59 protein-coding genes and 4 pseudogenes (2 of these 63 only partly in view) are annotated in these 57,671 nt (G+C 52.5%); 24 read left to right on the forward strand and 39 right to left on the reverse strand.

All coding sequences use genetic code 11. The features are described 5' to 3' along the window. The 17 genes and pseudogenes from GBC03_19420 to GBC03_19500 form a co-directional block, all read right to left on the reverse strand. Positions 1-367, reverse strand: the 5' portion of a protein-coding gene (locus GBC03_19420) for a DUF1367 family protein (GenBank protein ID QFS72221.1). The gene continues 101 nt to the left of window position 1, outside the view; the window shows 367 of its 468 coding nt (coding positions 1-367); its start codon is at positions 365-367; its stop codon lies beyond the left edge, outside the window. Between the two features lie 34 nt (positions 368-401). Beyond that, complete coding sequence (locus GBC03_19425) at positions 402-650, reverse strand: hypothetical protein (protein QFS72222.1); 249 nt, start codon at positions 648-650, stop codon at positions 402-404. A gap of 116 nt (positions 651-766) precedes the next feature. After that, positions 767-997, reverse strand: a pseudogene (locus tag GBC03_19430) (DinI-like family protein). Positions 998-1,350: 353 nt separating this feature from the next. Next, a pseudogene (locus GBC03_19435) lies at positions 1,351-1,580 on the reverse strand (hypothetical protein). Further along, positions 1,577-1,879 (reverse strand): hypothetical protein, encoded by a 303-nt coding sequence (locus GBC03_19440; GenBank protein ID QFS72223.1) that lies wholly within the window; start codon positions 1,877-1,879, stop codon positions 1,577-1,579. The pseudogene GBC03_19435 and the gene GBC03_19440 overlap by 4 nt, the downstream one beginning before the upstream one ends. Continuing rightward, entirely contained in the window at positions 1,876-2,130 is a 255-nt protein-coding gene (locus GBC03_19445) for a DNA polymerase III subunit theta (protein QFS72224.1), read from the reverse strand. Before GBC03_19445 ends, GBC03_19440 begins: the two co-directional genes overlap by 4 nt. A 270-nt stretch (positions 2,131-2,400) precedes the next feature. Beyond that, the gene (locus tag GBC03_19450; protein QFS72225.1) at positions 2,401-4,479 is read right to left on the reverse strand and encodes a TonB-dependent receptor; all 2,079 of its coding nucleotides are present in this window, start codon (positions 4,477-4,479) and stop codon (positions 2,401-2,403) included. An 81-nt stretch (positions 4,480-4,560) separates the two neighbouring features. Further along, positions 4,561-4,941: a DUF2946 domain-containing protein gene (locus tag GBC03_19455; protein ID QFS74070.1), complete on the reverse strand. Its 381-nt coding sequence runs from the start codon at positions 4,939-4,941 to the stop codon at positions 4,561-4,563. 380 nt (positions 4,942-5,321) lie between these two features. Next, positions 5,322-5,711 carry a DUF550 domain-containing protein gene (locus tag GBC03_19460; GenBank protein QFS74071.1) on the reverse strand — a complete coding sequence of 130 codons (390 nt, stop codon included), beginning with the start codon at positions 5,709-5,711 and terminating at the stop codon, positions 5,322-5,324. A gap of 226 nt (positions 5,712-5,937) precedes the next feature. Beyond that, positions 5,938-6,162: pseudogene (locus GBC03_19465) on the reverse strand (hypothetical protein). Between the two features lie 26 nt (positions 6,163-6,188). Next, a complete protein-coding gene (locus tag GBC03_19470; protein ID QFS72226.1) occupies positions 6,189-6,497 on the reverse strand; it encodes a DNA-binding protein in 309 nt (102 codons plus the stop codon). Beyond that, on the reverse strand, positions 6,494-7,228 hold the full coding sequence (locus tag GBC03_19475; GenBank protein ID QFS72227.1) for a hypothetical protein: 735 nt from the start codon (positions 7,226-7,228) through the stop codon (positions 6,494-6,496). The genes GBC03_19470 and GBC03_19475 overlap by 4 nt, the downstream gene beginning before the upstream one ends. Positions 7,229-7,239: 11 nt before the next feature. Continuing rightward, on the reverse strand, positions 7,240-7,935 hold the full coding sequence (locus GBC03_19480) for a phage replication protein (GenBank protein QFS72228.1): 696 nt from the start codon (positions 7,933-7,935) through the stop codon (positions 7,240-7,242). Then, the gene (locus GBC03_19485) at positions 7,932-8,930 is read right to left on the reverse strand and encodes a replication protein (GenBank protein QFS72229.1); all 999 of its coding nucleotides are present in this window, start codon (positions 8,928-8,930) and stop codon (positions 7,932-7,934) included. Before GBC03_19485 ends, GBC03_19480 begins: the two co-directional genes overlap by 4 nt. Before the next feature lie 116 nt (positions 8,931-9,046). Then, positions 9,047-9,301 (reverse strand): hypothetical protein, encoded by a 255-nt coding sequence (locus GBC03_19490; protein ID QFS72230.1) that lies wholly within the window; start codon positions 9,299-9,301, stop codon positions 9,047-9,049. A 9-nt stretch (positions 9,302-9,310) separates the two neighbouring features. Then, positions 9,311-9,806 (reverse strand): annotated as a pseudogene (locus tag GBC03_19495) (regulator). Between the two features lie 50 nt (positions 9,807-9,856). Then, positions 9,857-10,090, reverse strand: a complete 234-nt coding sequence (locus GBC03_19500) for a Rha family transcriptional regulator (protein ID QFS72231.1) — start codon at positions 10,088-10,090, stop codon at positions 9,857-9,859. A gap of 103 nt (positions 10,091-10,193) precedes the next feature. Between GBC03_19500 and GBC03_19505 the strand changes: the two genes are divergently transcribed. Both GBC03_19505 and GBC03_19510 read left to right on the forward strand, forming a co-directional pair. Next, complete coding sequence (locus GBC03_19505; protein QFS72232.1) at positions 10,194-10,580, forward strand: helix-turn-helix domain-containing protein; 387 nt, start codon at positions 10,194-10,196, stop codon at positions 10,578-10,580. Positions 10,581-10,685: 105 nt separating this feature from the next. After that, a complete protein-coding gene (locus tag GBC03_19510) occupies positions 10,686-11,627 on the forward strand; it encodes a hypothetical protein (protein QFS72233.1) in 942 nt (313 codons plus the stop codon). A 27-nt stretch (positions 11,628-11,654) separates the two neighbouring features. On the opposite strand, the gene GBC03_19515 is transcribed toward GBC03_19510, so the two are convergent. Then, complete coding sequence (locus GBC03_19515) at positions 11,655-11,861, reverse strand: hypothetical protein (protein QFS72234.1); 207 nt, start codon at positions 11,859-11,861, stop codon at positions 11,655-11,657. A 274-nt stretch (positions 11,862-12,135) separates the two neighbouring features. Here GBC03_19515 and GBC03_19520 point away from each other — a divergent pair, with 274 nt between their 5' ends. The 12 genes from GBC03_19520 (at position 12,136) to GBC03_19575 (ending at position 22,919) form a co-directional block, all read left to right on the forward strand. Continuing rightward, positions 12,136-12,513 carry a hypothetical protein gene (locus GBC03_19520; protein QFS72235.1) on the forward strand — a complete coding sequence of 126 codons (378 nt, stop codon included), beginning with the start codon at positions 12,136-12,138 and terminating at the stop codon, positions 12,511-12,513. Between the two features lie 178 nt (positions 12,514-12,691). Next, positions 12,692-12,886: a DUF1482 family protein gene (locus GBC03_19525; GenBank protein QFS72236.1), complete on the forward strand. Its 195-nt coding sequence runs from the start codon at positions 12,692-12,694 to the stop codon at positions 12,884-12,886. Beyond that, positions 12,886-13,044, forward strand: coding sequence for a hypothetical protein (locus GBC03_19530; protein ID QFS72237.1), 159 nt, complete (start codon positions 12,886-12,888; stop codon positions 13,042-13,044). Before GBC03_19525 ends, GBC03_19530 begins: the two co-directional genes overlap by 1 nt. 85 nt (positions 13,045-13,129) lie before the next feature. Then, a complete protein-coding gene (locus tag GBC03_19535; GenBank protein QFS72238.1) occupies positions 13,130-13,417 on the forward strand; it encodes a DNA breaking-rejoining protein in 288 nt (95 codons plus the stop codon). Positions 13,418-13,544: 127 nt separating this feature from the next. Further along, positions 13,545-16,553 carry an exodeoxyribonuclease gene (locus tag GBC03_19540; protein QFS74072.1) on the forward strand — a complete coding sequence of 1,003 codons (3,009 nt, stop codon included), beginning with the start codon at positions 13,545-13,547 and terminating at the stop codon, positions 16,551-16,553. Between the two features lie 10 nt (positions 16,554-16,563). After that, entirely contained in the window at positions 16,564-17,646 is a 1,083-nt protein-coding gene (locus GBC03_19545; GenBank protein ID QFS72239.1) for an enterohemolysin, read from the forward strand. Between the two features lie 41 nt (positions 17,647-17,687). Then, a complete protein-coding gene (locus GBC03_19550; protein ID QFS72240.1) occupies positions 17,688-17,927 on the forward strand; it encodes a DUF4060 family protein in 240 nt (79 codons plus the stop codon). A 64-nt stretch (positions 17,928-17,991) separates the two neighbouring features. Then, on the forward strand, positions 17,992-18,207 hold the full coding sequence (locus tag GBC03_19555; protein QFS72241.1) for a hypothetical protein: 216 nt from the start codon (positions 17,992-17,994) through the stop codon (positions 18,205-18,207). Next, the gene (locus GBC03_19560) at positions 18,207-19,493 is read left to right on the forward strand and encodes a DUF3596 domain-containing protein (GenBank protein ID QFS72242.1); all 1,287 of its coding nucleotides are present in this window, start codon (positions 18,207-18,209) and stop codon (positions 19,491-19,493) included. Before GBC03_19555 ends, GBC03_19560 begins: the two co-directional genes overlap by 1 nt. A gap of 70 nt (positions 19,494-19,563) precedes the next feature. Next, on the forward strand, positions 19,564-20,238 hold the full coding sequence (gene phoP, locus GBC03_19565; GenBank protein QFS72243.1) for a two-component system response regulator PhoP: 675 nt from the start codon (positions 19,564-19,566) through the stop codon (positions 20,236-20,238). Then, positions 20,238-21,701 carry a two-component system sensor histidine kinase PhoQ gene (phoQ, locus tag GBC03_19570; protein ID QFS72244.1) on the forward strand — a complete coding sequence of 488 codons (1,464 nt, stop codon included), beginning with the start codon at positions 20,238-20,240 and terminating at the stop codon, positions 21,699-21,701. The genes phoP and phoQ overlap by 1 nt, the downstream gene beginning before the upstream one ends. Positions 21,702-21,797: 96 nt before the next feature. After that, a complete protein-coding gene (locus tag GBC03_19575; GenBank protein QFS72245.1) occupies positions 21,798-22,919 on the forward strand; it encodes a cupin domain-containing protein in 1,122 nt (373 codons plus the stop codon). 103 nt (positions 22,920-23,022) lie between these two features. On the opposite strand, the gene pepT is transcribed toward GBC03_19575, so the two are convergent. Next, positions 23,023-24,249, reverse strand: coding sequence for a peptidase T (pepT, locus tag GBC03_19580; protein QFS72246.1), 1,227 nt, complete (start codon positions 24,247-24,249; stop codon positions 23,023-23,025). 251 nt (positions 24,250-24,500) lie between these two features. On the opposite strand from pepT, the gene potA reads away from it, so the two are divergent. The 4 genes from potA to potD all read left to right on the forward strand — a co-directional run bounded on the left by potA (position 24,501) and on the right by potD (position 28,406). Then, positions 24,501-25,637, forward strand: coding sequence for a spermidine/putrescine ABC transporter ATP-binding protein PotA (gene potA / locus GBC03_19585; protein ID QFS72247.1), 1,137 nt, complete (start codon positions 24,501-24,503; stop codon positions 25,635-25,637). After that, a complete protein-coding gene (gene potB / locus GBC03_19590; GenBank protein ID QFS72248.1) occupies positions 25,621-26,478 on the forward strand; it encodes a spermidine/putrescine ABC transporter permease PotB in 858 nt (285 codons plus the stop codon). Before potA ends, potB begins: the two co-directional genes overlap by 17 nt. Then, a complete protein-coding gene (gene potC / locus GBC03_19595; protein QFS72249.1) occupies positions 26,475-27,266 on the forward strand; it encodes a spermidine/putrescine ABC transporter permease PotC in 792 nt (263 codons plus the stop codon). The genes potB and potC overlap by 4 nt, the downstream gene beginning before the upstream one ends. Before the next feature lie 93 nt (positions 27,267-27,359). Beyond that, a complete protein-coding gene (potD, locus tag GBC03_19600) occupies positions 27,360-28,406 on the forward strand; it encodes a spermidine/putrescine ABC transporter substrate-binding protein PotD (GenBank protein QFS72250.1) in 1,047 nt (348 codons plus the stop codon). Between the two features lie 97 nt (positions 28,407-28,503). Here the strand turns inward: potD and cobB are convergent, their stop codons facing one another. The 5 genes from cobB to lolC all read right to left on the reverse strand — a co-directional run bounded on the left by cobB (position 28,504) and on the right by lolC (position 33,479). Continuing rightward, the gene (gene cobB / locus GBC03_19605) at positions 28,504-29,325 is read right to left on the reverse strand and encodes an NAD-dependent protein deacylase (protein QFS72251.1); all 822 of its coding nucleotides are present in this window, start codon (positions 29,323-29,325) and stop codon (positions 28,504-28,506) included. Positions 29,326-29,340: 15 nt separating this feature from the next. After that, positions 29,341-30,252, reverse strand: coding sequence for an N-acetylglucosamine kinase (gene nagK / locus GBC03_19610; GenBank protein ID QFS72252.1), 912 nt, complete (start codon positions 30,250-30,252; stop codon positions 29,341-29,343). Positions 30,253-30,341: 89 nt separating this feature from the next. Beyond that, positions 30,342-31,586 carry a lipoprotein-releasing ABC transporter permease subunit LolE gene (gene lolE / locus GBC03_19615; protein QFS72253.1) on the reverse strand — a complete coding sequence of 415 codons (1,245 nt, stop codon included), beginning with the start codon at positions 31,584-31,586 and terminating at the stop codon, positions 30,342-30,344. Next, a complete protein-coding gene (gene lolD / locus GBC03_19620) occupies positions 31,586-32,287 on the reverse strand; it encodes a lipoprotein-releasing ABC transporter ATP-binding protein LolD (protein QFS72254.1) in 702 nt (233 codons plus the stop codon). Before lolD ends, lolE begins: the two co-directional genes overlap by 1 nt. After that, entirely contained in the window at positions 32,280-33,479 is a 1,200-nt protein-coding gene (gene lolC / locus GBC03_19625; protein ID QFS72255.1) for a lipoprotein-releasing ABC transporter permease subunit LolC, read from the reverse strand. The genes lolD and lolC overlap by 8 nt, the downstream gene beginning before the upstream one ends. Before the next feature lie 251 nt (positions 33,480-33,730). On the opposite strand from lolC, the gene GBC03_19630 reads away from it, so the two are divergent. The 3 genes from GBC03_19630 to GBC03_19640 all read left to right on the forward strand — a co-directional run bounded on the left by GBC03_19630 (position 33,731) and on the right by GBC03_19640 (position 39,511). After that, positions 33,731-34,804: an acyltransferase family protein gene (locus tag GBC03_19630; GenBank protein QFS72256.1), complete on the forward strand. Its 1,074-nt coding sequence runs from the start codon at positions 33,731-33,733 to the stop codon at positions 34,802-34,804. 95 nt (positions 34,805-34,899) lie between these two features. After that, positions 34,900-38,346 (forward strand): transcription-repair coupling factor, encoded by a 3,447-nt coding sequence (locus tag GBC03_19635; protein ID QFS72257.1) that lies wholly within the window; start codon positions 34,900-34,902, stop codon positions 38,344-38,346. 199 nt (positions 38,347-38,545) lie between these two features. Further along, positions 38,546-39,511 carry a L,D-transpeptidase family protein gene (locus tag GBC03_19640; GenBank protein QFS74073.1) on the forward strand — a complete coding sequence of 322 codons (966 nt, stop codon included), beginning with the start codon at positions 38,546-38,548 and terminating at the stop codon, positions 39,509-39,511. Positions 39,512-39,614: 103 nt separating this feature from the next. Here the strand turns inward: GBC03_19640 and GBC03_19645 are convergent, their stop codons facing one another. Beyond that, complete coding sequence (locus tag GBC03_19645; protein QFS72258.1) at positions 39,615-39,872, reverse strand: DUF1471 domain-containing protein; 258 nt, start codon at positions 39,870-39,872, stop codon at positions 39,615-39,617. Positions 39,873-40,115: 243 nt separating this feature from the next. Here GBC03_19645 and comR point away from each other — a divergent pair, with 243 nt between their 5' ends. After that, a complete protein-coding gene (gene comR, locus GBC03_19650) occupies positions 40,116-40,751 on the forward strand; it encodes a TetR family copper-responsive transcriptional repressor ComR (protein QFS72259.1) in 636 nt (211 codons plus the stop codon). A 233-nt stretch (positions 40,752-40,984) separates the two neighbouring features. Further along, positions 40,985-43,171: a TonB-dependent siderophore receptor gene (locus tag GBC03_19655; protein ID QFS72260.1), complete on the forward strand. Its 2,187-nt coding sequence runs from the start codon at positions 40,985-40,987 to the stop codon at positions 43,169-43,171. A gap of 57 nt (positions 43,172-43,228) precedes the next feature. Here the strand turns inward: GBC03_19655 and GBC03_19660 are convergent, their stop codons facing one another. The 8 genes from GBC03_19660 to hinT all read right to left on the reverse strand — a co-directional run bounded on the left by GBC03_19660 (position 43,229) and on the right by hinT (position 49,301). Continuing rightward, on the reverse strand, positions 43,229-43,768 hold the full coding sequence (locus GBC03_19660; protein ID QFS72261.1) for a glycine zipper 2TM domain-containing protein: 540 nt from the start codon (positions 43,766-43,768) through the stop codon (positions 43,229-43,231). 185 nt (positions 43,769-43,953) lie between these two features. Continuing rightward, complete coding sequence (locus GBC03_19665) at positions 43,954-45,258, reverse strand: FAD-dependent oxidoreductase (protein QFS72262.1); 1,305 nt, start codon at positions 45,256-45,258, stop codon at positions 43,954-43,956. A gap of 246 nt (positions 45,259-45,504) precedes the next feature. Next, positions 45,505-46,047 (reverse strand): hypothetical protein, encoded by a 543-nt coding sequence (locus tag GBC03_19670; GenBank protein ID QFS72263.1) that lies wholly within the window; start codon positions 46,045-46,047, stop codon positions 45,505-45,507. A 21-nt stretch (positions 46,048-46,068) separates the two neighbouring features. After that, complete coding sequence (gene nagZ, locus GBC03_19675) at positions 46,069-47,094, reverse strand: beta-N-acetylhexosaminidase (GenBank protein ID QFS72264.1); 1,026 nt, start codon at positions 47,092-47,094, stop codon at positions 46,069-46,071. Positions 47,095-47,104: 10 nt separating this feature from the next. Further along, the gene (gene thiK / locus GBC03_19680) at positions 47,105-47,929 is read right to left on the reverse strand and encodes a thiamine kinase (protein ID QFS72265.1); all 825 of its coding nucleotides are present in this window, start codon (positions 47,927-47,929) and stop codon (positions 47,105-47,107) included. Continuing rightward, complete coding sequence (gene lpoB / locus GBC03_19685; GenBank protein QFS74074.1) at positions 47,910-48,542, reverse strand: penicillin-binding protein activator LpoB; 633 nt, start codon at positions 48,540-48,542, stop codon at positions 47,910-47,912. Before lpoB ends, thiK begins: the two co-directional genes overlap by 20 nt. Positions 48,543-48,564: 22 nt before the next feature. Beyond that, entirely contained in the window at positions 48,565-48,939 is a 375-nt protein-coding gene (locus tag GBC03_19690) for a DUF1425 domain-containing protein (protein QFS74075.1), read from the reverse strand. 2 nt (positions 48,940-48,941) lie between these two features. Continuing rightward, entirely contained in the window at positions 48,942-49,301 is a 360-nt protein-coding gene (gene hinT, locus GBC03_19695) for a purine nucleoside phosphoramidase (protein QFS72266.1), read from the reverse strand. Between the two features lie 351 nt (positions 49,302-49,652). On the opposite strand from hinT, the gene fhuE reads away from it, so the two are divergent. Then, on the forward strand, positions 49,653-51,848 hold the full coding sequence (gene fhuE / locus GBC03_19700; GenBank protein ID QFS72267.1) for a ferric-rhodotorulic acid/ferric-coprogen receptor FhuE: 2,196 nt from the start codon (positions 49,653-49,655) through the stop codon (positions 51,846-51,848). Positions 51,849-51,965: 117 nt separating this feature from the next. On the opposite strand, the gene ptsG is transcribed toward fhuE, so the two are convergent. The 6 genes from ptsG to pabC all read right to left on the reverse strand — a co-directional run. Then, complete coding sequence (gene ptsG, locus GBC03_19705) at positions 51,966-53,399, reverse strand: PTS glucose transporter subunit IIBC (protein ID QFS72268.1); 1,434 nt, start codon at positions 53,397-53,399, stop codon at positions 51,966-51,968. A 292-nt stretch (positions 53,400-53,691) separates the two neighbouring features. Beyond that, positions 53,692-54,489 (reverse strand): metal-dependent hydrolase, encoded by a 798-nt coding sequence (locus GBC03_19710; GenBank protein QFS72269.1) that lies wholly within the window; start codon positions 54,487-54,489, stop codon positions 53,692-53,694. Between the two features lie 10 nt (positions 54,490-54,499). Then, entirely contained in the window at positions 54,500-55,504 is a 1,005-nt protein-coding gene (holB, locus tag GBC03_19715) for a DNA polymerase III subunit delta' (GenBank protein ID QFS72270.1), read from the reverse strand. Then, positions 55,501-56,142: a dTMP kinase gene (locus GBC03_19720; GenBank protein ID QFS72271.1), complete on the reverse strand. Its 642-nt coding sequence runs from the start codon at positions 56,140-56,142 to the stop codon at positions 55,501-55,503. Before GBC03_19720 ends, holB begins: the two co-directional genes overlap by 4 nt. Continuing rightward, positions 56,132-57,154, reverse strand: a complete 1,023-nt coding sequence (yceG, locus tag GBC03_19725) for a cell division protein YceG (protein QFS72272.1) — start codon at positions 57,152-57,154, stop codon at positions 56,132-56,134. Before yceG ends, GBC03_19720 begins: the two co-directional genes overlap by 11 nt. 2 nt (positions 57,155-57,156) lie before the next feature. Further along, a protein-coding gene (gene pabC, locus GBC03_19730; protein QFS72273.1) for an aminodeoxychorismate lyase crosses the window boundary here: on the reverse strand, positions 57,157-57,671 show its 3' portion. It continues 295 nt past the right edge of the window; 515 of the gene's 810 nt are visible here — the last part of the coding sequence; its start codon lies off the right edge, out of view — the gene reads right to left on this strand; it ends in the stop codon at positions 57,157-57,159.

The following is a 57,671-nucleotide window of genomic DNA, read 5'->3' on the forward strand; positions in this document are numbered from 1 at the left end:
TTTTATACAGGTCCTGGAATTCTGTTTCGTCCATGTTCGCGAAGGCGATACTACGGGGATGTTTGCGGAGAGTTCCATCAGGTAACTGGATTGCGTCATAGTGCCCGGCTTCGACGGTCACCCATGCGCGGTAAGCGTCGAAGGATTTGCACAGACTTATGCCGTTCGTGATACGCCGACTGGCGATCTGCTCCAGATACTGCTCAGCAGCATCCAGCAGAGCGCTTTCATTGCCGCCGTATGAGGCAAGGAATCTGGCATAACCATTAACGAGTTTGATTTTTGATTGCAGAATATCGCTGGTCTCCGGCGTTGCGGGGATCAGGATTCCTGAGGACTGCTTGATGAGTTGTAATTCGTGCGCCATGGTTTTCTCCGTGGCGCAGCAGGTTAACGGCTGTTCAGACCGTTGATTTCATATTATCAAAAGGTGGAGTCACCCGATAGCCGAGACGACGAATAAACTGCGCAAAGCCATTGGGAGTAAAAACTTCTTCGTCATCCAACAAGGGCCGCATTGAGACCATGCCGTTGACGCGATAGATAAGATGCCTGCCCGATGAAGGAAAGCTAAACACCACGCAGCCGTCAGACCTTCTTACAATGTCATACCAGTTGTCTTCTGACGTTTGCAAAGCTGAATCACTCACATTCTGTTCTCCCTTCGAGCGACGTACAGACGCGATTAAAGATTGTCGGCAGCAGCATCAAAGGGATACGCAAATTGCGGTATTCTGAAAAATGCGCGCCACCATTAAGCGCAATGTTAGTAAAACCAGTCGTCAGCGCTTTCCCGTATCTCCTGCAGGATGTTTTCGATTTTTTTTATCATCTTTATTCCACAGAAACCGCTCAAACCATCAAAATCAGTATGACGGATTATCAGACTGCAATCCCCATACTGATGACTAAGGCGTTTGAGCAGCCCTTTCTCCAGTGCTGATAGCGCTCCTCTCAGAAGTTATTTAGCGCGATCAATGGTTAATTCAACTTTCATAATAGCCCCCACCGGACATACTGTATTTTTATACAGTATACCTATGTGAGAAAATGATCAATGTCTTAAGAGCACAAATTGCTAATATACTGTCAGGATAGAAAATTAAAAACCGCCGTAGTGGTTTGAATTGAATAGTGTTTTTTGACAGAGATTTCTTTTGGTTGGCAAAGCTCCGGCAAATTCGCGTGCACAAGCACCTCAACAAACGGCTGCGAGCTCCCATTTTACGCTAAGTAGTAGTCCATCCATCAAATTGGCTATGCACGAATAGTTTCTGGGGAGATAGATTATGGAAAACCAATTTACTTGAAGGGGGGGTGGTAATGTCAGGGTATCAAATGAATAACTATTTAGCTTTCGTCTGTCATTTTTTTGTAAAACAACCATTCATCCCAGACATTTTCAGGATCGATGTCAGGATATCCTCTTTCTTTCACCATATCCCTGGCGACCTCAATTGGAACTCTGATTGCAGCAGCAGAATCGCGTATTGACTCAACCTCTTTTCGGGTTAACTCCCGGCCGGCATCTCTTTCTTTACCAGAACTGCAACCAAGGCAGGGATGAACACAATAGTCATTTTTTGTTGGTATCCAATTTTCGACGGGATTCAATCATATGAACATAGAACGCGTGAAACTCTTCGTCCTGACTAACGACCATCTCCGGAGGCAGTGACTCTCGCTCCTTATCCCATTGAGCAAGTACGTCCTGACATTTTTCATATGCCTCATCAACGATTTCAATAGCTGGCCTGTCGGTGTTGATATACGGGATTGTATTATTGTTGAGGCATACAGCAATTGGAGACCCATAACTGTATTCTTCCCCCAAAACTGGGGTAGCAAAAACGATAATAGCCAGTGTTATCCATTTCATTTCTTATTCGCATCTTCCATTTCAATGTAACGCGGATCGCTACTCTTCGGCAGCGTCACGCTGATCTCCCTATAATGCCTCAAGCGCTCCAGAAAGTAATCTCTCAGATGTTCAGACTGCTCACGCATTACCTGTTCAGCTATAACCGGCATGTTCAGGCGCTCTTTGTACGCCACGCCAGATGCGGCGAGGTCAACGTTAACCTTGTCACGTTCTTCCTGACTCTTTGCTGCGATATTATGACTCAGCATGATGAATCCCCCCTCGATGCTATAAAGGGATTATACATTACATCACCATTTCTTTCGGCTGGTGCAGTTCCAGCTAATTAGCACGCACCAGAGCTTCAGTGAAGAGCGGCGAAACCACTTTACCGCAACAGGCTACCGACTAGCCTTTCGCATACTTCACACTACGGAAGTCCCGGTCAATAATATACTGCTCCGATAAACGCTGGAGCAGTATATAGAGTTATCAAGGCAAAACATAAGTGGCACTTTTACTGTCATGCAAAAATGTCATTAAAAAGTGAGATTTATTTTACCCCAAAAGGTTCTGCCTGATTCATTAACTGATGTGTTTGCTGAATAACCGAAACTGCTGTTTCCAGCAAGATTCAGGTGTTCGCTGTACGTTTTGTCAAACAAGTTATCAACGCCGGCGCTAATTTTAACGTACTTATTAACTTTGTATGCAGCATTCGCCGAAAACACAGCAAAACCAGGACTACTATTAAAATCTTTACCAACGACGTTGCCTTCGTTAATAGCAACACGGTTCTGGCTGCTGACAAGACGCAAAAGGCCAGTACTGCTCCAGTCGCCCTGTTCCCAGGTCAGCCCCAGACGGGCTTCAAGCGGTGGCGTCTGTGGTAAAGGCTGATGGTTAGATGTATTTTCCCCCCAGGAATAAGCAATGCTGGCATCCGTTTTCCATGAGTCTGACCATTTATACGCAATACCTGCCTCTCCCCCCATAATGGTTGCATTGACGTTATCAACCTGGCTGATAGAGGCATTATCAGGATCATAGCGGAACAGAATAAAATCATTAACACGACCAATATAAGCGGATACCCAAGTGTTTATACGTTCACCGTTGTACTGAGCGCCTATATCAATCTGAGTTGTTTTTTCCGTTTTGAGTTTATCGAAGGCATCACCCGAACCTCCAGGTCCATAAGTCGGCGAAAAAATCTCCCAGTAATCGGGGAAACGCTCCGTGTAGCCTATACCTGCATAAAACATAACCGGTAGATCAGCCATATTATGTTCGAAGCGAACAAAACCGGCCGGTAATGTATCAGTCCGTTTTGCTGAACCCATATCAGTGTAATTATCAACCAGAACGCGATCGAGACGTGCGCCCCCCTTCACCTTGTTCTGCTCAGTTACACTCCAGGTCAGTTCGCTGAAAAGACCGTAATCGTGGAAACGGGCGTCCTTATTCCAGCGATCATCAATTTTATTACGGTGTGTACTAAGTTGCGTATCTGCGCCACTGCGAAGCTCAAAATCTGAGAAAAGGAAGGTTCCCATCATTCTTCCACCAACAGTACGGCGATCAACCTCCATCGCCATTGGCATACTCATATTCATCGAAGAGTCTGAGTCCATTGCTGAGTCCATTGAGGAACCCATAGCATCTCCCATCTCATCACCTGACATCCCCCCCGACATACTACTGCCCGGAGAGCGCAGGGAATAGTTATCCATAATATGATCTGCATAGTTGTAATATACATTTGCCTCAAACTTATCGAATACCTCGCCAATACCCGATTTTTCAAAGCGCATTCCTAAGCTTTCCCTCTTAAACTGCGAACCATCCATACCGCGACCAGCATAGCGTGCTTCACCATCGCCTTTACCTGCAGTAAGCTCGAGAAGTGTGTCTTTGTCTGGTGTCCAGCCTATAGCCATATCGCCATTCCACTTATCCCATCTGGAGGGCACGCGGTCTCCATTTCCATCCTTGTAGTCATCCGAACGTGACTTATTGCCAATGAGGCGAAGATATCCCTCCTCACCGCCCAGACTGACATCAGCGTTTTCATCCCAGCGATTGTTTGACGCAGCAAGAAGACTGGCAGTACCCTGCACCCCCGCTTTTTCAAAGCGCGGCTGTTCACGATCAAAACGGATAGTTCCCGCCGAGTTTCCAGGCCCCCAGAGCACAGTTTGTGGGCCTTTAATCAGAGTTAATACATCAAAGCTTTCAGGAGAAATATAGGAGCTTGGTGCATCCATGCGTGCCGGACAGGCACCAAGCATTTCACCATTATCAGTCAGAATTCTCAGACGAGAGCCAAACATGCCACGAAACACAGGATCACCGTTGGTTCCACCGTTACGTATCTGTGAGAATCCAGGTATAGTTTTCAGATAATCCGAGCCGTCGCTTGCCGGAACTGGCTGACGGGGTATTTTGGGCGAGGTAACAATTTCGAGCGGAGTGGAAAGTGGCGCAGTTACAATCATCACAGAATCATTCGTTATCTGAGAATGGTCGTGCTTTTCTTCTGCAAAAGTAGTGTCTGATATCAGCGCCATCAGGACAAGAGAAGCAACTGGCGTACGTACAAAATAGTGGGTTTTCATAAAATACCTTACTGTTTTTCAGGCGTAACAAAATCTGCCCTTAAAAATGAGCATGACGTTACTGACTTACTGTTTTGTTGTTTAAAACGAAGACTGAAATACAGCAGGCGGGGCACGGGCACGCTGAGGTGCCCAGGGTTGAAAGAGCGTGACGCAGTTAAGCGGAATTAATGAGAAGCGAAGGACAAAAAGCAGGAGCAACCACAACAAAAATACAAGCGCAAACTGGATAAACGGCAGTTGCACAAGTAACTGACAATATCCGCAGGCAATCTCTTCCATCGGAGACATTGCCTTACCAGACATCATCAGCTGATCCATCAGCGAAGACGGTTCACAGACCGCAGACATCGCCATGTCATGGTGTATCCCTGACATGGTCCCTGGCATAGAATGCGTGATGTGCTGACAACCTGTCCGGTGGGCTATCGTTCTGGAGATGGCCGGAGCAACGAACAGCATGGCGACAGCAATCAGCGCCAGCCATGCGGCTATGTGATTAGTTCGTATGCGCCCTTGCAAAATGTTTCCAGTTATTAATTTATCTGCCGAAAGTGTATCTGATTTAATCTTTGAGTGTTACAAAAAACTGAATAGGAACGATAAGTATTCTTATTATCTTGGGAGTGTAGGATTATGTGCTCTTAGAGTGGAAGAACAAGAATCACTTTCGAAATATTTGCAATTACATAGCGAATATTGCTGCCATCACGTTGTATTGAAGCTTAATAGCTAAAACATTATGCTGACTTCCGCTGGCCCGACGGTTTCAGGAACATCCGCCAGCGGGAGGTTTTCCAGCTCGACAACCCTGTTGGTGGCCTATTGCAGTAGCTGACCCATCACTTGTGCTCCTGCTGTTGATCCGCTTTGATGTGCAGCCTCGGTTCTCCGTCTTTCGGCTCGGGCCATTGCCGCGTCATATTCACCGCCAACTTTTCTTCCATCGCTGCGGTTATTTCCGTATCGCTGATACCGGAGCGGCGTTGGGCGTCCCAGAGCAGGAACTGCATGTCTGCCCACTCACTGAGGTCGTCAGGTTCAGTTGCGGCTTCCAGCGCTTCTTTGCTGAGGTGTTTAAGCGAGCCAACCGGGCCAACATTGCCGAACGTCTTATCTGACCATTCGGCATGGCGCTGACGGATTAGATTGCGTAGTTGGAGTGATGCGTCTTTCTCGTCTGGCAACACAGCCTTACCCTGAAGCAAGGCGGCAGGCAATACGGTTACCATGCTTGTCTCGTCCTTATTGGCTGTTTGTTCCGGGTACGCACCGTGGGAATATAAATCAACTGACACCTTTAATTTCCCAGCAAACACATCAAATCCATTGACGCCATCTTTTTGCATGTACTCTGCAACAACCATTGTTAGAAGCTTCAAAGTTGCATCAATATCGTTGCAGTTCAACTTCTCAAGAAATTCCGTAACCAGCTTCTTCTTATCGCTTATATTCATCTCACTCACCCTTACCGATGCCAGCGGCTATTCTGGCGTAAACAATAACGCCGTCATCAGGACGCTTACGCGGTAGATAAATTCCCGGTCTTGGCCATAAAGCAATGAATCGAGACTCGCTGCGTTCAAGTCTGTGAAATGCTCTCTCGCTCATAACACCAATTGGACGCAACGCCGCTTTCTCAGCCTCCAGCTCTGCTATGCGCTTCTTTGTGGCTTCCAGTTGCCCCTGAAGATGTTTGTATGTTGCTATCACGCCTGTACCCTCCGCTCGAAATAGACATACTGGTTAATTGCGCTGAGCGGCATTTCCAGCTTTTCGGCAATATCCCGGCGGCTGACGCCCTCCTGATGTAACTCCCTCGCCAATTCAACATCATGCTGACGGTACCGGGCCGACTGATGGTGATCACCACGCAGATACAACTTGATTCCCTGCTCACGTGCTTTTGTGCGTACCGCAGCGCCAGTTCTTCCAATAAGTCGGCCAATATTTTCTACAGTCATGGTCCCGGCGGACTGCCGAATAATCATGATTTCTGCCCTAACCCACCTGCTCATAAATCCTCCCCACTGAATAAACTCAGCGCACGGCGATGTTTGTTAACTTCCCGAACGGCTACACGGAGTTTCTCCAGTCCTTGCAGGTTGGATTTGACTTTGCGGATCTGGTTGCTGATTTCCCGTAGTGATGGGAGCTGCATTGGCTGAGATGGTTTTCTCAGTACAGGGATGCTCTCCAGGAATGTTTCGGTCCCTGCCGAAGGTATCGCAACTCTCGGCGTGATCTCAATTTCCGGTAGTTCTGCAAACACTGGCTCCGGGGTAATTTCCGTTTCGTCAGGAAGTCCCCACTTAACGCCTTTCCCCTGACCGATTTTTTTGATGTGTCCGCGCTTTGCCATCAGGCAGAGATTTGACGCTAAGCCTCTTGGATCTCGTCCGACAGCCGACGCCAGCGCTACGGTATCCATGTTCCCGTTTTCGGTTAGTAGTGCGACGATTGCCTCAGGTTTGATCGGCTCAGTAACCTCACCGCGCAGCAGTTTCTTTGGGGTGTCGTTTAAATTTTTCGCACGCAGTACGGTCTTCGCTGGCGCTGACCGAATACTTGTTTTTCCGTCAGCATCGCCTGTTACTTCCCATCCACCATCGAAAAAATCACACAATCCCTGTTCACGCTGTTCGCGGAGTATATTCAGCGCTTCAACAGGTTCGATTTCCAGGCGTGCCGCGACTTCACGGTATGTTGCTTTACCCATTGCTTTTAAAACATCGATTACGGTTTCCATAGTGTCTCCTGTTAAATCAAACCGGCGTCTTTGCGTTGTTTGTACTTAGCCATCAGCATCTCAACCGGAGTAGGCCCGGCTGCTACTTTTGGCGCGGACAGTGTACGGCGGATAGGGGGAACCGGCTTACCGGACAGCGCTCGCTTTTCCCAGTCATGCAGGATGTCACCAGCGGCACGGATAAGTTCCTTTTCACTGAGTTGTCCATCTGTTCCCCGACGACGCAACTCAAGGCAGACGTGGTAATACAGCGGGTTTTTATCCCTCCATGGGAACTGCTCACTCGCCGGATAGCGAAAAACAAGTTTCCGCCAGCGCCAGTATTCGCTCATTATGTCGTCCACACTGACGCCCATCGCACCACTCCCCTCACGGCACCACGAAATAAACTGACCCGGCGATGGCCAGAACGGCGACTGACTGGAGCGGGCTTTCTGCATTCCGACGGAAATCTGTTCACGGGAGGTGATGCCTGACTCGGCGAAAGCGGCGATCCATTGCTGCTTCGCAACGCGAATATCATCGTCAGTGCGGAGGTTCGTCTGAGTGGATGCCGGAAATACCTGCATGAGGTTTTCAAAAAGCATATCCACCAGTTCTTCAGCGTCAGTGTTAACAACCTTTCTGTCGTCATAAGAATTGCCAGCTATGCGCGATAGCATTTCGCTGTCGCGATTCTGAATCGCACGATAAAGATCCGGGGTCATATAAATTTCTCCCATGCTTTAGCACTGTTCCAGTGCGGGCCAGTTTCGGATTTGTTTGCGCTGACATCTGAGCGTGGCTTGCGGGTAGTGTCTTCGCGGTGAAGGGTTAACGTGTCCCACTTGGCGCGGAGCTTTGCGGGGGAGAGAATATTTTTGTACCAGAACGAGTCTTTGCAGGCCCATCGGAACAACTCACAAATCTCTTTGTGGGTGCGTCCGTCCAGTTGGCGCATAAGGCGTATATCATTCGCCCAGCCAGCCATGTTCGGCTTTTTCAGGGATGGTTTGGTGATGTCGCGCAGCGCCAACATCCACTCTGCGCAGCGGAGATCGTCAGATGTCCCCCACTTGTCACCTTTCGGTGTCTGGACAGCTGCATCAGGAACAATTTTGGAAATTCTCTGACGTACATTAAATACGTTAGTATTTAATATATATTGTTCATGATGTGCGCTTGTTTGTGCGGATGTATGTGCGCTTTCATGTGCGCCACACCCATCCAAACCAGCACTGTTACTGGCTTCGCCATGTGCGGTCATATGTGCGCTTGTATGTGCGGAAGTTTGTGCGGGCAAATTGTCCACTTTTTGAGCATATTCAGCATAATTTGAGATCGTGATCACACGCCCTCTTTGCCGCTCCCCCTCAATGGAAATCATCCCTTCACGCACAAAAAATGTCAGCATTCTCTCAACAGCATCACGACTTGTTGGGTTGCCTTTTCTGTCACGTAGTTTCTGGCCCAGATCGGCCGCCGTAGTCACCAGTTGTCCGGTTTGTAGCGGCCATTGGCGACCTTTAAAGCTCGCTGTATATGGCTGGCTGGCAGCGCCCAAAAGTAGGTTATCCCACAACGTGCGTAGGTAAACATCTTCTGACCATGGCTGCTTGAGTACACTCCGGTACAACGGGATGAATCCGGTCTTCTGGTTTTCCATCCGGTTGCTCCTGACGGCGGTACGCGCCGCAAAATCGGCGTAGGCGACATTAGACATAGCTATGCCTCCGTTGCCTGGTGTTTTGAAAAACTCTTTGTCATAATGACCTCGTGATTTCGCCTGGAATTACACTCGAAGACTGGCTGTGTTGGCGCACAACAGTCTTCACCCTTTCAGAACAAACCTTGCCGCTTGCCCCGTTTAGTCCGTTTTGAATCAAACCGATCCGCCGGCAACGTTTGTTGCTCAGCCCATAATTTCGCGTGGCGTAAAACATCATCAAAAATCCTCCCTTTCCTGCTCGCCTGGCTCATGCGCTTGTACATGTCGACAGCCAGAAATGCCCCCCCCTGCGCTACTGCCGCAGTGAAGCCCTGCCGGATTAACTCTTCCCGGACATGCTTTTCGATAAATTCCATATGGTTCATCTGAACACCTCATATGACACCTGGAGCCATAGCAGCGATACCACTCAGAACCTGAACAACGACCTCACCTGGCAACATGTTCAGCAGATGCTCAATCCCTTCCCTGACCTCTTTCACCAGTTGGTGTTGTGGTGCATTCAGCATTACGGCCTGTTTTGCCTCGCTGATTTCCTTCTCCATCGCTGCATAACGCGTCATGAAACAATCCTGTCCGATAAGGCGCCCACGAAATTCCAGCGGCAAAACAGCCAAGATTGCCGGAGTCAGCTGACGGATGTTTTCGCGCGCATATCCGGTGTCGCTGTCCAGCCAGCGGAAAAGCTTCTGTCGCTTACGGCTCAAGTCGCGAGGAAAATCCAGCCCGGCCCCCCCCCTGTCGTTCCCATTCTTCAATGATGATCCCGGCGACTACGTCCTGGTTGTCCAGCGATGCCGACCACGCACGAACAGCAGCACGAATCTGGTCATGCTTATCTGCCTGATGCTGGTGATTGCGATTTATCATCGCTGCCGGATGGAATCCGGTATTTTGTTGAACTGAAATTGAATGCACGGTTACGCCCTCACTTCCTGCGCCGGTAATCCATCCGTGGGGTTCGGATACAAATCAGGGCGCAATTCGTGGGGAGTAACACCAGTTGCATTGAAAATTGGTAAAACACGATCGGCTGGAACGACGCCCTTGTATCGTGTTTTCCAGCGACTAACCGACATCGGTTTAATACCTAGCTTTGTGGCTAAGTTGCTGGCAGTGCCAGCTTTCTGAATGGCCTTTTCTAATCCGTTCATGAGTATCTCCACAAGATTTACAAACAAATTAAGCCTCAGACTTAAATAAAGATCAAGTCTTGAGCGAATTTTAATTTATAAGCAAAAGGCTTATTCTTCTGATATGGCTGAGAAAAAAATACTTAACCCAACTCTCATCGAGCGTTTGACAGAACTGACGCAACGAGGGATGACAAAATCTGATATGGCAAGGGTTGCGGGTATTACCCCGCAATCCGTAAACGGCTGGTTCAAAAAAGGTGTTATTAGTAAAGAATCTGCGTTAGCTGTTGCCGACGCTGCTGGGGTATCCGTCCCTTGGCTACTTGGTGAGGATGTTGGAGAGAAGGATGGCCTTAAGCCTGACGAACAGCGCCTGCTGGAGCTCTACCGCCAACTGCCAGAAGAAGAACAACAGAACATGTTGCGGATAGTGTCGCTGCGGCTGAAGGAGCTCGATGAGCTGTACGCGAAGTATATGGGGCGCAGGATTAAGGGTGATGCGGAGTAACATATAGCAGACGTACAGGAAGCATGGGTAATCATGCAAAAGAAGTCCGTTGAACCTAAAACAATATCGTAAATTAACTGTATATGCGATCAGGTGAGTGCCATAATGGATGCAGGCAGCAACTCGGAAACTAATGATATGAAGTTCAGGATAGTATACGACGGTCCAGCACTGGAGACGCACGAAATGAACGTGCGTGACCTTGCTCCTGCCCTCCTGTCCTTGTCAGATGCATTAGAGGAAGCCGGAAAAACAGTTTATGGAAACAAGACCGTTGTTTCCGTAAAGGTTAACGCATCATTCAAAGCTGGATCATTTGGAATAGATCTGATTGCCTCATCTACATCCTGGATCAAACAGGCTGTTGATTTTTTTTCTGGCGATACAGCAACAGCTGCCGCTAATCTTATTGCTTTAATTGGTTTTTGCCCTGGCCCTAGAGAAAAAATTTGCAAGGGTCTAATCCAACTAGTTAAATGGATTGGACCAAGAGAAATAAAAAAGTTACACAATCTGCCTGATAGCAACGTTGAAGTCTTTGTTGATGACGATAGTGAAATTTTCGACAGCAAAGTGATTGAACTGTATAGAAATATTAAACTTCGTTCTTCCTTGCAAGAAGTCATAAGCAAGCCATTAGAGCAAGAAGGCATCAACAGTTTTGCTTCCACTGTCGATGATGGGCTGACATTCATGACGATCGACAAGCAAGAAGCGCATTATTTCAAAGTTGAGCTACCTGCAGAGTCAATAATTTCAGAGTCCACGGTAGAGAAAGCTCTTCAGATTAAAAACATTTCTTTTAATGAAGGCAGCCGATGGAGATTTACTGATGGTTCCAGTAGCTTTTTGGCTGAAATTAAAGACCAGAAGTTTATCAGTGATATTGATAACAACACCTTAAACTTTTCTAAAGGTGACATGTTGCTTGTTGACCTAAAGGTAACTCAGTACATGATTGGCGATACCATAAAAACCACATTCGAAATTGAGCATGTGAAAAAACAGCTGAATCCACAAAGACAAATAGATCTCCCATTCGAATGAATATACCCGGCCACCGCGCCGGGTTTTTTATTGCCCTTTTCTCACCATAGCAGCCACATCTCGCAAACCCTCTTTGTATATGGCGTTACCCACAGAGTGACGCTTGGCTTCCAGACTATCCACAATCGTATCTTGGCTTATCTCCATTCCGGCGATTATCAACTCAACAACCGCACCACCAATCTCACCCGCAATGAATGCTGCACGGACCTCTTCCATTTCGTCACGATCCATAGCCCACTCTCATTGATGTTTATCTGACCATAAGCATCATCCACTCCCGTACATTCGTCATAAAAATAAGTCTAAAACTTAATTATGTTTTCAGTCTCACGCTTGACACCAGTTAAGTCTAAGACTTAATATAAGCTCACAGTAACACAACCACCTAGGCAGGACGCCCACGAAGTAGCCGTCCGGGGCATACGAAACACCGGATGAGGTGGAGTTATCAACGCGCAGTAGGTTTAAAAGTTCCGCTGGCCGGCGACAAGGCAATGAGGGTTAGATGAGTAAGGTAGTAAAGGTGGCGCCTATTGAACTCGAAATAGACGCCACGGAAGTAATCAATCAGGTCGAGGAACTACTGGGGTTACTTGAGCTTCCAGCCCGTTCCCTTGAAGGCATCCCTGAGGATGTCGTCAACCTGCTTTTTGACAACATCCGTCCCTTGCTTAACGACATCGTCCTTAGTGATTTCTCGACCACAGTCGGCACAACTGACGCCAACAAAATTAGTCTCAAAGTCGAAATTATCGGGACGCTTGAGCATCTCGCTACCGCAATCAGGACAGGCGACCTTCATGGTTTGCTTTTCGAGCATAGATTAATCCTTCCTTCTGTTGGGGGATTAAAGGTTAACCAAATTCTTGCTGTTGGGGAATAGCAGAATCCACTGAGCCTGAAGTGGTGAAAAGACAGGCATAACAGGAGGATATAAAAATGATTGATTTCGCACGTCAACCAGCACGCATCCAGGCCGTTCGCGGGAATGCTTTTACTGCACCACTGCGTTTCCTGTGGCGAGTTCTGAAAAATGGTAATAGTGCAACGGTAGCTAACAAATGAACACGCTGTACGCATTGGTGCTGACGATCGCCATGGCTAACGGAGACTTCCAGGAAGGCATCATCGGCGTATACGGAAGCAAGGAACAGTGTGAATCCGCAGCCAGTGAGCAAAGCAGTATCACTGATTGTTATCCGCTCGAAGGTATCGTTCAAAACGGAGAGTTGCCAAAACACTTTAAGGACAGGTGATGAAAAAAGAATGTGGTTATTGCCACAAGCCTGTTGAAGAAGGCGCAGAAGTAAAGAGTACCCTGCTCTATCTCAACGGTACGCAACTGGCACAGAAAGAAAAAGAATATTGCTCTAAACAATGCGCTGAATACGACCAGATGGCGCACGAAAGTTAATTAGTACCCCTGAAATATGAAATGAAAAATTCGCCATTAATTTGGCGCGGCTTCTTACACCCTTAATTTAATAACTGGAGATGTTATGGAAATCGTAAAAATCGAAATAAACCTGAAAGCAGTGAATAAAGAAGTGGCTGTATTCAACTGCGAGAAGAAAGTATCAGGCGTTATTCATTCAGCCGCAACGGGCGCGGTCACGGTCATTCTCGACGGTGGCTATGTATTCGGCAAGTTCGACAGCCCTTTCTGTGCTGTAGATGCAATTTCAATGCTGTCCATGAAAGTAAGTGATGGCGATAGCGCAGGGTTTGGTAACTACCGCAGCTACAAACTCGATTACTCAGAAAAAGCTTTCAGAACCGTTCATTAAGCAAAAGCCCACACGAGGTGGGCTTGCCCTGTCCGGTCTCACCGACCAAAGCGAACCGGACATTCTACCTGGTAAAACCGAGGTGCCACTAAGGCGCCTCCATTCTACACGAAGTGAGGATAAAACAATGAGTGGAACTAATCCCGTATTTTTAGTCCGCAAAGCAAAAAAATCATCAGGCCAGAAAGATGCAGTTCTCTGGTGCTGTGATGATTTTGAATCGGCAAATGCCACACTGGATTATCTCCTGATTAAATCAGGCGCAAAGCTGAAAGATTATTTCAAAGCTGTCGCTACTAATTTCCCTGTCGTCAACGAGCTGCCGCCGGAAGGCGAATTGAGTTTAACCTTTTGCGATTTCTACCAGCTCGGCAGCGACAACATGACCTGGGCGCAAATTCCAGGCGTGACACTGCCATCATCTGAAGCCGTTGCCGCCGCCCGTCAGCGTATCGTTGATGGTGTTGATACCGAAACAGGCGAAGTGCTGGAAGACCATACAGAAACCTTTGGCAACGAAAATAACGCTGTAAAGCCTGGAGATCTCCCTGCTTACGCTTACAACGTCAACGGCGAACTGATGGAGGAAGTGGAAAAGGAAATGAACCAGCCGGTCGCCAGAATGAGCGAACGCCACCGTATACTCTCTCAGTTAATTCTTGATGATGCATTCTCACATCACGTGACACCGGTACAGCTTGCCGAAGTAAGCCGCCTTGAACTGGACATGAGTAACAGTTATATCCAGGACATGTTGCTTGCCTGCCATAACGTACCAGCCATTCAAAAGCTGGATACTCCAAACCTGTGGAAATTTACTGACGCCTTTAAACGGATTTTCCCGCAGGACAAACGACACACCCTGCATTTGATGATGAATTTTGCACAGGCATTTGTTGATACAGAATACATCGATCGTGGCCTGCTCGTTAAAGAATGGGTGAAAGGCAATCGTGTGTCTGAAATTAATCGCACACCATCTGGCGCGAACGCCGGTGGCGGTAATAAGACTGACCGTCTTACTCCACTGACAAAAACCGGGCTCGAATATGAAATAGCACTTGGCCTGATCGCCCGTAACAAAGAGTTCGATATTTACAGCCCTTCCTTCGAGATCGATGTTGAAGCCAACGCCATTATTAATCTCTCCCGCTCAGGGGAAGATAACGTACTCGATGAATTTATTGCGACCTGCAAATTGTTTGAAGAAATGCCTGGTGGGATGGATTACTCACGCGCCTGCAATGTCGCTACGGTAAAAACAACACCAGAGGAACTGTTTAAATCTCCTTTCCGTCATCGCGAGTATCTCAATCGTGTCATGACAGAAACCGACCACGCACACCCGGATGAAATTATCGTTGATATTGCCTGCGGTCGCTCATCAATGCCAATGCCTCAGAAGGTGACAGCAGAAGAAGTTAATAAAATTCTTGCGGCTTCACGTGGTGATTACGTTGAAGGTATCAGCGACCCGAACGATCCGAAATGGGTGAAGACAGAGTCAAGCCAGCAGACCACGCAACCGGAAAAAGCGACCGATGGCGTTTTCGACGCTGCCACTTTAATCAAGAACTCTTCGACTCATGGCACTAAAAAGGATCCGGAGACCACCAGCAATGTGCAGGTTCAAGAAACTAACGGTGATGAAAAACAGGCTGGTGATGCGCTGTACACAGGCGAAAGTAATCTGGGGAATGGTGAAGAAGCAGATGCCGGAGAGCAAGCCATTCTGAACCAGAGTCAGGCTGAAACGCACCAAAATGCCGACTCAGTAAACCATTCTGAACCAGAAGCGCAACAAAATGCGCCAGAAACGCAACTGGATGAACCAGCACCGGAGTGGCCGTCATACTTCGAGCCTGGCCGTTATGAAGGTGTTCCAAACGACGTTTATCACGCCGCAAATGGTATCAGTTCAACGATGGTAAAAGACGCACGAGTGAGCCTGATGTATTACGACGGGCGCCACGTATCTAAAACCATCAAGAAAGAACGCTCCAAAGTTCTGGATATGGGAAATCTGGTTCATGCGCTGGCGTTACAGCCTGAAATTCTGGATGAAGAGTTCAGCATTGAACCGGTTATCCCGGAAGGCGCTCTCACGACGACAGCAACGATCCGCGCAGTTATCGACGACTACAACAATGGTTTGCCGGTGCAGCTCAGCGCAGACGATATTAAAAGGTTCCTGGAGGAATACAACGCCACCCTGCCGCAGCCAATTTCTTTAGGCGATGATGTTACCCAGACTGGCGAAAGCTACATGTCGTTACCGCCTGAATTCCAGCGAGTGGACGAAGGCCAAAAAGTTACAGCAGCCAAAATGAAGGCGTGCATCAGGGAATACAACGCCACTCTGCCGGCGCAAATGAAAACCAGCGGTAGCCGCGACACGCTACTGGAGCAACTGGCAATCATCAATCCTGATCTCGTTGCGCAGGAAGCACAGAAACCTCAACCGTTGAAAGTATCTGGCACCAAAGCGGATCTGATTCAGGCCGTGAAATCCGTCAAGCCTGACACAGTGTTTGCCGACGAGCTGCTTGACGCATGGCGTGAAAACCCAGGCGATAAAATCCTGGTTACCCGCCAGCAATACGCTACCGCGCTGGCTATCCAGTCTGCGCTCTATGCTCACCCTGAGGCAGGTAAGTTACTGCAAAACCCAACACGCGCTGTTGAAGTCAGCTATTTCGGCATTGATGACGACACCGGGCTTGAAATCCGTGTTCGCCCGGATGTTGAACTCGAGTACGAAGGTCTGCGTATCGGCTTCGACCTGAAAACAATCAGCATGTGGGATGTGAAGGAAGATGCCCTGAAATCGCGGCTTCACCGCGAAATAACCATGCGTGATTACCACCTCAGCGCCGGTATGTACTGCAACGTTGCCGATCTGGACAAATTCGCCTGGATCTTCGTGAACAAAGACGAGGGTTATCACTGGGTGGCTGTTGTGTGGGCTTCGGAATCACTGCTGGAACTCGGAAAGCTTGAGTATCGCCAGACGATTCGTTCCATCGCGAACGCCATGGACACTGGCGAATGGCCAGCACCGATAACTGAAGACTACACCGACGAACTGAACGATTACGATCTGCGCCGTCTCGATGCGCTGCGTGAAATGGCTTAAGGGGGAAACTATGGAAAACAAAAATATAACTGTTGCCGATCAGAATGCAGTAGTTAACTCAAACATTGCTTTGTTTGACTCGCAGTACCTGAACGCTATCAGTGCATTTGCTCAGATGATGTCTCAGGGGGCTGCAACGGTTCCTCGCCATCTGCAGGGTAATGCAGCAGATTGCATGGCAGTAGCTATGCAAGCCGCACAATGGCAGATGAATCCTTTCGCTGTGGCGCAGAAAACGCACCTGATCAATGGTGTTCTGGGTTACGAAGCACAACTGGTTAACGCGGTTATTTCCCGCAGTGGTGTACTGGCAAGCCGTTTTGAATATGAATGGTATGGACCATGGGAAAAGGTAATCGGCAAATTCAACATCAAAAAAGGTGAAAAAGGCGAGTACCGCGTACCGGGTTGGACAATGGCTGATGAAGAAGGTATCGGCATCATTATCAAAGCGCGCCTGAAAGGTGAGGATCAACCGCGAGAACTCGACCTGCTGCTTGCTCAGGCACGCGTTCGTAATTCCACTCTCTGGGCTGATGATCCGCGCCAGCAACTTGCTTACCTCGCAGTGAAGCGCTGGGCTCGCCTTTTCTGCCCTGACGTCATTCTTGGCGTCTATACGCCAGACGAACTCGATGAGCGGGAAGAGAAGATTATCAACCCCACCCAGAGCACCCAAAGCATCACCATGCAGGATATTAATGCAGATAACCTGCAGACCACCAGTACGCAGGAAGCTGATGTAAACATCGATGATGCTGCAGAGAAATTCCGTGCGCGCATTGATTCGGCTGAGACGCTGGAAGATGCAACCGCTGTGGGAAACGATATCAATACGGCAAAACCTGCATTAGGTACGGCACTGTTCACTGAGTTGAAAAATAAAGCTACCCGCCGTTATCACCTGGTTAAGCATCGCACCATGCTTGATGAAGCAATCAACAGTCTGCCACAGCCTGACGCACCGGATGCTGCAACATGCTTTGAAATGGTAGAGAAAAAACTCTCTGCTGCGAAGCGACATCTTGGCGACGATCTGCACGATAAGTACCGCATAACTCTTGACGACATGAAACCGGAATACATCGGCTAATTGAACAGGGAGGGATAACGCCCTCCCTCACAGGGGGTTTTATGCGCCTTATCAATCGCAGTAAACAATCGCCATTGGGCCGCCGGGCATGTGATGCAGCACTGGCAAAGCATGTTGAACGATACGGTGACTATGGTCGCAGCGACAGGAAGGAAACATACACAGTGAACGTGGACGGCGTAAAGATCTGGGTAGAAGTTGTCAACCGCCATAAGAGCTATGTAGCTACCGCTATGACAGGCATGCGCCGGTTAAGAACTCTGCCCGGTCGGTTTAACTGATAACGAATTATCAATGTCAATACACCGGCGCATCTATACTGGCGCCGGTTACCTGAGGTTAACCATGTCACAGGTAATTTTTAACGAAGAGTGGGTTGTTGAGTCCAGACTGACCGAAAAAACAGGTCTTACTGAAGGACAGATTAAAAATTATCGCCTTAAGCTATGGATTGAAGGTATTCACTTCAAGCGCCTTACTGCGCTTGGACAGACTGACAATTCCAAAGGTCTGCTTTGGTACAACTACCCGAAGATTAATCAGTTAGTTCAGGATGCTTAATGAAATACCCGACTGGCGTTGAACTGCATAATGGGAAAATCAGAATCACATTTACCTATCGCGGCATCCGCTGCCGCGAAGTTCTTCGCGGCTGGGTTGTTAACAGCAGCAATGTTAAGAAAGCAGGAAATCTGCGCGCGGCAATTGTAAGCGAAATACAACTCGGGAAGTTCGACTATCCAGCACGCTTTCCTGAATCAAAAGCACTTAATAAATTTTCCTCCACAAAACGGCTCACTACGTTCAAGGAGCTGAGTGATTTTTTTACGGACACAAAGGCGCTGGAGGTGTCGGACGCTACATTGCAATCCATCACATCTGTAGTTAACACCCTAAAACGCGTTGTGGGTGAGAACACGCGTCTGGTTGATATTCAGCATGCCGATATTCTGAATTACCGTAAAGAACTGCTAACAGGGGGAGTGATTAATCCTGCTATGCCAAATCTCATCAAACAAGGTAGATCCCCTTCAACAGTCAATAAACAAATGGCTGTTTTATCAGAAATGCTGAAGCTTGCGAACAGAAGTCAGTTTATATTACATGCACCCTATGAGGGGGTATCGAGGCTAAAGCTCTCTAAAGCAGATCCCGATCCACTTTTGCTCCATGAGTATCAGGCGCTGATTGCATCACTTCCACGCAAACTTGCCTTGATCATTATTGTTGCAGTGCATACGGGGATGAGGCCTGGAGAGATTTGTGCGCTGGCATGGGAGGATATTGACCTGAAAAAAGGTGAGATTCATGTATCCAGAAGCCTGACGAACAAACGGTTGTTTGTTCCGCCCAAAACAGATGCCGGGATAAGAACGATCACATTGCTGAAACCCGCTCTTGATGCTCTGCTGGAGCAGTACGAAATCACCGGAAGCGGACCTAAACAGGAAATTCAGTTTCATCATCGTGAGATCGGGAAAACCGAGCAACAAAAGCTTCGCTTTGTTTTTATCCCCGGAGAGAGTTCATATACAAAGGAAGGTTTTTTTTCTAAATATTCGATTTCCTATGGCTGGAAACGAGGTACTAAACTTTCTGGTATCCGGGAGAGAAACGCCTATCAGTCACGGCATACTTACGCTTGCTGGACACTGATGGCTGGAGCGAACCCTTCATTCATTGCCAGCCAGATGGGGCATGAAGATGCACGCATGGTCTACGAGGTTTATTCGAAGTGGATTGGTGACATGAACCAGGATCAGGTCAGTATTCTGAATAATCAGATGCCAACGGCACTGCCCCCAGGACGCCCCCAAGGGCGCAGCAGAATGAAAAAAATCATTTAATTTCATCGTGCTGGTTTCAACTTTCATAATCAGCGTTAAACTATTCATATCGTAAATACAGTGAGAAAAGATGATGCGTGTACTGGTTGTTGAGGATAATGCGTTATTACGTCATCACCTGAAAGTTCAGCTTCAGGATGCCGGACATCAGGTTGACGATGCCGAAGATGCCAAAGAAGCCGATTATTACCTTAACGAACACCTGCCTGACATCGCGATCGTCGATTTGGGTCTCCCGGATGAAGACGGACTTACACTGATTCGCCGCTGGCGGAGCAACGACGTTTCCCTCCCGGTCCTCGTCCTGACTGCCCGTGAAAGCTGGCAGGATAAAGTGGAGGTACTGAGCGCGGGTGCGGATGACTACGTCACCAAACCGTTCCATATTGAAGAAGTCGCCGCGCGGATGCAGGCGCTAATGCGTCGTAACAGCGGCCACGCTTCGCAAATTATTTCTATTCCCCCTTTCCAGGTTGATCTCTCGCGCCGTGAACTTTCGGTCAATGATGAGGTGATTAAGCTGACCGCGTTTGAGTACACCATCATGGAAACGCTGATCCGCAATAATGGCAAAGTGGTCAGCAAGGACTCGCTGATGTTGCAGTTGTATCCGGACGCCGAGTTGCGTGAAAGTCACACCATCGACGTGCTGATGGGGCGCCTGCGTAAAAAAATACAGGCGCAATATCCGGACGACGTCATTACCACCGTGCGGGGTCAGGGATATCTTTTCGAACTGCGCTGATGAATAAACTGTTGCGTCATCTTTTCCCGCTGTCTCTGCGTCTGCGCTTTCTGCTGGCCACCGCCGGCGTGGTGCTGGTGCTCTCTCTTGCCTATGGCATGGTTGCGCTGGTCGGCTATAGCGTAAGCTTTGATAAGACGACATTTCGCCTGCTGCGCGGAGAAAGTAACCTCTTCTATACTCTCGCCAAATGGGAAGACAATAAGATCCACGTCGAACTTCCCGAGCACCTCGACATGCAAAGCCCCACGATGTCGCTTATCTATGATGAGAGCGGCAAACTGCTGTGGGCCCAGCGTGATGTGCCCTGGCTGGTGAGACTGATTCAGCCTGACTGGCTGAAAAGCAACGGTTTCCATGAGATTGAAGCCGATATCCGCGCCACCAGCACGCTGCTTAATGACGATCACTCTGTTCAGGAACAGCTGAAGGAGGTACGGGAAGATGACGACGACGCCGAAATGACCCATTCGGTGGCGGTGAACGTCTACCCGGCCACGGCACGAATGCCGCAACTGACGATTGTGGTGGTGGATACCATTCCGATTGAGCTTAAACGCTCCTATATGGTCTGGAGCTGGTTTATCTATGTGCTCGCGGCTAACCTGTTGCTGGTCATTCCTCTACTCTGGGTCGCGGCCTGGTGGAGCCTGCGCCCTATCGAAGCGCTGGCGCGCGAAGTGCGGGAACTGGAAGAACATCATCGCGAGCAGCTGAACCCTGCGACAACGCGTGAGCTGACCAGTCTGGTTCGCAACCTGAACCGCCTGCTGAAAAGTGAGCGCGAACGTTATGACAAGTATCGCACTACGCTGACCGACCTCACCCACAGCCTGAAGACGCCGCTGGCCGTGCTGCAAAGTACGTTGCGCTCAATGCGCAGTGAAAAAATGAGCGTCAGTGACGCTGAGCCGGTGATGCTCGAACAGATCAGCCGGATTTCTCAGCAAATCGGCTACTATCTGCATCGCGCCAGCATGCGCGGCGGCGGCGTCTTGCTGAGTCGCGAGCTGCATCCGGTCGCGCCGCTACTGGATAGTCTCACGTCGGCGTTGAACAAAGTGTATCAGCGTAAAGGGGTGAACATTAGCCTCGATATCTCGCCGGAAATCAGCTTCGTCGGTGAGCAAAACGACTTTGTCGAGGTAATGGGCAACGTTCTGGATAACGCCTGTAAGTACTGCCTGGAGTTTGTCGAAATTTCTGCCCGTCAGACCGACGATCATCTGTACATTGTGGTGGAAGATGACGGTCCGGGGATCCCACAGAGCAAGCGCGATTTGATATTCGACCGCGGTCAACGAGTGGATACGATGCGTCCGGGGCAAGGCGTCGGGCTGGCGGTGGCGCGAGAGATCACCGAGCAATACGACGGTAAAATTGTTGCCAGCGACAGCCTGCTCGGCGGCGCGCACATGGAGGTGATTTTTGGTCATCAGCAGCCGGGGCCGAAAGACGACTAAACCAAAATGTAATAAATATGAGCCAACTGCACGCATCTGGTTAAGCATCCGTTATAATCGGTGACAGATACCCGCCCCAGCCTGTGGAAGCTCAATATGGAATACCAATTAACACTCAACTGGCCCGAATTTCTTGAACGTCACTGGCAAAAGCGCCCGGTGGTGTTAAAACGCGGCTTTAATAACTTCATCGATCCCCTCTCTCCTGACGAACTGGCAGGGTTGGCGATGGAAAGCGAAGTCGATAGCCGTCTGGTAAGCCATCAGGATGGTAAATGGCAGGTCAGCCACGGTCCGTTCGAAAGCTATGACCATCTCGGCGAAAATAACTGGTCATTGCTGGTACAGGCGGTGAACCACTGGCATGAGCCGACCGCCGCGCTGATGCGCCCCTTCCGCGCCCTGCCCGACTGGCGTATTGACGATCTGATGGTCTCATTCTCCGTACCCGGCGGCGGCGTAGGTCCGCATCTCGATCAGTATGATGTGTTTATCATTCAGGGAACCGGTCGCCGCCGTTGGCGGGTGGGGGAAAAGCTGCAGATGAAACAGCACTGCCCGCATCCAGATCTGCTGCAGGTGGATCCTTTTGAAGCCATCATTGATGAAGAACTGGAGCCGGGCGATATTCTCTACATTCCGCCGGGATTCCCGCACGAAGGCTATGCGCTGGAAAACGCGATGAACTATTCGGTTGGCTTTCGCGCACCGAATACCCGCGAACTGATCAGCGGTTTTGCCGACTATGTCCTGCAACGTGAACTGGGCAGCACGTATTACAGCGACCCCGATATGCCGCCTCGCGATCATCCTGCCGACGTTCTACCGCAGGAAATGGACAAACTGCGCGCCATGATGCTGGATCTCATTAATCAGCCGGAGCATTTCAAACAGTGGTTTGGCGAGTTTATCTCCCAGTCGCGTCATGAACTGGATATTGCACCGCCGGAGCCGCCGTATCAGCCTGATGAGATCTACGATGCCCTGAAACAAGGCGATGTGCTGGTGCGTCTGGGAGGATTACGGGTACTGCGTGTGGGCGATGACGTTTATGCCAATGGCGAAAAAATTGATTCCCCGCACCGTCCGGCGCTGGAAGCGCTCGCCAGCCATATCGTGCTGACCGCGGAGAATTTTGGCGACGCGCTGGAAGATCCCTCGTTCCTCGCCATGCTGGCGGCGCTGGTCAACAGCGGATACTGGTTCTTCGAAGGGTAACATGGAGATTATGCCGGATGGCGACGCTAATGCGTCTTATCCGGCCTACGGTTCAAATGTCCTGTAGGCCGGATAAGCGTCACGCCATGCGGCATCAGCCACGCTACGACTGCTTCGCCGTTAACTCGGCAATCCGTACAATCACCTGCACCGCTTTTTCCATGCCTTCCAGCGTCACAAACTCATGCTTGCCATGATAGTTGTAGCCACCGGTGAACAGATTCGGGCACGGCAATCCCATGAAAGAGAGTTGCGCGCCGTCGGTGCCGCCGCGGATCGGTTTCATATCCGGTTGAATGTCACAGTCACGCATCGCCTGCTGAGCGATATCCAGTACATGCGGATGCTCAGCCACTTTTTCACGCATATTGTAATAACTGTCTTCAATCACCAGTTCAATGTAACAGTCCGGGTGTAACCCTTTCCCGACCTTCCTGGCTATCTCCATCATCTTACGTTTGCGCGCTTCAAACTGCTTGCGGTCGAAATCGCGAATGATGTAGTGCATGTCCGCGCGATCCACGGTGCCCTTCATGCTCGCAAGATGGTAGAAACCTTCATAACCTTCGGTCATTTCCGGGCTTTCATCCGCCGGAACCTCGGCATGAATACGCGCCGCCAGGGATAATGCGTTTACCATGACGCCTTTCGCCGTCCCCGGATGCACGTTGTTGCCGACGATTTTGATATTCACCGAGGCGGCATTGAAGTTCTCAAACTCCAGTTCCCCCACGCCACCACCGTCAACGGTATAGGCCCATTTGGCGTCAAAAGCCGCAACATCAAAGTGCTTCGCCCCTTTGCCGACCTCTTCATCCGGCGTAAAAGCGACGCGAATATCGCCATGCGGAATATTTTTATGCTTCAGCACCGCCAGCGCGGTCATGATTTCCGCCACACCCGCTTTGTCATCCGCACCCAGCAACGTTTTGCCGTCGGTGGTGATCAGCGTTTGTCCGAGCAACTGATGCAGCACCGGGAACATCACCGGTGACAGCACTTCATCGCCAATGCCCAGAGCGATATCACCGCCGCGATAATTCTCAACAATCTGCGGATTCACGTGCTTACCGCTAAAATCCGGTGAGGTATCCACATGGGAAATGAAGCCAATAGCAGGGATATCGCCAGGGACATTCGCTGGAAGCGTTGCCATCAGCGTCCCTTTGTCACTTAATGTCACATTGACCAGCTCCATCTCTTCGAGCTGCTGTTTGAGCAAATTTAATAACTTCCACTGTCCCTCAGTACTGGGAACCTGTCTCACACCCGCTTTCGATTGGGTATCCAATGAAACGTAGTGCAGAAAACGCTCAAGTAGTTTATCCATGCAGTCACCCTCACTATTTGTGACAACATTATCAGTAAGCCACAAAAGACAAATATTGCGTCAGGTCACTTTTATCCCCGCAAACGAGAATATTTCGCTTCCGAACCCCTTACTGACTATAAGACTACGCCAGTTATTGGCAACAAACATTGGCGATGACAACGGTTTGCCGTAGAATTACGGCCCTCATTAAGAGTCACCAAGGTGGTCAACCACAAACCCCGCATCGGTCAGCCATCCGTTGCGTTTACATGGGACAGAGTAAGAAATTGAATAAACAACCGCGTTCGCTTTCACCGCTGGTTCTGTTGTCAGGTATCAGCAAAAGCTTCGATGGAAAAGAGGTCATTTCCGAGCTGGATTTGACAATCAATAATGGCGAGTTCCTCACGCTGCTTGGCCCTTCTGGCTGCGGTAAAACAACCGTTTTGCGCCTGATTGCCGGTCTGGAAACCGTAGATTCCGGGCACATCATGCTCGATAACCAGGACATCACCCACGTACCGGCTGAAAACCGCTATGTGAATACCGTCTTTCAAAGCTATGCGTTATTCCCCCACATGACCGTCTTTGAAAATGTGGCGTTCGGATTACGTATGCAGAAAACCCCCGCCGCCGACATCACCCCGCGCGTCCTGGAAGCACTGCGAATGGTGCAACTGGAAGAGTTCGCTCAGCGTAAACCGCATCAACTCTCCGGGGGACAACAGCAGCGCGTGGCGATTGCCCGTGCGGTGGTCAACAAACCGCGTCTGCTGCTGTTGGATGAATCCCTCTCCGCGCTGGACTATAAGCTGCGAAAGCAGATGCAGAACGAACTGAAGGCCTTGCAGCGTAAGCTCGGCATCACGTTCGTGTTCGTGACGCACGATCAGGAAGAAGCCCTGACCATGTCCGATCGTATCGTCGTTATGCGCGATGGGCGAATTGAACAGGACGGCACACCGCGTGAAATCTACGAAGAGCCGAAAAACCTGTTTGTCGCCGGATTCATTGGCGAGATTAACATGTTTAACGCCACGGTAATCGAGCGTCTGGACGAACAGCGTGTTCGTGCTAACGTCGAAGGCCGTGAATGCAATATCTACGTCAACTTCGCCGTCGAGCCTGGACAGAAACTGCACGTTCTGCTGCGCCCGGAAGATCTGCGCGTGGATGAAATCAACGACGACAATCACATTGACGGCCTGATTGGCTACGTCCGCGAGCGTAACTATAAGGGCATGACGCTGGAGTCGGTGGTTGAACTGGAAAATGGCAAGATGGTGATGGTCAGTGAATTCTTCAACGAAGACGATCCGGACTTTGACCACTCCCTCGACCAGAAAATGGCCATTAACTGGGTAGAAAGCTGGGAGGTCGTACTGGCTGATGAAGAACACAAGTAAATTCCAGAATGTGGTGATTGTCACTATCGTCGGTTGGCTTGTGTTGTTTGTCTTTCTGCCCAACCTGATGATCATTGGCACCAGCTTTTTGACCCGCGACGATGCCAGCTTCGTCAAAATGGTCTTTACGCTGGACAACTACGCGCGCCTGCTCGATCCGCTCTATTTTGAAGTACTGCTGCACTCGCTGAATATGGCGCTGATCGCCACGCTCGCCTGCCTTGTGCTCGGCTATCCTTTTGCCTGGTTTCTGGCGCGACTGCCGGAGAAAGTTCGCCCGCTGCTGCTGTTTCTGCTGATTGTCCCCTTCTGGACCAACTCGCTGATCCGTATCTATGGGCTGAAAATTTTCCTCAGCACGAAGGGTTACCTGAACGAGTTTCTGCTCTGGCTGGGGGTGATCGAGACGCCAATGCGCATCATGTTCACCCCGAGCGCGGTGATTATCGGTCTGGTGTATATCCTGCTGCCATTTATGGTGATGCCGCTGTATTCCAGCATTGAGAAGCTCGACAGACCTTTGCTGGAAGCGGCGAAAGATCTGGGTGCCAGCAAGTTGCAGACTTTTATCCGGATAATCATCCCGCTGACCATGCCGGGCATTATTGCCGGTTGCCTGCTGGTGATGCTGCCCGCGATGGGGCTGTTCTACGTCTCAGACCTGATGGGCGGCGCGAAAAACCTGCTGATCGGTAACGTTATCAAGGTTCAGTTCCTCAATATCCGTGACTGGCCGTTTGGTGCGGCAACCAGCATTACGCTGACGATTGTGATGGGCCTGATGCTGTTGGTTTACTGGCGCGCCTCCCGACTGCTGAACAAAAAGGGAGAACTCGAATGATCGGTCGACTGCTTCGCGGCGGTTTTATGACCGCTATCTACGCGTACCTGTACATTCCCATCATTATTTTGATTGTGAACTCCTTTAACAGTTCGCGCTTTGGCATCAACTGGCAGGGCTTTACGACCAAATGGTACGGCCTGCTGATGAACAACGACAGCCTGCTGCAAGCGGCGCAACACTCGCTGACGATGGCCATTTTTTCCGCAACGTTCGCCACTCTCATCGGGTCATTGACTGCCGTTGCGCTGTATCGCTATCGTTTTCGCGGTAAACCGTTCGTCAGCGGTATGTTGTTTGTGGTGATGATGTCACCGGATATCGTGATGGCCATTTCACTGCTGGTGCTGTTTATGCTGCTGGGCATCCAGTTGGGCTTCTGGTCGCTGCTGTTTTCGCATATCACTTTCTGCCTGCCTTTTGTGGTGGTGACCGTCTATTCGCGGCTGAAAGGGTTTGACGTACGGATGCTGGAAGCGGCAAAAGATCTGGGTGCCAGCGAAATCACCATCCTGCGCAAAATCATTCTGCCGCTGGCAATGCCCGCAGTCGCCGCCGGCTGGCTGCTGAGCTTTACCCTGTCGATGGACGATGTGGTGGTTTCGTCGTTCGTGACCGGGCCTGGCTATGAAATTCTACCGTTGAAGATCTACTCAATGGTGAAAGTCGGCGTTTCACCGGAGGTGAATGCGCTGGCGACCATTCTGTTGGTGTTATCGTTGGTTCTGGTGATCGCCAGCCAGCTTATTGCTCGTGATAAAACGAAAAGCCTGTCTCGCCAGGCGTAATTGTTGACGTCATTCTGGCTGCGGACAACACGCAGCCAGAATGATGAATAAAATAGCCTGGAGAGTCAGGCGCTAATCTCAGGGGACGTTAAAATGATGAAATGGTCACGCCACCTGCTCGCGGCAGGCGCTCTTGCAATAGGAATGAGCGCCGCGCACGCGGACGACAGTAAAACACTCTATTTCTACAACTGGACCGAGTATGTTCCGCCAGGATTGCTGGAACAGTTCACTAAAGAGACCGGCATTAAGGTCATCTATTCGACCTACGAGTCGAATGAAACCATGTATGCCAAGCTCAAAACCTACAAAGACGGCGCCTACGACCTGGTTGTGCCTTCCACCTATTACGTCGACAAGATGCGTAAAGAGGGCATGATTCAGAAGATCGACAAGTCAACGTTAACCAACTTCAACAACCTCGATCCTGAGATGCTGAACAAGCCATTCGATCCAGGCAACGACTACTCCATTCCGTACATCTGGGGAGCAACGGCTATCGGTGTGAACAGCGACAGCATTGACCCGAAAACGGTCACCCGCTGGGCTGATCTCTGGAAGCCGGAATACAAAGGCAGCCTGCTGCTGACCGACGATGCGCGCGAAGTGTTCCAGATGGCGCTGCGTAAGCTGGGCTATTCCGGTAACACCACCGATCCGAAAGAGATTGAAGCGGCCTATAATGAGCTGAAAAAGCTGATGCCTAACGTCGCCGCGTTTAACTCTGACAATCCGGCGAATCCGTATATGGAAGGTGAAGTCAATCTGGGCATGGTGTGGAACGGCTCCGCCTTCGTCGCGCGCCAGGCCGGTACGCCGCTGGAGGTAGTCTGGCCGAAAGAAGGCGGCATCTTCTGGATGGACAGCCTCTCAATTCCGGCAAACGCCAAAAACAAAGAGGGCGCGTTGAAGCTGATTAACTTCCTGCTGCGCCCGGACGTGGCGAAAGAAGTCGCGGAAACCATCGGCTATCCGACACCAAACCTGGCGGCACGTAAGCTGTTAAGTCCGGAAGTCGCCAATGATAAATCGCTCTACCCGGATGCGGAGACTATCAGCAAAGGCGAATGGCAGAACGACGTCGGCCCCGCCAGCGCAATTTACGAAGAGTACTATCAGAAGCTGAAAGCAGGACGCTAATTCAGCACCATGCCGGATGACGTTGCGCTCATCCGGCCTACAAGCCGTTCATCCGTAGGCCGGGTAAGGCGAAGCCGTCACCCGGCACACATCTCCGTCACAATCCTTTCAATAATTTATCCACAAACTCAGGCACCACCTGACTTGCCGGACCGTAATATTTCTCCTGGAACTCGCTACCGACCTGGCTCGGTTCCAGATTCAGCTCAACGGTATGCGCACCGTGCAGTTTCGCTTCATGGACAAAACCGGCCGCCGGATAGACGTGGCCTGAGGTACCAATCGCGATAAAGACATCCGCCATGGCCAGCGCCATATAGATCTCATCCATGCCGAGCGGCATCTCACCAAACCACACCACGTGCGGACGCAGCGGTGCCGGGAACTGGCAGCAGTGGCATTTGTCTTCTGGTGTCACATCGCCCGTCCACTCCAGGATCTGCCCGCTCTGCGAGCAATGCACTTTCAGCAGTTCGCCATGCATATGGATGATATTCTGGTTACCCGCCCGCTCATGCAGGTTGTCAATATTCTGCGTCACCAACAGAAAACGGTCGCCCAGCGCCTCTTCCAGTTTTGCCAGCGCGATGTGCGCCGGGTTAGGCTGGATTTCAGGCTGCTGTAATTGACGACGGCGGGCATTATAGAAAGACTGCACCAGCGCAGGATTACGGGCGAAGCCTTCCGGCGTCGCGACATCTTCAACCCGGTGCTCTTCCCACAGTCCGTCTGCGGCGCGGAAGGTACGAATACCAGACTCCGCTGAGATCCCTGCCCCTGTAAGCACCAAAACTCTTGGTTTTTCCATCACTTCCGGTACCACTCTGTCTCTGAAAAAAATCCGTTGACGAAGGCGTTCGCGCAGATGGCGTTTGTTTTTCCGAAATCGACTTAACCGATGACCCCGACGCGACAGCATAGCAACCTCTTTTGATTAATCGGTAAGATGTAGGAAGGCGGCGCCACGCATCCCGCCCGCATCACCGTGTCGTGCTCGCTCAATGCGAGGAACACGTGCCACGGGAAGCAGATGACGCGGCAATCTGTCTGCCAGGTTGGTGGTGATGGCCGTAAAGTTCGACAATCCCCCTCCGATGACGACCAGATCCGGATCGACGATGGTCAGGATATTTCCCAGACACACCGCCAGCAAATCCAGATAACGCTCAACGTGCGCCCGCGCCCGCTCATCCCCCTGCTCCCACAGTGAAATGATTTCAGGCGCCTGTAAGGGTTGATGATAGTAATGCTGATACAACCAGGCAAATCCCCGTCCGGACAGATAATTTTCAATGCAGCCAAGTTGACCGCAGCCACAGCGGCGCAGCGGAAAATCGAGGCCCATCAGCGTGAGCGCATCGACCGGCAGACGCATATGACCGAACTCGCCGGTGATGTAGCTGCGCCCGGTGATCGGTTTTCCGTTAAGGATCAGACCGCCCCCCACGCCCGTGCCCAAAATCAGCCCCATCACCAGCGGATAGCGGGTAAATTCATCATCCCAGGCTTCAGACAGGGCAAAACAGTTCGCATCGTTATCGAGGCGAACGTCGCGATCGAGCCGTGCGCTAAGATCGGCACGCAAGGGTTTGCCACTGGCAGCAGGGACATTCGCGGCGTAGAGCGTGCCATCTTCCGTTTCCGGCATACCGGGGATGCCAATACCCACCGAACCTTTCACGCCAAATCGCTGGTCGGCTTCCGCCACCAGTTCGCACACGGCCTCTAAAAAAGCGTCATAGCTGTCGCGCGGAGTGGGAACACGCTTTTCCCACTGTAATTTCCGCTCGTTATCAAAGACGCCCAACGCAATTTTTGTCCCACCAATATCAAACCCGTAATACATTGCCGCTCCTTGTTTTATACACTTCATCCTTCAGGCGGCCGCTGTTCTGGTCACATGAATGAGTTTGTGTATCTCTCACGCCATTATGGTTACTGGCCGCTGAGTACTCTCGCAGGATCGATGTTACTGGCGCGCCGCGCCGGATACCAACTCGCCAACAGACTCAGCAACAGTGCGGTGACCAGCACGTAAATCACATCCAGCCAGTGTAATTCCGATGGCAGGAAGTCGATAAAATAGATATCCCCGGAGAGGAACTGATGGCCAATCAGCTTTTCGATACCATTAATGATTGGCGTCAGCTGTAGCGAAACCACTACGCCAATGACCACCCCGATCAAACTGCCAAACAGCCCCGCCAGCAGGCCGTACCAGACAAAAATGGCGCGAATCAGGCCATCTTTCGCCCCCAGCGTTCTTAATACCGCAATATCACCGCTCTTGTCTTTTACCGCCATCACTAATGTTGAGACAATGTTAAAACAGGCGACGCCGATCACCAGCACCATCGCCAGATACATAATGGCGCGGATCATCTGAATATCGCGGTACATGTAGCCGTAGGTACCAATCCAGCTCTTGATATAGACATAGCTGTTGGTCACTTCACCTGCGTCACGCACCAGTTTGTTGGCGTTGAAGACGTCACTGACCTTCAGCGCAATCCCGGAAACCGTGTTGTCCATCTCCAGATACTGCTGCGCATCGGCCATCGGGATCATCGCGAAGCTATGGTCAAGCTGACCACTCAACTGCAGAATACCGGCAACGTGCAGGCGTACACGCTTTGGCTGCATCAACTTATGATCGGCATTCGAATTGGGGATCATGATGGAGACCCAGTCGCCCTGCTTAACCTTAAGCGCGTCGGCGACGCCCTTGCCGATAATAATTTGCTGTTCACCGGCTTTGAAATCAGCCCAGGCGTTATTTTGCACAAACGAGGGCAGCGCGCTCAGACGCTGTTCCTGCTGCGGATCCACGCCTTTCACCTGGATGGCGCGCAGATTCGCCCCGCTCTCAATCAGTCCGGTAAAGTTGATATACGGCGCCGCGGCCGTAATACCCGGCACCTTCTGTACCTTCTCCAGCGCTTCACGCCAGTTGGTCCACGGCGGGTTGACCGCTTCAATCTCACCGTGCGGCACCACCGCCAGAATGCGGTTGTTCAGTTCGCGTTCAAAGCCGTTCATCGCGCTTAAACCGACGATCAAAACCGCCACGCCCAGCGCGATACCGATGGTCGAGATCACCGAAATCAGCGACACCATGCCGCCGCGCCGCCGTCCCCGGCTAAAGCGCAGGCCAATTAATAACGATAAAGGCGAGGCCATTACTCCGCCCCCATCAGGCTCAGGTCCGCCGTCAGACGTCCATCTCGCATTTCCAACTGGCGGCTCATGCGCTTCGCCAGTTGCAGGTCGTGGGTGACGACCAGAAACGCAGTGCCCTGCGCGCGGTTCAGCTCACCCAGAAGCTGGAAGATGCTGTCGGCGTTGCGCGCGTCCAGGTTACCGGTCGGTTCATCCGCCAGCACCAGGCGCGGGTTGTTGACCAGCGCACGGGCAATCGCCACGCGCTGACGCTCACCGCCAGACAGTTCAGAGGGACGATGACTGGCGCGGTGATCCAACCCTACCGCTTTCAGCATCTCACGCGCCCGGACAGTAATTTCGGCGGGTTTATGTTTACCAATCAGCAGCGGCATCGCCACGTTTTCCAACGCGGTGAAGTCCGGCAGCAGGTGGTGAAACTGATAGATAAAGCCGAGCTTCTGGTTACGCAGTTCCGCTTTCGCCGCTGACGACAGTTTGCTCATCGGCTGACCGCTAAAAATCACGTCGCCGGAGGTTGGGGTATCCAGCCCGCCCAGCAGGTGCAACAAGGTACTTTTGCCGGAGCCGGAGCTACCGACAATCGCCATCATTTCGCCTTCGCCCACGCTGAAGCTGACATCGTGCAACACATCAGTTTGCACGGAACCTTCCTGATAGCGTTTGCACAGTTTGTCGCATTGCAACAGGATCTTATTCATAACGTAAAGCCTCAGCGGGTTGAGTGGCGGCAGCGCGCCATGAAGGATAAAGCGTGGAAAGCAACGCGATGGCCATCGCCACCAGCGCAATCACAATGACCTGCAGCGGCTCTATCGCCACCGGCAGCGCCGCACCGTCCAGCAGGATGCCGATAACCGGCATCAGGGTATTAAGTTGACTGGCCAGCAGCGCGCCCAGCGCAGCGCCCAGCAATGCGCCGATAATCCCGGCACTGGCTCCCTGCACCATAAAGACCATCATGATCTGTCGCGGCGTCAGCCCCTGCGTTTGCAAAATAGCCACTTCTCCCTGCTTCTCCATCACCATCAGACCTAACGAGGTAATAATATTGAACGCAGCAACGGCCACGATCAGGCTCAACAACAGCCCCATCATGTTCTTTTCCATCCGCACGGCCTGGAACAGCTCGCCTTTACGCTCGCGCCAGTCCTGCCATTTCGTTCCTTCCGGCAGCGTCTGCTGACTGAGCGAGTCCACCTTCAGCGGCTCATTCAACCACAAGCGCCAGCCGGTGATATTCCCTGCCGGGTAGCGCATGAGGCGCGAGGCGTCCTGAATATTGGTCAACATCTGGTAGCCATCAACTTCGCTGTTCGCCGCAAAGGTGCCGATCACCGTAAACAGGCGCTGGCTCGGCAGACGCCCCATCGGAGTGAACTGGCTGGCTGATGGCACCATCACGCGGATCTGATCGCCACGATTAACGCCCAACTGGCCCGCGAGCTGCTCGCCGAGGATGACATTATACTTGCCAGGCTGGAGATCGGTTTGCTTCACATTGACCAGATACGGCGTCAGCGGATCTTTTTGCGCCGGATCGATACCCAGCATCACCCCAACCGCCACGCTGCGCGCACTTTGCAGCACGACATCACCGGTTGTCAGCGGCGCAATGCGATTCACCCCGTTCAGTTTAACGGCGTTTTCCGGCAGTTGTTGAGGATTCAGGGAGCCTTGCTCCGCAGAAAGGATGGCCTGAGGCATCAGCCCCAGGATGTTATTTTGCAGTTCACGTTCAAAACCGTTCATCACTGACAAAACCGTGACCAGTGCCATCACCCCAAGGGTAATGCCAATGGTGGAAAGCCAGGAGACAAAGCGACCGAAGCGATCTGCTGCACGCCCGCGCATGTAACGCAGGCCGATGAATAGAGCGACAGGTTGGTACATGAAATCCGTCTGGTTGCTGTTAGCAAAGTCACGAGTATATAAGCGAAAGCCGCATGGGTAAACGCCTGAACCGTAAGTGTTCGTCAGTACGCAGAGGAAAAGGATCCGCAGCTCAGTAGGCTCGTGAGATAGCCCCTGTCGACCCTGATCCTTTTCTTAAAAAATCAAAAAGCAGAATGTTACGCATTACAACACCCGCATCACCCCGCAGGATCACAGGCTATGTTGACGAATACAAGCACAGGGTCCTGATGAAACAGAAAGAACTATGGATTAACCAAATCAAAGGGTTATGCATCTGTCTGGTGGTAATCTATCACTCAGTCATCACCTTCTACCCCCACCTGACCCACTTCCAGTTACCTCTCTCGGAACTGCTGTCCAAGTGCTGGATTTACTTTAATCTCTATCTCGCTCCGTTTCGTATGCCAGTATTTTTCTTTATCTCTGGCTTTTTAATTCGCCGCTATATCGACAGCGTGAGCTGGAAAGAGAGCGTCAACAAGCGGGTCTGGAGTATTTTCTGGGTGCTGGCGCTGTGGGGCGTGGCCCAGTGGCTGGCGCTCAGCGCACTGAACAACTGGCTGGCGCCGGAGCGCTCCCTGCATAACGCCTCCAACGCCGCTTACGCCGGTTCCATCGGCCAGTTCCTTCACGGCATGCTGACCGCCAGCACCAGCCTGTGGTATCTGTATGCGCTCATTGTCTATTTTGTGGTCTGTAAAGTGTTCAGCCGCTGGGCCGTGCCGCTGTTCGCTCTGTTTGTTTTGCTGAGCGTGGCAATCAACGTTGTTGCCACCCCATGGTGGGGAATGAACAGCGTGATCCGCAACCTGCCGTATTACAGCCTCGGCGCCTGGTTTGGCGTCTCGCTGATGGCGTGGATCAAAGAGGTCCCGCTGCGCCGCTATGCGCTGCTCTGCGCGGCCGCCTTCGCGCTGGCTATCGCGGCGTGGTTGTTTAACGTCTCATTGCTGCTGTCGTTGGTCTCTATCGTGCTGATCATGAAGCTGTTCTATCAGTATGAACAGCGCTTCGGCATGCGTGAGTCCAGTCTGCTTAACGTGATCGGTTCGAACACTATCGCGATTTATACCACGCATCGCATTCTGGTGGAGGCGTTCAGCCTGCTGCTCATCCCGCAGATCAATACCGCGGTCTGGTCCCCCGCACTGGAACTGGCCCTGCTGCTGGTCTATCCATTTGCCAGCCTGTTGATCTGTACGCTATTGGGTCTTGCCGTGCGTAAACTGTCGCAGGGTCTGTTCGGTGATATCCTCTTCACCCCCCCTTCCCGCCCGCAAACCGTTGGCTATTCCCGCTAACTATTTCGCCCTCACGTGAGGGCGATTCAATTTGCTAATGAGGAGCGATCACGGATAATACAGGGCATTGCTTATCTGACGAATACCTAAACCGAATGCCTGAACAACAACGTTACACGCTGCCCGTGAAAGCGGGCGACCAGCGCCTGTTGGGTGAACTGACCGGGGCTGCCTGTGCCACACTGGTGGCAGAAATTGCCGAACGTCATGCCGGTCCTGTCGTGCTCGTGGCGCCCGATATGCAAAACGCGCTGCGCCTGCATGATGAAATCCGCCAGTTTACCGATCAGATGGTGATGAACCTCGCGGACTGGGAAACCCTGCCCTACGACAGTTTCTCTCCGCATCAGGAAATTATTTCCTCGCGTCTCTCCACGCTGTATCAGCTACCGTCGATGCAGCGTGGCGTGCTGATCGTGCCGGTCAACACCCTGATGCAGCGCGTCTGCCCGCACAGCTATCTGCACGGTCATGCGCTGGTGATGAAAAAAGGCCAGCGTTTATCGCGCGACGCCCTGCGTTTACAGCTCGACAGCGCCGGTTACCGGCATGTTGATCAGGTCATGGAACATGGCGAATACGCCACGCGCGGCGCGCTGCTGGATCTCTACCCGATGGGCAGTGAACAGCCCTATCGTCTGGATTTCTTCGACGATGAAATTGACAGTTTGCGCCTGTTTGACGCTGACACCCAGCGCACGCTGGAAGAAGTCGACGCCATCAATCTGTTGCCCGCGCACGAATTTCCGACCGACAAAACGGCGATCGAACTGTTTCGCAGCCAGTGGCGCGATACCTTCGAGGTAAAACGCGACGCGGAGCATATCTATCAGCAGGTCAGTAAGGGCACCTTGCCTGCGGGGATCGAATACTGGCAGCCGCTGTTTTTCAGCGAGCCGCTGCCGCCGCTGTTTAGCTATTTCCCGGCCAATACGCTGGTGGTCAACACCGGTGATTTAGAAAACAGCGCCGAACGTTTCCAGGCCGATACGCTGGCGCGTTTCGAAAACCGTTGTGTGGATCCGATGCGTCCGCTGCTACCGCCGGAATCGCTCTGGCTACGCGTCGATGAGCTCTTTTCTGAACTCAAACGCTGGCCGCGCGTACAGCTCAAAACCGATCACCTTCCCGCCAAAGCGGCAAATACCAACTTAGGCTTCAAGCCGCTGCCGGACCTGGCGGTTCAGGCGCAGCAAAAATCGCCGCTGGATGCCCTGCGCAAGTTCCTGGAGTCCTTCGACGGACCGGTGATTTTCTCGGTTGAGAGTGAAGGTCGTCGTGAGGCCCTTGGTGAACTGCTCGCCCGCATCAAAGTCGCGCCGAAGCGCATTATGCGTCTGGATGAAGCTGCGGATGTTGGACGCTACCTGATGATTGGTGCCGCCGAGCACGGGTTTATCGATACGACGCGCAATCTGGCATTAATCTGTGAAAGCGACCTGCTGGGCGAGCGCGTGGCGCGCCGTCGTCAGGATTCACGCCGCACGATTAACCCGGACACGCTGATTCGTAACCTGGCGGAGCTGCATCCGGGTCAGCCGGTGGTACACCTGGAGCACGGCGTCGGTCGCTATGCCGGGATGACCACGCTGGAAGCGGGCGGGATCAAAGGCGAGTACCTGATGCTCACCTACGCCAACGACGCCAAACTGTACGTCCCGGTCTCCTCTTTGCATCTGATCAGCCGTTACGCCGGTGGCGCTGAAGAGAATGCGCCGCTGCATAAACTCGGCGGCGATGCCTGGTCACGCGCCCGGCAGAAAGCGGCAGAGAAAGTGCGCGACGTGGCGGCCGAACTGCTGGATATCTACGCCCAGCGTGCGGCAAAAGAGGGATTCGCCTTCAAACACGATCGCGAACAGTACCAATTGTTCTGCGACAGCTTCCCGTTCGAAACCACCCCCGACCAGGCGCAGGCGATTAACGCCGTGCTCAGCGATATGTGTCAGCCGCTGGCGATGGACCGTCTGGTATGCGGCGACGTCGGATTTGGCAAAACCGAAGTGGCAATGCGCGCCGCATTCCTCGCGGTCGAAAACCACAAGCAGGTGGCGGTTCTGGTGCCGACAACCCTGCTTGCCCAGCAGCACTTTGATAACTTCCGCGACCGCTTTGCCAACTGGCCGGTGCGCATCGAAATGATCTCCCGCTTTCGCAGCGCCAAAGAACAGGCGCAGATCCTGGAACAGGTTGCCGAAGGGAAAATTGATATTCTGATCGGTACACACAAACTGCTGCAAAGCGATGTGAAGTTGAAAGATCTGGGACTGCTGATCGTCGATGAAGAGCACCGTTTCGGCGTGCGCCATAAAGAGCGCATTAAAGCGATGCGCGCCGATGTGGATATTCTGACGCTGACCGCCACGCCGATCCCGCGAACGCTGAATATGGCGATGAGCGGCATGCGCGATCTGTCGATTATCGCCACCCCCCCTGCGCGTCGTCTGGCGGTCAAAACCTTTGTTCGTGAATACGACAGCCTGGTGGTACGCGAGGCGATTCTGCGTGAAGTGCTGCGCGGCGGCCAGGTTTACTATCTCTACAACGATGTGGAAAACATCCAGAAAGCCGCCCAAAGGCTGGCGGAACTGGTGCCGGAAGCGCGGATTGCCATCGGTCACGGGCAGATGCGCGAACGCGAACTGGAACGCGTGATGAACGATTTCCACCATCAGCGTTTTAACGTTCTGGTCTGTACCACTATTATCGAAACCGGTATTGATATCCCGACTGCCAACACGATTATCATCGAGCGAGCGGACCACTTCGGTCTGGCGCAGTTACATCAGTTGCGCGGTCGCGTAGGGCGTTCACACCATCAGGCGTATGCCTGGCTGCTGACGCCACACCCCAAGGCGATGACGACCGACGCGCAAAAACGTCTGGAAGCTATCGCCTCGCTGGAAGATCTGGGCGCGGGCTTTGCGCTGGCGACTCACGATCTGGAGATCCGCGGCGCGGGTGAACTGCTCGGGGAAGAACAGAGTGGTTCGATGGAGACCATCGGCTTCTCGCTGTACATGGAGCTGCTGGAAAACGCCGTCGATGCGCTGAAGGCCGGACGCGAGCCGTCGCTGGAAGATCTCACCAGCCAGCAAACGGAAGTCGAACTGCGTATGCCATCGCTGCTGCCGGATGATTTCATCCCGGACGTGAACACCCGCCTGTCGTTCTATAAGCGTATCGCCAGCGCGAAAAGCGAGAATGAACTTGAAGAGCTCAAAGTGGAACTGATCGACCGCTTCGGTCTGCTGCCCGACCCGGCGCGTACTCTGCTGGATATCGCCCGGTTGCGTCAACAGGCGCAGAAACTGGGCATTCGCAAGCTGGAAGGCAACGAGAAAGGCGGCACCATCGAATTTGCTGAGAAGAACCATGTCAATCCGAACTGGCTGATCGGACTGCTGCAAAAACAGCCGCAGCACTACCGTCTTGACGGACCGACCCGACTGAAGTTCATCCAGGATCTGACCGATCGGAAAACGCGGATGGAATGGGTGCGTCAGTTTATGCAGCAACTGGAAGAAAACGCCGTGGCATGATTGTGGTGTGCCGGATAGTGGCTTCGCCTTATCCGGCCTACAAATCGATGCCTGACCGTAGACCTGATAAGCGCAGTGCCATCAGGCAAGGGTCCACGATCTTTACAACTCTTTGCACTTCCCTTGCAATTCAAGACACACCGCCCCGCCATAATTATCATTGGACTGCTCTGGCATAATAACCCTTTAATTTGTGATGATAATGAACAATATGCGATTCTCCCGCTGGCTGGCTTTTTTTGCACTCGCCGCCAGCATTACGCTTGCGCTTCCCGCGCAGGCGAATACCTGGCCTCTTCCTCCACCGGGCAGCAAGCTGGTCGGGGAAAACAAGTACCACGTTGTTGAAAATAACGGGGGTTCACTGGAAGCCATCGCGAAAAAATACAACGTCGGTTTTCTTGCCCTGTTGCAGGCGAATCCTGGCGTGGATCCCTACGTCCCCCGCCCGGGCAGCGTGTTGACCATCCCACTGCAGACGCTGCTGCCGGATGCGCCGCGTGAAGGCATTGTCATCAACCTGGCTGAACTGCGTCTCTACTACTACCCTCCAGGGAAAAATGCGGTCACGGTCTACCCTATCGGCATTGGCCAACTGAGCGGCGATACTCTGACCCCGACGATGGTCACGACGGTTTCCGACAAGCGCGCTAATCCAACCTGGACGCCGACGGCGAATATCCGTGCCCGTTATAAAGCGCAAGGGATCGACCTTCCTGCGGTGGTTCCTGCCGGACCGGATAACCCGATGGGACATCATGCCATTCGCTTAGCTGCTTACGGTGGTGTCTATCTGCTGCACGGCACCAACGCCGATTTCGGCATTGGCATGCGCGTCAGCTCAGGCTGTATCCGCCTGCGCGATGGCGATATCGAGACCCTGTTCAGACAGGTTACGCCAGGCACCAAAGTGAATATCATCAATACGCCTATTAAAGCCTCGATTGAGCCGGATGGTACGCGTCTGGTCGAAGTCCACCAGCCGCTGTCGAAAAATATTGATGATGACCCGCAGGTTCTGCCTATTGTGCTGAACAGCACCTTGCAGGCGTTTAAAGATTCTGCGCAGACGGACGCGGCGGTGATGCAGCATGTGATGGATGTTCGCTCCGGGATGCCGGTCGATGTCAGACGCCATCGTGAGGTGGATCAGCAGTCGATGTAATAACCGTTCCGGACATGAAAAAGCCCCGCTGAATCTATTTTCAGCGGGGCTTTTTTTATGTCGCGTTATTTTGCAGTAGCAGGCATCAATGAGGGGGGAATGCTTATTTATAAATTACCGCAGTACCGTGCAGGTTGTTCGGACCCGTCACAGAAGTAATGCGGAAAGATTTCGCACCCATCGCATCCGCTTTCTGCGCCAGTTCGTCCTGCAGCGAACTCAGGTTAGTCCCTGCGTTTGCAGAGATGGTGCCGACTTTTTGCTGACCAGCAGGCGTTGACTGCACTTCAACAGCCGCGACGCTTGCGAATGACAGAGAACTGAGAACAGCAGCAGCGATGAGAGTTTTTACGTTTTTCATAATTGTGACCTTTTGCAGATGATTGGGCGTCGTAAGTATTTACTTAACGATCGATAGGTAAATAATAGATGTGATCCAGGTCACACGTCAACCCATTTTTTATAACGATCGTTATATAAAATAAAAAACGCTTATCTTTCATGTAACTAGGCTAAAAATATTTTTCTCGCGAATGCGCTGGAGCCTGTGCGGATTTATTTTTATAATAGGTGTTCACTAACTCCATTAAGGTACAACGGCACCATGACAACTGAATCGACAAGTTGCGTAAAAAAAAGCCGTGGCCGACCAAAAGTGTTCGACAGGGAAGCCGCGCTTGATAAGGCCATGACACTCTTCTGGCAGCACGGTTATGAGGCGACATCGCTTTCTGACCTTGTTGAAGCAACGGGTGCGAAGGCGCCAACGCTGTATGCGGAATTTACTAATAAAGAAGGACTGTTCCGCGCGGTGCTGGACAGATACATCGCTCGCTTCGCGGCAAAACACGAAGCGCAGTTGTTCTGCGAAGAAAAAAGCGTTGAGGCGGCGCTGGAGGATTACTTCACCGCAGTAGCAACCTGTTTCACCAGCAAGGACACCCCCGCAGGCTGCTTTATGATTAACACCTCCGCGACGCTTGCCGCGGCATCACGCGATATTGCGCATACGGTGAAATCGCGTCACGCCATGCAGGAGCAGACCCTGACGCAATTTCTGCGTCAGCGGCAGGAACGCGGTGAAATTCCGGCATACAATAACGTGCAAAATCTTGCCGAGTATCTGAGCTGCATTTTGCAGGGCATGTCCATCAGCGCCCGCGAAGGCGCCAGTTTTGAGAAGCTGATGCAAATCACCCACACTACCCTGCGCCTGTGGCCTGAACTGCTTAAGGCCTGATCGTTTTTTCTGACCGGGAAACGCCGTTTCCCGGTTCTTCTTCGACGAAATCCCCACACAATAATTAATGTTATCATTTAGTTAGGTTCAACTTTTCACAAAAATCTATTGATAATAGAAATTATTATCAGCAATATTCGCATTTGATTTTACATCTGTTTCACAATGTAACAGCTGGCACCGACCGGCTAAAACACCATCACCTGCACAGATATTTTCAGAAAGGAATGCGAATGAATAAGCGTCTTTGGGTCCTCAACCCGATCCTGTTGGCTCTGACTCTGCCCGCTGCGGCGGCACAAACAGAAGAAGAAAACCTCATCGTCAGCGCCAACCGCAGCCAGAAAACCGTCGCCGAAATGGCGCAGACCACCTGGGTGATTGAAGGCCAGGAAATTGAGCAACAGGTTCAGGGCGGAAAAGAGTTTAAAGACGTGCTGGCACAACTGATCCCCGGCATTGACGTCAGCAGTCAAGGCCGCACCAACTACGGTATGAACATGCGCGGTCGCGCGATTGTCGTGCTGATTGACGGCGTACGCCTGAACTCATCGCGTACTGACAGCCGCCAACTGGATGCAATTGACCCTTTTAACATTGCACACATAGAGGTCATTTCAGGCGCAACGTCGCTGTATGGCGGCGGCAGTACCGGCGGCTTAATTAACATCGTCACTAAAAAGGGCCAGGCGGAACGCCAGGTAGAGCTTGAACTGGGCGGTAAATCTGGCTTTAACAACAGTAACGATCGCGACGAGCGCGTTGCCGCAGCGGTCAGTGGCGGAACGGATCGTGCGTCTGGCCGACTGTCCGTGGCTTATCAGCGCTTTGGCGGCTGGTACGACGGCAATGGCGACGCCCTGATGCTCGACAACACGCAAACCGGTCTGCAACACTCCGATCGTCTGGATGTGATGGGAACCGGGACTCTCGACATCGATGACCAGCGCCAGATACAGTTGGTCACCCAGTATTACAAGAGTCAGGGGGATGAGGATTACGGATTGTACCTGGGTGAAAATATGTCCGCCGTTACCGGCAGCGGCACCGCCAGCACCCGCAGCGGACTCAGTTCTGACCGTATTCCAGGGACTGAGCGCCATCTGATCAGCCTGCAATACTCCGACGCGGACTTCTTCGGTCAGAATCTGGTCAGCCAGATCTATTACCGCGATGAGTCGCTGAAATTCTACCCTTTCCCGACGCTCAGCAAAGGTCAGGTGACCAGCTTCTCAGCCTCGCAGCAGGACACGGACCAGTACGGTGCCAAAATCACGCTCAACAGCCAGTTGATGGATAACTGGGAGCTGACGTGGGGTGTCGACGCGGACCATGAAACCTTCGACTCCAACCAGAAGTTCTTCGATCTGGGCTGGTCTGTGCCGTCAGGCGGAATGGACAACCGCACGGCCTATACGACAGGGCGCTACCCCGGCTACAGCATCACCAACTTCGCCCCGTTCCTGCAAAGCAGTTATGACATCAATGACATCTTCACCCTGAGCGGCGGTGTGCGCTATCAGTGGACGGAAAATCGGGTTGATGATTTTGTGGGCTATGCGCAGCAGCAGGGGATCGCCAATGGTTTAGCGAGCTCTGCCGATGTCATTCCTGGAGGTAAAACCGATTACGACAACTTCCTGTTCAACGCCGGACTGTTGGCGCATCTCACCGAACGCCAGCAGGCGTGGTTTAACTTCTCCCAGGGCGTTGAGCTGCCGGATCCCGGGAAATATTACGGCAACGGCACTTACCAGTTGGTGGGCGATCGTTACCAACTCCAGCGCAGCGTGAACGTGGCAGATTCGCGTCTGGAAGGCATCAAGGTCAATTCGTATGAGCTGGGCTGGCGCTATACCGGCGATAATCTGCGTACCCAACTGGCGGCGTACTATTCGACGTCCGATAAGTCGATTGTGATTAACCGTAGCGATATGACGATCCGCGTGGAACCTGACGATCGCCGGATTTACGGCGTGGAAGGCGCGGCGGACTACTTTATCCCTGACAGCGACTGGAGTCTGGGGGCGAACTTTAACGTGCTGAAATCCGAAGTGAAACAGAACGGGAAATGGGAAAAATGGGATGTGACGCTGGCCTCACCGTCCAAAGCCACCGCCTGGGTCGGCTGGGCGCCAGAGCCGTGGTCGTTGCGGGTTCAGACCCAGCAATCGTTCGATCTCAGCGATGCCAGCGGCAACAAGCTGGACGGCTATAACACCGTGGACTTTATCGGCAGCTATCAGCTCCCGCTGGGTAAACTGACCTTCAGCATTGAAAACCTGCTGGATGAAGATTACACCACCTTGTGGGGACAGCGCGCGCCATTGCTGTACAGCCCAACCTATGGCAGCCCGTCGCTGTACGAGTATAAGGGTCGGGGTCGTACCTTTGGTCTGAACTACGCCTTAACCTTCTGATAAAAAAAGCCCCTCAGCCTGAGCGAATGAGGGGCTAACTTGCAGAGTACAGCTTTTTTACGCTTTGTTATTCAGAATCAACTGGCCGTTGTTATCCAGCGGGATCTGCGTGCCAGGATCCTTATCCATGCGGATCTTGCCCTGCTGGTCGCCAATTTTGTAGGTGACGTCGTAACCGAGCATTTTTTCCGATTTGTCATAGACGGTTTTGCAGCGTTGCTGTGTGGACGTATAAGTGTCGTTTTCCTGCATTGAGCCCTGGATTTGGTTGCCGGCGTAACCGCCCCCCAACGCCCCGACCACCGTCGCCACGTCTTTACCTCGTCCGCCGCCAAACTGATGACCAATCACGCCACCGGCAACCGCACCCAGCACCGAACCGGTTATGCGGTTCTCATCCTGAACAGGTTTGCGATGCGTCACCGTCACGTTGCGACACGCCTGACGCGGCGTCTTAATCGTCTCTTTGATCGGTGTTGCAGAAACCACCTGAGCATACTGTGGGCCACGATCAAACACGTTCAGACTGGCAACCGCCGCCACACCCAGCGCAGCAGCTACGCCAATCCCTATACCCGCCAACATCGATTTATTCACGGGAGATCCTCCTTCTTTGCTATTGGTTACAATTTTGCAACCAATGCAATAAGACGCCCATCAGACAGTGGATGAAAATATCGCTGATCGCGGCTAAAACAGGATGATTCAGAGAACTCTGAAGGTAGAAGAAGAATGATGAAGGCGCTCAGCACCGCCAGCAGACGGTGCTGAGTCAGGCAGGATTAATGCAGTTTCAGACGCGGACGGATCACACGGTTAATGCTGCCCACCAGCATCATCAGACCGGTTTTGAAATAGCCGTGCAGCGCGATCTGGTGCATACGGTACAGAGAGATGTAGACAAAGCGAGCGATACGCCCTTCCACCATCATCGACCCTTTCGTCAGGTTGCCCATCAGACTGCCGACGGTCGAGAAGTTAGAGAGCGAAACCAGCGAACCGTGATCTTTGTACTGATACGCTTTCAGCGGCTTGCCGTTCATCTGAGCCAGAATGTTGTTCATCGCGCAGGTCGCCATCTGATGCGCAGCCTGAGCACGTGGCGGCACAAAGCCCCCTTCCGGACGCGCGCAGGAGGCACAGTCGCCAATCGCGTAAACATCAGGATCGCGGGTTGTCTGCAACGTCGGTTCTACCACCAGTTGATTAATCCGGTTGGTCTCCAGGCCGCCAATCTCTTTCATAAAGTCCGGCGCTTTGATCCCCGCCGCCCAGACCATCAGGTCGGCTTCAATATATTCGCCGTCTTTGGTATGCAGGCCGCCCGCATCCGCACTGGTCACCATCGTCTGGGTCAGGACGCGAACGCCAAGCTTTGTTAACTCGTTATGCGCCGCTGCAGAGATACGCGGCGGTAGCGCAGGCAGAATGCGTTCACCGGCTTCCACCAGCGTCACGTTCAGCGCGTCGTTGGTCAGCCCTTTGTAACCGTAACTGTGCAACTGTTTCACTGCGTTATGCAGTTCCGCTGACAGCTCTACGCCGGTGGCGCCGCCGCCGACGATTGCAATATTCACCTTGCCGTTCGCGCCAAGATTCGCGGAATATTTCAGGAACAGGTTCAGCATTTCCTGATGGAAACGACGTGCCTGATGCGGGTTATCAAGGAAGATACAGTTCTCTTTGACACCCGGCGTGTTGAAGTCGTTGGAGGTACTGCCCAGCGCCATCACCAGCGTGTCCCAGGCAATTTTGCGCTCAGGCACCAGCAGCTCACCCTTCTCATCGCGCAGTTCTGCGATGGTGATGGTTTTCGCTTCGCGATCGATATTCATCACAGAACCCAGCTGGAACTGGAAGCCGTGGTTACGGGCATGCGCCAGATAGCTCAGCGCGTCCACGCCTTCATCGAGCGATCCGGTCGCGACTTCGTGCAGCAGAGGTTTCCACAGGTGGCTGTGATTCCTGTCAACCAGCGTGATTTTCGCTTTTTTTTTGCGACCCAGCTTGTGCCCTAACTGCGTCGCCATTTCCAGTCCGCCAGCTCCCCCGCCGACAATCACGATCTTTTTCAGTGGTGTAGTCAACGTGACCCCCTTAAAATGATTAACCAATTGTTAATTAAACGTTATAAACATAGCCTTTAATTAACAACAAGTTACGACAATGAAAATGTCCTTCGAGAGTGAGAATAACACATGCGGTGCATTGGTCATACCAAAATTGATGTGTATCAAGTTTTGCTGCTGAAAAGATAGACAACGCCGGAAAAACAGGCAAAAAAAACCAGCCCGAAGGCTGGCTTGATCCGACGATTCCGGCTGACGCAGGTTTTAGCCCAATGTCTTAAACGCCTTGATTCGCTGCAGGTGCGGCGAAATATTCTTAAACTTATGCGTCTGCTCTTCGTCCCACACGATCTCATAGAAATGGTGTAGCTCTTCAGAAGCGCGCTGACTGTTCAGGGCTTCGTCATGACGCGAGAGAATGACCAGGCAACGATCGCGATTTTTCTCGCGAAAATTGGTCACACACTTGGTCGCAATATCCGCATACTCTTCCGGACGATCGATCTTGCCTTCCATATTTTCATACGGGAACAGGTTCGGATTAAACACCACCTGGCGAACATCACAAAGAAAACCAATGCGTTCAGCCCAGTAGCCGCCGAGGCCAACGCCGCAAATCAACGGACGCTCATCAACATTGAGCTGCAACATTTTGTCTACTTCTTTCAGCAGATGCTGCATGTCATGTTTCGGATGACGCGTGCTGTAGCTTATCAGTCTGACGTCCGGGTCGATAAACTGCAGCTGCAAGACTTTTTCGTGGTTTCCCGGACTGCTGGAGTCGAAACCGTGTAAATAGATAATCATCGCATCCTCACCAAACGTGCGTTAATGACCTGCTTTCTCTTCCTGCCAGCGTTCATGTAACTGGTTGAGCTGCGCGCTGACGGTTTTCCAGCGAGCCGTGTCCATCAGTTCCTGACGCGAAAATGAACCTTTATGATACAAACGTGTAACACGCTCTGCATTGATCGGCGACAGATTATCTAACACACTGACCGCCCCTTTACGATTATTGCAGACCAGAATCATATCACAACCCGCGTCCAGCGATGCCTGCCCGCGCTCGGCATAGCTGCCCATGATTGCCGCCCCTTCCATCGACAGGTCATCAGAGAAAATAACGCCGTCAAAGCCTAGCTCCTGGCGCAAAACCGTTTTCAGCCAGTGCGGGGAACCGCTCGCCGGACGCGGATCGACAGCGCTGTAAATGACGTGCGCCGGCATGATGGCGTCCAGCTTGTTTTCCGAGATTAGCGTACGGAAAACCGACATATCTTTTGCACGAATTTCCGCTTCAGGACGCGGATCGGTCGGCGTCTCTTTATGCGAATCCGCAGTAACCGCGCCGTGACCCGGGAAATGTTTGCCGGTGGTTTTCATTCCCGCCGCATGCATGCCGTCAATAAAACGGGTCGCCATCGCCAGCGCGTTGAGCGGGTCAGCATGATAGGAACGTTCGCCAATGGCGGCGCTGATATGTCCGACATCCAACACCGGCGCAAAGCTGATATCGATGTCCATCGCGATCATTTCACTGGCCATCAGCCATCCGGCCTCTTCCGCCAGCCTGCCGCCCTCTTCCAGCCCGTGCAGCGCCGCAAAGGACTGCGCGGCTGGCAGCCGGGTAAATCCTTCACGGAAACGCTGTACGCGCCCACCTTCCTGATCGACGGCGACCACCAGATGGTTGTGCGACGCCGCGCGGATCTGGCGCACCAGTTCACGTAACTGCGCCGGGTCGTGGTAATTGCGCGCAAACAGAATCAAACCGCCCACCAGCGGATGAGCCAGGATCTCCCGCTCTTCCGCATCCAGCTCAAACCCTTCGACATCCAACATTACTGGACCCACACTGCTCTCCTTAATTCTTCGTTGCCAGCTGCCGCCAGGTTGCATCAGCCAGACTGATAAATTGTCGTTCGCCGGTCTGTTGCCAGCGGTATTCAAACCAACCGGCCTTCAGCATCAGTATCCACGGATACCAGCGTCTGACCTGTTGCCATAATTGTTGCCCGTCCATGCGCGCGCGAACGGCATAGGCCTGCACCAGTTGCCGGTGTTGCTGAACATCCTCCACCCACACCGCCGCCAGTTCAAGGGCGACATCACCGTCTCCGGCGTATTCCCAGTCGATCAGCCGCAGTCCTGCTGAGCCGTGAACGATGTTCGCGGCATGGACATCCATATGCAGCGGCGCGAGGCGCAGCGGACGCGGCTCGCCCTGCTTGCGCAGACGTTTCAGCGCTCTCAGCCAGTTCGGGGTTCGTCGTGCCGGATCGCTCCCCTGCCAGTATTGCTCCAGCAACGGTAGCAGATGGATACGCCAGCCGAAGCGAGGCTGCTGATGAAGATAATACAGTAAGCCCGCCAGTTCGTCGGCATCCGGCAGCCCCGATTTTATCTCGCCAGGGACGTAGTCCACCGCCATCCAGCCGGGTATATAAAAACGCGGCTTCGGTGCAAGGTGTTCAGGTAACCGCGATAAGGCGTGATATTGGCGTAAAAAATGCGCTTGCGGCGCATCGGGATCGTGATGACGGCGAAGAACCAGCCGCTGGGTTGAGTTTTCAATAATCACGCACCCGCCGCTAAGACCACGCTGGCCTTCGGCGACGGGACGATAGTGCGGAAAGTAGCGCAACAGCACTGCGTCGCGCCCTGGTATGTTATTGCTGCTGAACGGCACCTTTACCTGACCAGATTATCTCGCCAGTTTGTACCAGCATTAATTGCATTTGCAGCGATGGCGCGTTGACGTTACCCGAAGCACTGGAATACAACACATAGTGCGCGCCGACATTACGGGCAATACCAATCGCCTTGCTGCGCGTTCCCAGACTGTCCTGCGGCGACAGCCCTAACTGCTGTTTTGCCAGCGACAGCTGTTGCGCGGAGACCAGGGTAAATTTGCCATTGTTCGCCAGCGCATTACGCAGCGTTTCTGTGGCTTCGCCTGCGTTTAGCGAACCGTTAGTGCGGTTATTGACGCTATCGACCAGCAGTACGCTCCCCGCCGTGACGCCATCAGCCTGCAGCATTTTGCCTACCATCGGCTGCATCGCGCTATTCCAGTCGTAATGACGTATGCGCGGTGCCGGTGCCGCGGTCTGATCTTCATGTTCAATAGGACCCGGCTGTCCCGGGATCGTGGGAACCGAAGGTACCCCCGGAGCGGGTTCTTGCGGCTGCGCGGGCTGTTCCGGTGTGGGTTTCACCTCATCAACCGGTGCAGGTTCACGTTGCACCACACAACCGGACAGGAACATCGCCAGCGCGGCTATCAATGCGTAGCGACTCATTTTTGTCTTCAAGATTCACCCCTTACAAATAAAGATAAAGTCTGACTTTGTGCGCCCCCAGATAATTGGCGCTGCCATACAACGTGACCGACGAATGCGCTGGTATCGTCACGCTGCGTGGCGCTTCCAGAGGGTGCATCTCCAGCCCTCTGGCGTCATACCAGTAAAAGCGATAATGAACGGTAACGGGTTCTTGCCTTTCGTTATACAGCGTTGAGGATGCAGAGGGCTGAATATCAGACGTGGTCAACGTCGGCTCTTGCGCGGTGATCCCCGCCGCCAGTAGCGTCGACTCCATCACCAGCGACTGCTCATCGCTTACCGGGATCTCAGGATGAGAACGGCACCCGGCAAGTAAGAGCAGACCCAGCGAAAGCGCAATGCATCCTCTGATCATCATTACAGCCCTTTGTGCGCGAGCATAGGACCGAGCGCGCGACCGCCCAACAGATGCATATGGATGTGATACACCTCCTGGCCGCCATGACGATTGGTGTTCATGATCAAGCGGTAGCCATCTTCGGCAATGCCTTCCTGTTCGGCAATTTTTGCCGCAACGGTAATCATCCGTCCCAGCGCTTGCTCATGCTCAGCGGTAACATCATTAACCGTCGGGATCAGAACGTTGGGGATGATCAGAATGTGTGTAGGCGCCTGCGGTGAAATATCCCGGAATGCCGTCACCAGGTCATCCTGGTAAACGATATCGGAAGGGATTTCACGACGAATAATCTTGCTGAATATAGTCTCTTCTGCCACGACGTTTTCCTTTTCTAAAAATAGCCATGCGTGATGTCATGCTACGCTGAGCCACACTGCGAGTATAGAGTATTAGCGACTTAACCCCGCTCTTTCAACCTTAACCCACGATTTCTTAAGCAAAAAATCGCCTCAGTGATGCGCTTATCGCCATTTGTCCCCTCTCCTGCGCAAAAAAGTAGTGAAACAAGATTTCAGAAAGCAAGTTACATCTGTTTACAGAGATAATATGAATGCGTATATTTCGCATTTGCATTTTCATGCGCATTTAACGGTTAGAAAAATAAAAAGGGGCTCATCGCCACCTCTTACGGCCTGAGCCAGGACTCGTTCACGATTAAGGGCTTTCTGATGTCTTTCACAACACACAACAGGGATGAACAATGTCAGGCTGCTGCAACACCATCGTTGCTGGCAGCCTGTATCGCTATGGCACTGATGCCATCCATGAGTTTCGCGGCGGCCACGCCAGAAGAGACCGTCATTGTCGACGGTTCTGCGCCAGCGACCACCTCGGACAGTGACGAACGGGATTACAGCGTCAAATCCACTACCGCCGGAACCAAAATGATGATGACCCAACGCGATATTCCGCAGTCGGTCAGCATCATCAGCGAGCAACGCATGGATGACCAGCAGTTGCAAACGCTGGGCGACGTGATGGACAGCACGCTCGGGATCAGCAAAAGCCAGGCGGACTCTGACCGCGTCAGCTACTTCTCCCGTGGTTTCCAGATTGATAACTATATGGTCGATGGTATTCCGACCTATTTCGAATCCCGCTGGAATCTGGGTGATGCCCTCACCGATATGGCACTCTACGAGCGCGTGGAAGTGGTGCGCGGCTCAAACGGCCTGATGACCGGTACGGGCAACCCGTCGGCCTCCATCAATATGATCCGTAAACATGCGACCAGTCGTGAGTTCAAAGGCAACGTATCGGCGGAATATGGCAGCTGGAACAAACAGCGCTACGTGATGGATCTGCAAAGTCCGCTCACCGATGACGGTAATGTGCGCGCACGCGTTGTGGCGGGTTATCAGGACAACGACTCCTGGCTCGATCGCTATCACAGCGAGAAAAACTTCTTCTCGGGCATTATTGATGCTGACCTGGGTGAAACCACCAGCCTTGCCGCCGGCTATGAATATCAGAAAATCAAAGTGGACAGCCCTACCTGGGGTGGTCTGCCACGCTGGAATACCGACGGCAGCAAAAACAGCTACGACCGCGCCCGCAGCACCGCGCCAGACTGGGCGTATAACGATAAAGAGATCAACAAAGTCTTTGTCACACTCAAACAGCGTTTTGCCGACACCTGGCAGGCGACGATGAATGCGACCCACTCGGAAATCAAATTCGACAGTAAAACGATGTATGTCGATGCGTACGTGAATAAGGCAGATGGCATGCTGGTCGGTCCTTACGGCAGCTACGGACCGGGCTATGACTACGTTGGCGGCACGGGCTGGAACAGCGGCAAGCGTAAGGTTGATGCGCTGGATCTCTTTGCCGACGGCGGTTATGACCTGTTCGGTCGTCAGCACAACCTGATGTTTGGCGGCAGCTACAGCAAACAGAACAACCGCTATTTCAGCTCCTGGGCAAACGTCTTCCCGGCTGAGATTGGCAGTTTCAATAACTTCAATGGCAACTTCCCGCAAACCGACTGGGCACCCCAGTCGCTGGCCCAGGACGACACCACGCACATGAAGTCGCTGTACGCTGCGACGCGTATTTCGCTGGCTGACCCGCTGCACCTGATCCTCGGCGCGCGCTACACCAACTGGCGTGTCGATACCCTGAGCTACAGCATGGAGAAAAACCACACCACGCCATATGCCGGTCTGGTTTACGACATCAATGATAACTGGTCAACTTACGCCAGCTACACCTCCATCTTCCAGCCGCAGAACAAACGCGACAGCAGCGGGAAATACCTCACGCCGGTCACCGGCAACAACTATGAGGTAGGTCTGAAGTCCGACTGGATGAACAGCCGACTGACCACCACCCTCGCCGTGTTCCGCATTGAGCAAGATAACGTTGCCCAATCGACAGGTGCCCCAATTCCGGGTACCAATGGCGATATCGCGTATAAAACGGCGAACGGAACCGTCAGCAAAGGGGTTGAATTCGAAGTTAACGGGGCGATCACCGATAACTGGCAGATGACCTTTGGCGCAACGCGGTACGTTGCGGAAGATAATGAAGGCAACGCCGTCAATCCGAATCTGCCGCGTACCAGCGTCAAGCTGTTCACCAGCTACCGTCTGCCGGTAATGCCCGACCTGACCGTGGGCGGCGGCGTGAACTGGCAGAACCGCGTGTACACCGACACCGCGACGCCATACGGCACCTTCCGCGCAGAACAAGGCAGTTACGCACTGGTGGATCTGTTCACCCGCTACCAGGTGACCAAAAACTTCTCTGTGCAGGGTAACGTCAACAACCTGTTCGATAAAACCTACGACACCAACGTCGAAGGATCGATTGTTTATGGTGAGCCGCGCAACGTGAGCATCACCGCAAACTATCAGTTCTGATCGCCCTGTCGATGACGGCGTTGGCGCTTTACCCGGTTATCAGCGCGTCATCAGGTGTTCCAGAATGTAAAAAAGGCAGCCATTTGGCTGCCTTAGTTCTCCCCAACTTATTTGGTCTTAGCTGTTACGGATGTATTCATCCATCTCAGTTTTCAGGTTATCGGACTTCGTACCGAAAATAGCCTGAACACCGGAACCGGCAACCACCACACCTGCCGCACCCAGTTTCTTCAGGCCAGCCTGATCCACTTTCGCCACGTCAGCCACGCTGACGCGCAGACGGGTAATGCACGCATCCAGGTTAGTGATGTTTTCTTTACCACCAAACGCCGCAATCAGCGCCGGTGCCATTTCACTGGTCGCGCCCGCTTTCGCGTCGTCGGTATTATCTTCACGACCCGGAGTCTTCAGATCCAGCGCTTTAATCAGCACGCGGAAGATGGTGTAGTAAACAATCGCATAGCCCGCACCAACAATCGGGAACAACCACAGCTTGCTGCTGTTACCGGACAGCACGATAAAGTCGATCAGACCGTGTGAGAACGACGTACCGTCACGCATACCCAGCAGGATACAGATCGGGAACGCCAGCCCAGCCAGAATCGCATGGATAACGTACAGGATCGGCGCAACGAACATGAAGGAGAACTCGATCGGCTCGGTGATACCGGTCAGGAACGAGGTCAGCGCTGCGGAGATCATGATGCCGCCCACTTTGGCGCGGTTTTCTGGTTTAGCGGAGTGCCAGATAGCAATGGCAGCAGCCGGCAGACCATACATTTTGAACAGGAAGCCGCCAGACAACATACCCGCAGTCGGGTCGCCCGCCATGTAGCGAGGAATATCGCCGTGGAAGACCTGACCTGCCGCGTTGGTGTACTCGCCAATCTGCATCTGGAAAGGAACGTTCCAGATATGGTGCAGACCAAACGGTACCAGGCAGCGTTCAATGAAGCCGTAAATACCGAACGCCACGACCGGGTTCTGGTAAGCAGCCCACTGAGAGAACGTCTGGATAGCAGTACCGATCGGCGGCCAAATGAAGGACAGGACCACACCGGTAAAGATCGCCGCCAGACCAGAAATGATCGGCACGAAGCGCTTACCAGCAAAGAAGCCCAGATACTCAGGCAGCTTGATACGGTAGAAGCGGTTAAACATGTACGCTGCAATCGCACCGGAGATAATCCCCCCGAGTACACCCGTATCCGCAAGGTGTTTTGCTGCGATCTCTTCAGCAGGTAAATGCAGAACCAGCGGCGCGACCACAGCCATGGTTTTCACCATGATGCCATAAGCGACAACCGAAGCCAGAGCCGAAACGCCATCATTGTTGGTAAAGCCAAGCGCGACACCAATAGCGAAAATCAGCGGCATGTTTGCAAAAACAGAACCGCCGGCTTCTGCCATCACGTGCGATACAACGGCTGGCAGCCAGCTGAAGTTTGCGGAACCGACGCCCAGCAGGATACCTGCGATAGGCAATACGGATACCGGCAGCATCAGCGATTTACCGACCTTTTGCAGGTTAGCAAATGCATTCTTAAACATAATTGAGAGTGCTCCTGAGTATTTGTGCTTTCTACGTTCACACGCATTGGCGAGGGGGGAGAACCCCGCCGTGGACAGGGCATCTAAGTGCCCTTTATTTATTACACAGAGTAAAATAAATCGGCGAAATATAGTTTGACGGCTATCACGTTTCAACTCTGGAGAGCGCATCAAGTTGCACATTTTGCCAAAAAGGGTATCAGAATGTGTCAGATTGCTCATTCACCGCCCACTTTGTGGCGGTGAACTTTACTCGCTTTAATTATTAATTACGAGCTTTAAAAAAACTCAACTACGAGGCTGACTGCAGACGGGAAGCGTTGATATGGAACAGGCGGGCAAAGTTGTCGGTGGTTATCTGCGCCAGTTCTTCAACCGCCACACCTTTCAATACGGCCATGTATTCTGCCACGTCGCGAACCATCGCAGGCTGGTTCTCTTTCCCCCGATGCGGCACCGGCGCGAGATACGGGGAATCCGTCTCCACCAGCAGTCGATCCAGCGGCACATACCGCGCGGCGTCACGTAACTGTTCAGCATTACGGAAGGTCACAATGCCGGAAAAGGAGATATAAAAGCCCAGATCCAGTAGTTTACCCGCCGTTTCTCTGTCTTCTGTAAAACAGTGTAGTACGCCGCCACAATCCGTCACGTTTTCATGGCGAAGAATCGCCAGCGTATCAACGCGGGCATCGCGCGTGTGGACGATAACCGGCTTGTTCAGTTCACGACCGATCTGGATATGCTGAATGAACGACTCCTGCTGGCGCACTTTTGTCTCAGGGGTATAAAAATAGTCCAGCCCCGTCTCTCCCATCGCCACAACGCCCTCGTCAGCCGCCAGATGACGCAGTTCTTCCAGATCATAGGGTTCGTCCTGATTTAGCGGATGCACGCCGCAGGAGAAAACGACGTTATCGCGCTGACCAACCAGTTCCCGCATGCCGCGGTATCCCGGCAGCGTCGTTGCCACCGCCAGACAGAATTTCACATCGCGCGCGGCCGCCTTCGCCAGCACGTCATCCACATCCTTATGCAGAGATTGATAATCCAGGCCATCAAGATGGCAGTGCGAGTCGACTAAAAACATAATGTTTCTCTTACAGGTGGGGAACAGGCAACACGGTGCCTGGTTGCAGATAATGTTCGATTTGCAGAAGAAGATCGGTTAACACCAGTTCACGGTTTATTCCGGTCACGTTAAGCAGCTGTTCGCGACAGTGGCAAATGGCGTTAAGGATTGCCTGAATACGCATCTGAGACAACTGGCCGGCAATCGTGGCGATAAGTTGCCCGGCATCCGCGTTGGTCATCGCGGTGGCCCCGTGCTGACGTTTAAGCGCATCCATCATTAATGTCGCCTGCCAGTGTAGTCTGGCAGGCGCCTGTTCGTGATTCAGCACCGTCAATAATGAATACCAGTCACCCGCAGGGATGCTGCTTGCCAGCGCCTGACACAGCGCGTCGCGCTGGGACCAACTTTCGGCGTCCAGTAATGTCAGCGCCGCGCCCGGAGAACCGGCGCTCAGGCGCAACGCGGTCAATAACGCGTCTTGTGACGCTGTCACTTCTCGCGCAAGCCACGATACCGCGTACTGTTCCGCCGGTGGCGCGAGATGGTGTAAACGGCATCGGCTGCGCAGTGTCGCCAGTAATCGCGCGGGTTCACGACTGGCGAGAAAAAACCAGGTTTGCGCGGGCGGTTCTTCCAGCGTTTTAAGCAGCGCATTGGCAGCGGCATCCGTCATCAGTGCCGCATCCGGGATCCAGACCACTTTTGCTCCGCCCAGCCGCGCACGCTCATACAGTTTTTCACTCACTTCACGTACCGCATCAATGCCCAGCGTGTTTTTCCCTTTTTCAGGGAACAGAGAATAGTAATCCGGATGCGTGCCTGCCTGCATCAACTGGCAGCCACGGCAGTGACCACAGCTTTTGTGCCCTTCCGGTTGCTGGCAAAGCAGATAGCGGCTCAGCGCATAGATCAATGCGTCGTCGCCCATCCCCGGTAAAGCCTGAATCAGTAGCGCATGGTGACCCCTTCCCGCCTGATAGCTGGCTACCAGTTTTTCGAAATCAGGTCGTAACCATGGATACCATTTCATTCGCCCTGCTCCTTCACCCACTCGGTGATGGTGGTACGGATATCGTTCATCACGGTATCCAGCGGTTGCGTCGCATCAATTGTCCGGATGCTGGGGTCCTGGGCTGCGAGATCCAGATAGCGGGCGCGGGTACGATTGAAGAAATCAAACGATTCCTGTTCGATGCGGTCCAGTTCACCGCGGGCACGGGCGCGTTTCAGACCCACCTCTGGCGTGACGTCCAGGTAAAGCGTTAAATCCGGGCGAAAGTCCCCCAACACGGCATCGCGCAGCGTCGCCAGCATCTGCTGATCGACCCCACGCCCACCGCCCTGATACGCCTGTGTGGACAGGTCGTGACGGTCGCCAATCACCCATTTACCCTCTTCGAGCGCAGGTTTGATCACCGTTTCAACCAGTTGCACGCGCGCGGCGTAAAACATCAGCACTTCGGCCTTTACGGTAATGGTTTCGTCACCGACCGAACGGATATCCAGCACCAGGCTACGCAGTTTTTCTGCCAGCTGTGTACCGCCCGGCTCGCGGGTAAAAACCATGTCGCGAATACCGAGTTGTTCAAGCGTCTCAACCACAACATTTTTTGCGGTCGTTTTTCCGGCGCCTTCCAGCCCCTCGATGACGATATAATTACTGCGCATTTTTTTCCTTAAGCACTTTCAGGTAGTCCTGCACCGACCGGTTATGGCTGGCAAGATTAGTATTAAAAGTATGGCCGCCTTTACCGTCGGCCACAAAATAGAGATACGGTGTTTTAGCCGGGTGCGCCGCCGCTTTCAACGAGGCTTCACCTGGCATCGCAATGGGTCCTGGCGGGAGCCCGGTGATAGTGTAGGTATTATAGGCCGTTGGCGTCTCCAGGTCCGCGCGCGAGATCTTGCCATTATAACGCTCCCCCATCCCGTAGATCACGGTAGGATCGGTTTGCAGACGCATCCCGACGCGCAGGCGGTTAATAAAGACGGAGGCGACCCGATCGCGTTCACTGGCAATGGCCGTCTCTTTCTCAATGATCGAGGCCATCGTTACCAGTTGATTTTGATCTTTATAGGGCAACCCTTCCGCTCGCCCTTCCCAGATGTGCTCAACCGCCTTCACCATCTTTTGATGCGCGCGCTTGAGCAAGGCAATATCTGTGGTGTTGGCGGTATACATCCAGGTATCAGGCCAGAACCAACCTTCCAGCGCCTCTGTATTCTCCAGGCCCAGCGCTTTTGCGACGGTTTCGTAGTTATCATCACTCAGAGTGTGTTTGATGTACGGCGCGTCTCGCAGTTGCTTGAGATAATCACTTAACCGCATGCCTTCCACCAGTCGCAGCGGGAACTGTGCCTCTTTCCCGCTTTCCAGCAGTTGCAGCATCTCGCGCACGCTCATGCCCGGCATTAAACGATAGGTTCCCGCCTTAAAGTGGGAAAGATCCGGCTCGACCCGTAGCAGCCATTGAAACACGCGAGGACGATTAATGACCCGATCCGCATACAGTTGCTCGCCCAGGGCCAGACGACCGGTTCCCGGTTTGAGGGTAAAAATGGTCTCTTCTGTAATCAGGATTTTACTGTCCGCCAGATGGCGAACTTTCCACATTCCCGCGCCTGCGGCAATGCCCAATACAACAACCAGTAAAAGGACAACACGAAACAATTTTTTCATGACTAATTCGGATGCTCACACAATGGGGCCAGAAACTCAAATAATGCACGTGAAGACAACGTGTTAGCGCCATAAGCCCGAACGGGCACGATCGGCATCAGCGCATTACAGACCACCATTTCATCGGCATGTTGCAGCGCTTCTTCGCGGGCATTCGTTTCGACAACCTGAAAAGACGATTGTGCCAGTTTCCGGATACAGAATTGTCGCATAATACCGTTCACTCCCGCCTGATCGAGGCGCGGCGTGTAGACCACATTGTCTTTTCGCCAGAATAAATTAGCCGCACAGCATTCCGTAACCCAGCCCTCACTGTCAAGAACCAGCGCCTCATCGGCGTCCGTCTGCTCAAGATGAGAGCGGATCAGCACCTGTTCGAGACGGTTCAGGTGCTTAATACCGGCGAGCAGAGGGTTGCGACCCAGACGAACCGGGCTTAAGGCGAGCGTGATCCCTTGCTCGCGCCAGAGGTCATAATGTTGCGGATACGCAAAGACGGAGAGAATGCGGGTGCTGT

Source organism: Citrobacter telavivensis, assembly GCA_009363175.1.
In the GTDB taxonomy this organism is placed as follows: domain Bacteria; phylum Pseudomonadota; class Gammaproteobacteria; order Enterobacterales; family Enterobacteriaceae; genus Citrobacter_A; species Citrobacter_A telavivensis.

Excerpts from the sequence above, each read along its gene's own strand:
- fhuE (QFS72267.1), top strand. The coding sequence starts at position 49,653 with ATGTCTTTCACAACACACAACAGGGATGAACAATGTCAGGCTGCTGCA.
- GBC03_19500 (QFS72231.1), bottom strand. The coding sequence starts at position 10,090 with ATGAACGGATTAGAAAAGGCCATTCAGAAAGCTGGCACTGCCAGCAAC.
- GBC03_19480 (QFS72228.1), bottom strand. The coding sequence starts at position 7,935 with ATGACCCCGGATCTTTATCGTGCGATTCAGAATCGCGACAGCGAAATG.
- lolC (QFS72255.1), bottom strand. The coding sequence starts at position 33,479 with ATGTACCAACCTGTCGCTCTATTCATCGGCCTGCGTTACATGCGCGGG.
- GBC03_19490 (QFS72230.1), bottom strand. The coding sequence starts at position 9,301 with ATGAACCATATGGAATTTATCGAAAAGCATGTCCGGGAAGAGTTAATC.
- GBC03_19540 (QFS74072.1), top strand. The coding sequence starts at position 13,545 with ATGAGTGGAACTAATCCCGTATTTTTAGTCCGCAAAGCAAAAAAATCA.
- GBC03_19720 (QFS72271.1), bottom strand. The coding sequence starts at position 56,142 with ATGCGCAGTAATTATATCGTCATCGAGGGGCTGGAAGGCGCCGGAAAA.
- GBC03_19645 (QFS72258.1), bottom strand. The coding sequence starts at position 39,872 with ATGAAAAACGTAAAAACTCTCATCGCTGCTGCTGTTCTCAGTTCTCTG.
- lolE (QFS72253.1), bottom strand. The coding sequence starts at position 31,586 with ATGGCCTCGCCTTTATCGTTATTAATTGGCCTGCGCTTTAGCCGGGGA.
- GBC03_19690 (QFS74075.1), bottom strand. The coding sequence starts at position 48,939 with ATGATCAGAGGATGCATTGCGCTTTCGCTGGGTCTGCTCTTACTTGCC.
- GBC03_19530 (QFS72237.1), top strand. The coding sequence starts at position 12,886 with ATGAAAAAAGAATGTGGTTATTGCCACAAGCCTGTTGAAGAAGGCGCA.
- GBC03_19460 (QFS74071.1), bottom strand. The coding sequence starts at position 5,711 with ATGGTAACCGTATTGCCTGCCGCCTTGCTTCAGGGTAAGGCTGTGTTG.
- cobB (QFS72251.1), bottom strand. The coding sequence starts at position 29,325 with ATGCTGTCGCGTCGGGGTCATCGGTTAAGTCGATTTCGGAAAAACAAA.
- GBC03_19525 (QFS72236.1), top strand. The coding sequence starts at position 12,692 with ATGAACACGCTGTACGCATTGGTGCTGACGATCGCCATGGCTAACGGA.
- GBC03_19710 (QFS72269.1), bottom strand. The coding sequence starts at position 54,489 with ATGTTTTTAGTCGACTCGCACTGCCATCTTGATGGCCTGGATTATCAA.
- potB (QFS72248.1), top strand. The coding sequence starts at position 25,621 with ATGAAGAACACAAGTAAATTCCAGAATGTGGTGATTGTCACTATCGTC.
- GBC03_19635 (QFS72257.1), top strand. The coding sequence starts at position 34,900 with ATGCCTGAACAACAACGTTACACGCTGCCCGTGAAAGCGGGCGACCAG.
- potD (QFS72250.1), top strand. The coding sequence starts at position 27,360 with ATGATGAAATGGTCACGCCACCTGCTCGCGGCAGGCGCTCTTGCAATA.
- GBC03_19475 (QFS72227.1), bottom strand. The coding sequence starts at position 7,228 with ATGGAAACCGTAATCGATGTTTTAAAAGCAATGGGTAAAGCAACATAC.
- GBC03_19485 (QFS72229.1), bottom strand. The coding sequence starts at position 8,930 with ATGTCTAATGTCGCCTACGCCGATTTTGCGGCGCGTACCGCCGTCAGG.
- comR (QFS72259.1), top strand. The coding sequence starts at position 40,116 with ATGACAACTGAATCGACAAGTTGCGTAAAAAAAAGCCGTGGCCGACCA.
- GBC03_19630 (QFS72256.1), top strand. The coding sequence starts at position 33,731 with ATGAAACAGAAAGAACTATGGATTAACCAAATCAAAGGGTTATGCATC.
- GBC03_19450 (QFS72225.1), bottom strand. The coding sequence starts at position 4,479 with ATGAAAACCCACTATTTTGTACGTACGCCAGTTGCTTCTCTTGTCCTG.
- lolD (QFS72254.1), bottom strand. The coding sequence starts at position 32,287 with ATGAATAAGATCCTGTTGCAATGCGACAAACTGTGCAAACGCTATCAG.
- GBC03_19575 (QFS72245.1), top strand. The coding sequence starts at position 21,798 with ATGGAATACCAATTAACACTCAACTGGCCCGAATTTCTTGAACGTCAC.
- GBC03_19505 (QFS72232.1), top strand. The coding sequence starts at position 10,194 with ATGGCTGAGAAAAAAATACTTAACCCAACTCTCATCGAGCGTTTGACA.
- GBC03_19455 (QFS74070.1), bottom strand. The coding sequence starts at position 4,941 with ATGCTGTTCGTTGCTCCGGCCATCTCCAGAACGATAGCCCACCGGACA.
- pepT (QFS72246.1), bottom strand. The coding sequence starts at position 24,249 with ATGGATAAACTACTTGAGCGTTTTCTGCACTACGTTTCATTGGATACC.
- potA (QFS72247.1), top strand. The coding sequence starts at position 24,501 with ATGGGACAGAGTAAGAAATTGAATAAACAACCGCGTTCGCTTTCACCG.
- GBC03_19550 (QFS72240.1), top strand. The coding sequence starts at position 17,688 with ATGCGCCTTATCAATCGCAGTAAACAATCGCCATTGGGCCGCCGGGCA.
- GBC03_19560 (QFS72242.1), top strand. The coding sequence starts at position 18,207 with ATGAAATACCCGACTGGCGTTGAACTGCATAATGGGAAAATCAGAATC.
- phoQ (QFS72244.1), top strand. The coding sequence starts at position 20,238 with ATGAATAAACTGTTGCGTCATCTTTTCCCGCTGTCTCTGCGTCTGCGC.
- GBC03_19535 (QFS72238.1), top strand. The coding sequence starts at position 13,130 with ATGGAAATCGTAAAAATCGAAATAAACCTGAAAGCAGTGAATAAAGAA.
- GBC03_19545 (QFS72239.1), top strand. The coding sequence starts at position 16,564 with ATGGAAAACAAAAATATAACTGTTGCCGATCAGAATGCAGTAGTTAAC.
- GBC03_19555 (QFS72241.1), top strand. The coding sequence starts at position 17,992 with ATGTCACAGGTAATTTTTAACGAAGAGTGGGTTGTTGAGTCCAGACTG.
- nagK (QFS72252.1), bottom strand. The coding sequence starts at position 30,252 with ATGTATTACGGGTTTGATATTGGTGGGACAAAAATTGCGTTGGGCGTC.
- phoP (QFS72243.1), top strand. The coding sequence starts at position 19,564 with ATGATGCGTGTACTGGTTGTTGAGGATAATGCGTTATTACGTCATCAC.
- GBC03_19510 (QFS72233.1), top strand. The coding sequence starts at position 10,686 with ATGGATGCAGGCAGCAACTCGGAAACTAATGATATGAAGTTCAGGATA.
- holB (QFS72270.1), bottom strand. The coding sequence starts at position 55,504 with ATGAAATGGTATCCATGGTTACGACCTGATTTCGAAAAACTGGTAGCC.
- GBC03_19520 (QFS72235.1), top strand. The coding sequence starts at position 12,136 with ATGAGTAAGGTAGTAAAGGTGGCGCCTATTGAACTCGAAATAGACGCC.
- GBC03_19470 (QFS72226.1), bottom strand. The coding sequence starts at position 6,497 with ATGAGCAGGTGGGTTAGGGCAGAAATCATGATTATTCGGCAGTCCGCC.
- ptsG (QFS72268.1), bottom strand. The coding sequence starts at position 53,399 with ATGTTTAAGAATGCATTTGCTAACCTGCAAAAGGTCGGTAAATCGCTG.
- lpoB (QFS74074.1), bottom strand. The coding sequence starts at position 48,542 with ATGAGTCGCTACGCATTGATAGCCGCGCTGGCGATGTTCCTGTCCGGT.
- GBC03_19440 (QFS72223.1), bottom strand. The coding sequence starts at position 1,879 with ATGAAATGGATAACACTGGCTATTATCGTTTTTGCTACCCCAGTTTTG.
- GBC03_19445 (QFS72224.1), bottom strand. The coding sequence starts at position 2,130 with ATGCTGAGTCATAATATCGCAGCAAAGAGTCAGGAAGAACGTGACAAG.
- GBC03_19515 (QFS72234.1), bottom strand. The coding sequence starts at position 11,861 with ATGGATCGTGACGAAATGGAAGAGGTCCGTGCAGCATTCATTGCGGGT.
- yceG (QFS72272.1), bottom strand. The coding sequence starts at position 57,154 with ATGAAAAAATTGTTTCGTGTTGTCCTTTTACTGGTTGTTGTATTGGGC.
- GBC03_19670 (QFS72263.1), bottom strand. The coding sequence starts at position 46,047 with ATGATTATCTATTTACACGGTTTCGACTCCAGCAGTCCGGGAAACCAC.
- GBC03_19655 (QFS72260.1), top strand. The coding sequence starts at position 40,985 with ATGAATAAGCGTCTTTGGGTCCTCAACCCGATCCTGTTGGCTCTGACT.
- potC (QFS72249.1), top strand. The coding sequence starts at position 26,475 with ATGATCGGTCGACTGCTTCGCGGCGGTTTTATGACCGCTATCTACGCG.